The organism is Mesonia mobilis DSM 19841 (assembly GCF_000423405.1).
Lineage (GTDB): Bacteria > Bacteroidota > Bacteroidia > Flavobacteriales > Flavobacteriaceae > Mesonia > Mesonia mobilis.
In genome coordinates this window covers 1-57,671 of record NZ_KE384014.1, presented here as the reverse complement: position 1 = coordinate 57,671, position 57,671 = coordinate 1, and the positions used below count along the sequence as shown (strand labels likewise).

Below are 57,671 nucleotides of genomic sequence, written 5' to 3'. Positions count from 1 at the left end.
GGATTTGAAGATATCGAGCGTAATGATATTGTGGTCTTTAACTGGCCGGTAGATACGGTAAGAATGTTTCGTGATCGATCAGGAAAACACTACCAAAAACCAATCGACAAAAAATCGAATTATGTAAAAAGAGCAGTTGGTATTCCAGGAGATTCTTTAAAAATTGTTGACGGTAAAGTTTACATTAACGATGAAGCTTTAGTGTTACCAGATCGTGCAAAACCTCAATATTCCTATATCGTACAAGGTAAAGGCCAAGGTTTCGATCTTAGAAATTTAGCACAACGCTATAATATCACCGATCCTGTGGCTTGGTACAATCAATCTAAAAGACAGTTTAGGTTCGTATCACTTTCAGATGAAACAATTCAGAAGTTTAAAAATCATCCTAATGTTGCTTCGATCACTAGAATTATCGATTCGGTAGGGAAAACAGATCCGCGTATTTTTCCTTCAGCTAAAATGAATTGGAACCACGATCAAATGGGACCAATTTATATTCCTGAAGCCGGAAAAACTGTTGCGATCACTCCGCAATCTCTTCCTTTCTATAAAAGAATTATAGAAGTTTATGAAGGAAGCGAAATGGGACTTGAGCGCAAAATTTCTGTCAACGGTAAACAAGTGCTTTTAAATAACGAACCTTTAAACGAATACACTTTCCAGCAAAACTATTATTTTATGATGGGTGATAACCGTCATAACAGTGAAGATAGTCGTTTTTGGGGTTATGTACCCGAAAATCACGTCGTAGGTAAACCCATTTTTATTTGGATGAGTTACGATGGTAATGCCAATGGATTCTTCAATAAAATTAGATGGGAGCGTTTATTTACAACCGTTGGTGGTGATGGTAAACCGGTTTCTTATTTGTATTATTTTCTAATTGGATTGGTCATTCTTATCGGTTTTAATTTCTTTAGAAAACGTAAGAAAAAAGCTTAATCTTCATGAGTGCTATTGTTTTACATCCGGCATATTTCGGGTCAATTTTACAGTTTGCCCATTTAGCTCAGGCTGAAAAAGTTATTTTTGAAAATGAAGATAACTACCAAAAGCAAACCTACCGAAATCGCCAATACATTTATGGCGCTAACGGCTCTTTGTTGCTGAATATTCCTATAAAACATACCGGCAAGAAAAACATAAGACAAAAATATAAAGAGGTAAAAATCGAGCAAGATTTTAACTGGCAAACCATACATTGGCGATCGTTAGAAGCTGCTTACAGAACTTCTCCTTTCTTCGAATTTTACGAAGATGAATTAATTCATCTTTTTAAAAAAGAATACAAATTTTTACTCGATTTTAATTACGATTGCTATCAAGCGGTTTGCGATTGCTTACAATTAGAACAACCGCTTCAAAAAACGCAAGAATACATTCACGAGATCGAGCAACCAAATATAGAAGACAAACGTTTTTTGATTAATGCAAAATTAAAACCTACCGTAAAATTTGAACACTACACACAGGTTTTTGAAGATAAATATGGCTTTATCCCTAACTTATCGATATTAGATTTACTGTTTAATGAAGGCCCAAATAGTTTGAATTATTTAGAAAATCAGGAATTGATCTAATCTTTACTCTCCAAAGAAAAAATACACGAAATAGGATAATGATCTGAATATTTCACCTTCGGAAAGCTGTTAAACTGTCTCACCTTAAAAGCTTCATCGACTAAAATAGCATCAATACGCATCGGGATAAAATCGAAATCAAAAGTCTTTCCAAACGATTTTCCTTTTTCTTTAAAAGCATCTAAATGACCTTCAGAAAGCTTTCGATAGATATAAGAAAAAGCGCTATTATTCATATCACCACTAATCACAGATTTATACGGGCAAGATTCTAAATTCTTTAAAATCTTTTTTACTTGTGCTTCCTGTTTTCTGAAAGAATTATCAATTCGACCGATGAGTTTTTCTCGTGTTCCTTCTTGAAACTCGCTTACTTTCGGTTTAATTTTTAAACTTTCTAGATGAATATTTATAAAGCGAATGGTATCGTTCCCTACAGCAAGATCTACATAAATCGCATTATTATTAGAAGTTCCAAATCCGATCGAACCTTTATTTACGATAGGATAATTGGTATAAATCGCTTGCCCGAAACGCGTTTTTTTATCGGTTAACACTTCATATTTATGCTGAAACTCAACAAAATCAACATCTGAACGTTGCTGGTATTCTTGTAAACAAACCACATCGGGTTTTTCAGCTTCAATAAAATTAATTATTTGATTTGTTACCGAATCACCTTCGATCCAATTAAAGCGATTAAACTGTCGCACGTTGTAACTTAACAACTTTACGTCTTGAGGTTGCTTAGTATATTTTTCTGCACCAAATTTATACAACGATAAAATATGATTAAAGCCCAATAAAAGTATAAGAAATGAAAGCAGAAAATGCTTCCGCAGTTTAACAACCCAATAAATTAAAAAAGCAATATTAATGACCAGAAGTACCGGCATCGTTAAACTTAACACCGAAAGGTAAGGAAACGAACTCGGCGGGATATATGGTAATAAATAGGCCAATAAAAGTGCCGTCGCAAAAAGCGAATTCACAAAAAAGATAACTTTATCGAAGAAATTTAAAGGCTTCATAGCACTTCAAAGTTAATCTTTGCCGGCGTTAAACAAAAAATCTTTTTCGGCTTTACTCAAACTTTCGTAACCACTTTTACTAATCTTATCTAAAATTGCATCGATCTTTTGTTGCTTTTCTTTAGCTCCCGCAGTATGATGAGTAGCTGTTGAAGCTTTACTTTTTGAAGAAGAATAGTTTTTGTTTTTGTAAACTTTCTTAAACGGAGTTTTCTCTTTTTTTGAAAATATAGAAACGATACTGTCTACTAATTTTTCGAACCAAGCACCAATATCTCTCCCCTTTTGTAATTGAGTAGTGTAAATATAACCTAACAAAGCACCACCAATATGCGCTAAATGCCCACCGGGATTATTAAATGGCATTTGTACAATATCTGAGATCACAAAAAAAGCAGCGATCCACCAAAGTTTTATGCTTCCAATAATCATTAAGCGAACACTCATATTTGGAGCCTGAGTGGTTACGCCTAATAAAACTGCCATAACTGCTGCTGATGCTCCTAACAAATAAGAATTTCCGGCTCCGGCAAACGCTGGAAAAACATTGTAGCTTAACATAAATAATAATGCTCCGGCAATAACTCCTAAAAAATAATAATTAAGTAAACGCTTCGGTGAGAAAAATGTAAGAAACATTCGGCCTGAAAAATAAAGAATAAGCATATTCGAAAGTATATGCCATATTCCGCTATGCATAAAAGCGTAGGTAATAAGCGTCCATGGTTTATAGATAAATTCTCCTAGTTGCTTAGGAAAAACCAGCCATTCACTTAAATAATCCGGGAGATTAAAAAGATAAAAGATCGCTTTGAGAAGAAAAACCACCACAAACACAAGCACATTTACCGCGATCAGTTTTTCTACCACGCCGGCCATATTGTAACGATATTGTAATTGGTCTCTAAAGTTCATCTTAATTCCAGCGATTAAATTGATTTTTCTTCCAGTAATACATCGTAATAAATCCGATTACCGCTCCGCCAATATGTGCCCAATAGGCCGTATTTGACGGACCTAAAATCGTAGCTCCCGTCACTGCGGAATATACGTTTATTAAAAAATAACCTCCAATTAAATATTTCGCTTTAATCGGTATTGGGATAAACATAATGTATAATGGAAGATTAGGGTAAACTACTGCAAATGCCGCAAGTACTCCAAAAATAGCTCCTGAAGCTCCTACCATTGGCGTTACATAAGCATCGGTAAGTTGCATTACAGTTTCTTGAGAAACGCCTTGAAAAAATTGATAGGAATTAGTTTGTACGGCTCGATCTAAACTTTCATAAATTTGACTTGGTTGTATTCCTGCATCGAGCAAAGCTTGATAAGCAGGATTAAATTCTAGGTAAGTAAATAAAATTTGAAGTCCTGCTGCTGCTAAACCGGAAGAGAAATAAAGAAACAAAAATCGTTGTTGCCCAACAGCTTGCTCTAAAACACTCCCAAACATATATAAGGCAAACATATTAAAAAAGATATGCGATACATCACCGTGCATAAACATATGCGTCACCACCTGCCAAATACCAAAATTTTCATTCTCCGGAAACCAAAGTGCTAACATTTTAATCGCGTAATCACCTAAAAACTGGCTTCCTACAAAAAAAAGAATATTCGCAATTAAAAGTACTTTTACCGTTTCTGTTATTCTACCCATTTACATGAATTTTTTTTCGAGCTCATCTACTGCTAACGTGACGAACACCTTTCGGTTAGACGGTGTTACATCGGGTTCTTTACAAGCAAACAAACCGTTTACAATTGCAATTTGTTCTACCGTATCTAAAACCGCGCCTGTTTTAATTGCCATACTTTTTGCCAAAGATTTTGCCAATAAGTCAGTTTGTTTAAAGCCGCTTTCGGGTATTTCATTCTCAAAATCTGACAATAATTGGTCCAGTAAAATAGAAACTTCACTTTCAGAAATTAAATTCGGGATTCCTTTAATCTCTACTTCGTGATTTTCGATTCTGGCAAAAACAAAACCGGTTTGCTCTAACGAGTCTTTTAATTCTCGCAACATTGCCGTTTCTTGTTTAGAATATTGAAGAATTAACGGGAATAATAATTGCTGACTTATCGCTGCTTTTACCGTAATGCTTTTTAAAAGATCTTCATATAAAATTCGAGTATGCGCACGATGCTGATCGATCACTAACAAACCAGATTTTAAAGAACTAATGATATATTTTTTCTGAAGCTGAAATGTATTTCCCGATTCAGATTTCTTTTCATCTTCAAATAAACTCCCCGTTACTTCTTCACTTTCAAACTCTACATTGCTAAAGTCTGCTTCTGGCTTAGAAGAATCAAATTCGGTATATAAAGCTTCCCAAGAACCTTCATTTTTCTTTGAGAAACTAGGCTGAAAATTACTTTTACTACTTGATGTTTTTGCTGAAGTAGAGGAAGAAGATGAAAATTTCATCTCACTCTCAAACGGATTAAAATTACGATCTACTTCTACGATCGGATGTTCCGCTTGTTTCTCTTTATAACTATATGGCGTGTCTAAATTGGCATCACGCTCAAAATCTAACACCGGCGCGACATTAAATTGCCCTAAACTATGCTTGATCGCACTTCTTAAAATAGCATAAAGCGCGTGCTCATCGTCAAACTTAATCTCCGTTTTTGTAGGATGTATATTGATATCGATTCGTTTAGGATCGATGTTTAAATATAAAAAGTAAGAAGGATAAGTTTTCTCTTTTAGCAAACCTTCAAAAGCTGCCGTTACCGCGTGATTTAGATACGGACTTTTAATAAAGCGATCGTTCACAAAAAAGAATTGCTCGCCTTTGGTACGCTTGGCAAACTCTGGCTTTCCTACAAAACCTTGTACATTTAAAATTTCAGTTTCTTCTTCAACAGGAACTAATTTTTCATTGGTTTTAGCTCCGAAAATATTCACAATACGCTGACGGTGATTTGTACTTGGTAATTGAAAGATCTCACTCCCATTGTGATGCAATGAAAAAGCTATTTGCGGATGCGCTAAAGCCACACGCTGAAATTCATCAATAATATGGCGAGTTTCTACCGCATTCGACTTCAAAAAATTTCTTCTTGCGGGAATATTAAAAAACAAGTTTTTTACGCTAACCACCGTTCCTTTTTGGGTTACGCAAGGTTCTTGAGATTCTACTTTGGTTCCGTTAATTTTAATTTCGGTGCCTACTTCCTGCTCTTCTTGTTTCGATTTTAGACCGACGTGCGCGATCGCGGCAATAGATGCTAAAGCTTCACCACGAAATCCTTTTGTTTTAAGTTGAAAAAGATCTTCTGCCATTTTAATTTTTGAAGTCGCGTGACGCTCAAAGCACAAACGGGCATCGGTTTCACTCATTCCTTTTCCGTCATCAGAAACTTGAATTAAGGTTTTACCGGCATCTTTAATAAGTAGTTGAATATGGGTCGCTTCCGCATCGATCGCATTTTCGAGTAACTCTTTTACCACAGAAGCCGGGCGTTGCACCACTTCTCCTGCAGCAATTTGGTTAGCTACATGATCTGGAAGTAATTGAATAATGTCTGCCATTAATTTGCAAAGAAAATTGATAGATCAAAGTCGATTAAAAACAAGAAAAGAAATACTAGAATCGCAACAATCATCATAATTCTCTTGCTAGATTCTCGATCTGACTTTTCTTGAAATTCTGCCCACGCAGATTTAAAACGGTTCACGATCCCGCCGGGACTTTCTACCGTTTTTCTGTACTGGTCGTACTTTGATTGTATTTTATAGGGATTCCCCTCGCCTTTATCGTCGTAATAGCGAGGACTGTAATTAAACTGCTTGTTCTTTCTTGTTTTTAAAATTCCCATAACTTTAGCTTATTTCAAAGTTACTAAAATCAAAAACAATGCCGCTCTAAAGCGGCAAATTTTGTTAACAGTAAGTAAGCTATGCGTTATTCTTTATAAAACTTAGCGTCTTTACGCAACTGCGCCATTTTAATAGCCGCAACTGCAGCTTCTGCTCCTTTATTACCGTGTTTACCGCCGCTTCTGTCGATAGATTGTTGCTTCTCATTATCGGTAAGTACACAAAAGATCACCGGAATGTCTGATTGGATATTTAAATCTTTAATCCCCTGAGTTACGCCTTCACAAACAAAATCGAAATGCTTAGTTTCTCCTTGAATTACATTACCAACGGCTACAATTGCATCTAACATTTCGAAAGATTCTTGCATTTTCTTACAACCATAAATCAATTCAAAACTGCCGGGAACATTCCAACGAACAATGTTTTCTTTTAAAACTCCGTTCTCGATCCAAACATCAAATGCTCCTTGAAAAAGGTTTTCTGTAATATCGTCATTCCACTCAGAAACAACAATCCCAAACCGAAAGTCTTTCGCGTTTGGGATTGTATTTTTGTCGTAAGCGGATAAATTTTTACCTGCTGTTGCCATATGTTATTTTAATGCTTTTGCCTGGCCTAAGTAAACTGCAATTTTTTCAGCTTCTGGAGCATCGGCATATTCATCTTCAATTGTTGTTAAGTATTCTTCTGCTTTCGCACCTTCTCCTACTTCGATCGCAGTAATAGCAGCTTTCAATAAGAATTTAGGTGTTGTAAAATCGTTAGTTCTCATTTTTGCAGCTTTTTCGTAGTAACCTAAAGCTTCTTCAGGTTGCTCTAACTGCATAAATGCATCACCAATCGCTCCGGTAGCTAATGGCGCTAAAATTTCATCTTCACTAGAAAAATTCTCTAAGTAATTTACAGCTTTATCGTATTTACCGGTATTTAAGTAAGCCATACCTGCATAATAATTAGCAAGGTTTGCTGCGTTGGTGCTTCCGTAGTTATCGATAATATCTAAGAAACCATATTTACCAGCACCACCGTTTAAAGCCAAATTATATAAAGAGTCTTGAGCTTTACCCGATGCGTCTAAAGCATTTTCGAAATAAACCTGAGATTGAGAGATCTCGTTCGCTGCTTCTTGCTCTTTAGGTTGATCGATAAACTTTTGGTAACCTAAATAACCTAAGACTGCTACAATAACAACCCCAATAAAAATAAAGATAGGTTTTTGGTTACTTTCTAACCATTCTTCAGTTTTATTAGCACCTTCGTCAAGGTTATCAAAAACTTCTTGCGTAGTAGATTCTCCTTCTACATATACATTTTCATCTTCATTGATCTCTTCTTGCTCTTTTTCCGGTTTCGGCTTGTAGCCTCTTTTCTTATATGTTGCCATAAAATTATCTTAAATGATGCGCAAAAATATAATTTTTATTTATATATAAAAGAGATTTTTTTTGTTATTTTTCAATACTTTGCAGACTATAATAATTAAATTCTCGACCTAACAAATTCAACAAAAAACTACTGTTTTTCAATTCTTTATGCATTTAAAAAAACTTTCTTTACTGAATTATAAAAATTTTGAAACTGCAAATTTTGATTTTGACGAGAAAATAAATTGCCTTGTAGGTCATAATGGCGTGGGTAAAACTAATGTGCTCGACAGCATTTATCATTTGGCTTACGGGAAGAGTTATTTTAACCCGATCGCTTCTCAAAATATAAATCACGAAGCCGATTTTTTTGTGATCGATGGTGAGTTTGAAAAATTAGAACGTTCAGAAAAAATAGTGGTTAGTGTAAAAAAAGGTCAGAAAAAGGTAATTAAACGAAATGCAAAAGCTTACGAAAAGTTTAGTGAACATATCGGCTTAATTCCGGTAGTGATCATTTCTCCGGCAGATCGAGATCTTATTATTGAAGGTAGCGAAACACGAAGAAAATTTATCGATAGTATTATCTCGCAAAACGATAAGGAATATTTGGACCTATTAATGAAGTACAACAAAACCTTATCACAACGAAATTCTCTGTTGAAGTATTTTGCGGCGAATCATACTTTCGACAGTTCTACGCTCGACATTTACAATTTACAAATGAGTGAAATGGGTGAAATCATTCACCAAAAACGAATTGATTTTTTAAACACCTTCACTCCTATTTTTAAAGAACGCTACCAAAGTATTAGTAATGCCAAAGAAGAAGTGAGCATTAAATACAAAAGCCAGCTTAGCGACGAAAAATTAAATGTATTGTTTGAAAAAAATCTACAAAAAGATATGGCTTTACAATATACCGGCGTAGGAACGCATAAAGATGATCTTAGCTTTAAAATTAAAGGACATCCGGTAAAAAAGTTTGGATCGCAAGGACAACAAAAGTCGTTTTTAATCGCTTTAAAATTGGCGCAATACGATTTTATGAAAGCCCAAAGTAAGGTAAACCCAATCTTATTGCTCGATGATGTTTTTGATAAATTAGATGAAAATCGTGTCGCACAAATTGTAGATTTGGTCACAAAAGACGATTTAGGTCAGCTTTTTATAAGCGACACGCACGCCGACCGAACCGAAAATGTGGTAAAAGCCAATGCCAACCAATATAAAATGATTCAACTATAAAAGATGAAATTTAAAAAATTAGCATTCCTCTTACTAAGCATTACTTTTTGCTTGAGTTGCCAAGAAACTAAAAAAGAAGATTTAAACCAATTAAATGGTTACTGGGAGATTAAAAAAGTGAAACAGAAAAACGGAAAAGAAACTGTTTTTAAGTTTAACGAAACAGTAGATTTTATTGAATTTGAAAACAACAAAGGCATTCGAACCAAAGTAAAACCAAGCTTACAAGGCGATTTTAAAGCCACAAAAGATGCTGAAAGTTTTACGATCACCAAAGAAAACGATCAATGGATCTTTCATTACAAAACAGCAATGGACGAATGGCAGGAAACTTTGCTTCGTTTAGATGAAAATGAATTTCAGGTACAAAACGACCGAGAAATAATTTATACTTACCAACGCTTTAACGGATATTTAGATGGCACGAAATGATGAACACCAATCGATAAGTGATGTTTTAAAAAACTTTGTCGATAAAAATAAATTACAAAAAGGCCTGGATCGCGTAAATGTGAAAGAAGTTTGGCAAGCGCAAATGGGTCCGGCGATTAATAAATACACCACCTCAATTCAGTTGAATAACGACACGTTGTATATCGAATTAAGTTCTTCGGTTTTACGGGAAGAACTGAGTTACGGTAAAGAAAAAATCATTAAAATGATGAATGAAGAATTAGGGAAAGATCTGGTAAAAAAATTAGTTTTACGGTAAAAATTTCTTTGAACGATTTCCTGTAATCTGTCATTGAATGTATCGTCAACCTGAACTTGATTCAGGTTCTTATCCTCAAATGTTTGAATTTTAAAATTTTTATGAGATTCTAGTTCAAGTTCGGAATGACGCAAATCTAAATGATAAAAATATTCAACTCTATAAAACAAAAAAGCTCGTTAGGTTTCTAACGAGCTTTTTTTTGTATTGCGTTTTGCGGTTTAGAATTGCTCTCTACCAGCAAAATGAAAATCTCCTTCGATTTTAGCATTTTCATCGCTATCACTTCCGTGAACTGCGTTTTCACCAATAGAAGTTGCGAATTTTTTTCTAATCGTTCCTTCAGCAGCTTCTTCAGGATTAGTAGCACCAATTAGGGTTCTAAAATCTTCAACTGCATTGTCTTTTTCAAGAATAGCCGCGACAATAGGTCCGCGAGTCATAAATTCTACTAATTCACCAAAAAACGGACGCTCTTTGTGTACTGAGTAAAATTCTTCAGCATCTCTAGTAGTCATTTGCGTTAACTTCATTGCTACAATTCTAAAGCCTGAAGCTGTAATTTGTTCTAAAATTGCTCCGATGTGACCGTTTTCAACCGCGTCTGGCTTTATCATTGTGAAAGTTCTATTTCCTGCCATGATTGTATTTTTAAATTTTGTGCAAAAGTAATGATTTCCTTCGCAATACCTAAATTTCTAACATTTTAATAAACAAACTTCTGAAAATAAATTCAGAAATATTATAAATTGTATATTCGTGAGCTATGAATTCAACAGAAATTAAAGACCTAAAATCACTATTAGCAAGTCCTAAAAAAATAGTGATCGTACCGCATAAAAACCCCGATGGTGATGCGATTGGCTCTACCGTTGCGCTTTATAATTTTCTTAAAAGTAAGCAACACGATGCCGTTGTGATTGCCCCTAACGAATATCCTGAATTTTTAAAATGGGTTCCCGGTCAAGAAGATGTACTTATTTTTGAAAAGAACACTGAAAAAGCAACACAATTAATTAGTGATGCTGAAGTAATTTTCACCTTAGATTTTAATCATTTTTCACGCACCGGAATGATGGAAGAAGTTTTAGCAAAAACTGAAACCACCTATGTAATGATCGATCATCACCAACAACCAGATGATTATGCAAAATTCACCTATAGTGATGTAAGCTGTTCTTCTACGTGTGAAATGGTGTATAATTTCATTGAAATGCTCGATGAAACCGATAAGATTTCTCCTGAAATTGCAAGTGCGTTGTATTTAGGGATTATGACAGATACCGGCTCGTTTAGGTTTTCTTCAACCACCAGTAAAACGCATCGCGTCATTGCAAATTTGATCGATAAAGGTGCTAAAAACGCTAACATTCATCAAGATACCTTCGACAACAGTTCTTACGAGCGTATGCAACTTTTAGGTGTGGCGTTAAATAATATGAAAGTTTTTTCTGAATATAAAACGGCTTATATTACACTTTCTCAAGAAGAGCTCGATAAGCATAATTTTAAAAAAGGTGACACTGAAGGTTTTGTAAATTATAGCCTCGGAATTAAAGGAATAATTTTTGCCGCTATTTTTATTGAAAATAAAGCAGATAAAATTATTAAAATTTCATTGCGTTCTAAAGGAGATTTTGATGTTAACCAATTTGCAAGAAAGCATTTTGAAGGTGGAGGTCACATTAATGCTGCCGGCGGAAAAAGCGATCTTAACCTCAAAGAAACCACTCAAAAATTTGAGCAACTTCTTGCAGATTACGAAAATGAATTGAAAAATGAAGCTTAAAATTTTTACCGCTATACTTACACTTTTAGCTTTCGTAGGTTGCAAAACACCCGAAGCGCGAGAGCCGGTTTCTCAAAACTCCGGTTCTTTTATACGAGAATCTGTAAAGAGAAATCAAAAATTAGTTGCGAAAGAAGAAGAGCGTATTCAGGAGATAATCCAAAAAGATACGGCGCATAATTATATTTCTTCCAGCGATGGGTTTTGGTATTACTACAACACCAAAGTTACGCAAGATTCGATTTCACCTGTTTATGGAGATTTGGTGAATTTCAATTACGATATTTCTACCTTAGAAGGAACTTCGATTTATTCAACAGAAGAAATTGGAACTCGAGAGTATAAAATAGATCAGGAAAATGTTTTTAATGGCCTGCGCCAAGGTTTAAAATTAATGAAAGAAGGAGAAACCTTAACCTTTCTTTTTCCTTCCTATAAAGCTTTTGGTTATTATGGCGATCAAGAAAAAATTGGCAGAAACGTCCCCATACGTTCTACCATTACTTTAAATAAAATTATAGAAGAAGATAATTTAAATCAAAACGAGAATTCAAACACACCATGAAAAAACAAACTTTACTTTTAGTGTTAGCAATTGCTTTTAGTGCATTTGCGTGCCAGAAAGAAAAATACCCAGAATTAAAAGATGGTATTTATGCAGAATTTAAAACAAATAAAGGAACTTTTGTAGCTGAACTTTTTTACAAGGCAACCCCAATTACAGTTGCTAACTTCGTTTCGTTAGCAGAAGGAGACAACCAAATGGTAGACTCTACGTATAAAGGTAAAAAATACTTTAACGGGTTAACATTTCACCGTGTAATTAAAGATTTTATGATTCAAGGTGGTGACCCGCAAGGAACAGGACAAGGCGGTCCTGGTTATAAATTCCCTGATGAATTTAATGATACTTTAGTACACGACACGAAAGGAATTTTATCGATGGCCAATGCAGGACCGGGAACCAACGGAAGTCAATTTTTTATTACATTAAAAGAAACTCCGTTTTTAAATAACAAACATTCTGTTTTTGGAGAAATCGTTAGCGGTCAAGAGATCGTAGATTCTATAGGAAGCGTAAAAACTGCTCAGCGTGATAAACCGGTTGAAGATGTAGTGATGCAAGAAGTAAACATCATTAGAAAAGGAGACGATGCAAAATCGTTTGATGCGCCAATGGTATTTAAGCAAGAATTAGATAAAGTAGAGCAGAAAAAAGAAGAAGAAAAAGCAGCCTTAGAAAAAGAGTTAGAAAACCTTAGTGAAGGTTACGAAAAAACTGACAGTGGTTTACGCTACAAAATCACCGAAACCAATGAAGATGGTGAAACTCCTAAAAGAGGACAAAAAGTAAAAGTACATTATACAGGAATGTTTACCGATGGTAAGAAATTTGATTCTTCTTTAGACCGTGATCGACCAATCGAATTACCTGTAGGAATGGGAAGAGTAATCCCAGGTTGGGACGAAGGTTTAATGTTATTAAAAACCGGAGAGAAAGCGAGACTTATTATTCCTCCGCATTTAGCTTATGGAGAATCTGGTTATCAAATTATTCCTCCTAATGCTATATTAATTTTTGATGTTGAATTATTGAGTATTGAAGAATAATCAATATCAAAGACAAACAAATAAAAAGCCTTCGCGAATTGCGAAGGCTTTTTATTTGAATTCTGTTAAAAAATTAACGTTTTAGGTTATAAAAATAAGCTTTTTGTTCTTTTATTTGCGGTCTTAAAAATGAAAAAAAAATGAAAAATTTTTTATTACTAAGTTTATTAGTTTTCAGCAGTTTATCTGCTTTTTCTCAAAATGCCGAATATAACATTGATTATTTTTATGAAGGTTACATTATCACGAATGATGGTGAAGAAAAGAGAGGGTTTATTCAATATTTAGATGAAAGTGATCGCTACGAAAAAGTTTTATTTAAAGCTGAAAAAAGAGGTAAAAAAGAAAAGTTTAAACCTAAAGACATCAAAGCTTACCACGTAGCAGATGTTACTTATCACGCTGTAAAGTACGAAGACATCCCATTTAAAAATGAAAAATTTCTTATTCTAGAAAAAGAAGGTTGCCTTAATCAATATTACTATAGAAAGTATAATAATGAAGATCGAGCTTGGGAGACTGAAGTAATTCTTAAAAATGATGAAAAAGCAATCTCAACCCAGAAATTTATAATGGGGTTTGCCTCAAAGATGGCTGAAATGGTAAAAAGTAATGAAGAGCTTGCCCAAAAAGTAAGAAATAAAGAAAAAGGTTACGGCCTATTTAAACTCGAGGCAATTGTAGATGAATTTAATGCAAATTGTAATGAATAAAATAATATTAACATTCAGCCTCATTATCGGCTTTAATTTAGCCATAAAAGCACAAACATTTAATTGGGGTTACCCTTTTGGTATCGTCGATGAAACTGAAAAAACCATCACCCACGTGGTTGAAGATAAGCTGTATCGAGTTTCTTCTTATTATGATTTAGAAGTATTTAATTTTGAAGTAACTGCCGATCAATTTTCGCTACAAGATTTTAAAAAGATCGAATCCTTAGACCTATCGGTAAAGCAACCTGCAATGGGTTCTGCTATGTTAACCATTAACAGCGTTTATCAGCAAGAAGCAACAGACTTTACTTTTTTTTATACTGAATATAATCGCGATCTTAAACAAAGAGAGTTATTCTGGAATAATGTGAACATAGATTCTGGGGAGAAAAACGACCCTATAAAAATTACTCAACAAGAAGCTAAAAATTCTTTCAACCAAGGTCATTACTACACCGCGCAAAGTGAAAATAAAAAGTTTTATGCTGTTTTAGGAGAAACATATTTTCATAAAAAAGAAAAAGAGAAAATTCAGCTTCTATTATTAGATGCAAATAAGAAAATAGTAAAAGAAACAACTTTTGAATACGATTTGCTCGACGACCGTAACAAAAAACAAGAAATTTTTGTTTCTAATAACGGCGAAGTATTTATTGTAAAAAAAATTGACTTAAAAAAGCAAAAACCATTTCTATCGGTTTATCACTGGAATCCTGCCAGTAATAAAATGAATAATTATTCTCTTAAACAAGATGATAATTACCAGATTTACGATTTTAAAATGAAAGCCATCGATAATGAAATGCTATTTGTTGGTTTACTTAAGTACGAAAAATCGACCTCCATTGGTATGAAAGTAGATATGGATGGTAGACATTCTGGTACTTATGCAGGCGGAATATTATTAACTCGCTTTGCAGCAGATGGATCTTTAGATTATATGCAAAGAAATGACTTTACAAACATCGTTTCTAACTTAACCTTCAATAAAATAATAATTGAAGACACAAATGCCTGGATGATTTCTGATTTAAGCTATGTTGAGAAAAAATCTAAATCTACTAACATTGCTGCCGGGAACATAGAATACGATTACAATTACCTAAACAATGGTTTTCTAATTAGTTATCTAGATACAGAAAACGGCGAGTTAGTGTGGAATCAAAAAATTGAAACTCAAGAACCGGATACCAAGAACGACAACGGCGCATACTTATCTACACTTGCTTTTACTGCTAACGGAAATCTTAACTTACTTTATAACGAAACCAGAGAAGTTCGAAATGATCGTGGCTACAAAAGAAACCGCCGCTTTCCTATTAGACATATATTTTCTACAACTGGGGAAGAGCTTAGTAAAGAAGCAATAATTTCAGCGGGTATTGGTGTGAAATATGATGAAGATTTTGAGTTAAACACCAGCATTTTAATACCAGTTAATGACAATACTTACATTTTAAGAGCTAAAAGTAATAGTCAATTTAAATACGGTTATTTAAAACTATAGAAACTAAAAAACCCTCATCGATCGATGAGGGTTTTCTTTTTTCATAACAATTTTTTTAAGCTGTTTTATAGAGTTTCAATCTCTTTCTTAAGCTCTTCTTTAGATTTACCGGTTTTCTCCTGTAAACGTCCAAGCATTTCATCAAATTTACCTTCAGAGTAGGTTACATCATCATCGGTTACTTTACCATACTTCTGTTTAAATTTTCCTTTTACTTGTTTCCATTTTCCTTCTAATTCCATCTTATTCATAGCTTTTAGTTTTAGTTGTTTAACAATGATTAAATTTACCGCTAAAAACCCTCGAGCTATGCTAAAGAAATCCCATTTTATTCTTAAGGCTTTGTTATTTTCTTATTTAAATAAATTTCGATATTATTTTTTAATAATCGTCAGTTTTACGTTTATCAGTTGCGGAGCGGGAAAAGCTAAAAAATCAGCTTCAATTCAGGTGATTTTTTTAGACGATTATATAATTCCGGCAGAACAATTTATGGGAGATGAAGAAATTGGCGGATTAAGTGGAATCGATTTTGACGGTGAAAACTTTTACGTGGTTTGCGACGCTCCTTCTTCCCCTCGATTTTATCAAATTAACATTAAAACTTCTCTTCAACAAATCGACACCATAGTTTTTGAAAAGCAAATCGAGCTTCAAAATACTTCAGCATTTATTAAAAATAATAGATTCGATCTGGAGTCGATTCTTTATAATGCTGAAAAGAACCAGTTTATATTAAGTAGCGAAGGTTCTATTAAAAATGAAAAAAATCCTACCATATTTAGTATAGATGCTGAAGGAAATTACCAATCGCATTATCAACTTCCCTCCTATTTTTCTGCGGAAGGCGATCAACACCCGAGACATAACGGTGTTTTTGAAGGTTTATCTCACGCGATTAACAAACACGGAATTTGGACTGCAACAGAATTGCCTTTAACTGAAGACGGACCTCAACCCAAATTATACCGCACTAAATCTCCTGTAAGATTTACGTATTTTAATGAAGCGAATGAGGCAGAATTTCAATTTTCATATCTATTAGAACCTATTCAAAAAATTCCTTATTTACCTTTTTCAATTAATGGAGTGACCGATATTTTAGAGATTGCTCCTAAACAGTTTTTAGTTTTAGAACGTGCCTTTTCAGCAGGTAGAGGTAAACGAGCCAATTCTGTTTTACTTTTTAAAGCCGATGCCACTAATGCCAGCAACACCTTAGCCATCGAACAATTAAAGGGAAAAATGAAAAAAGAGATTATCCCGGCAACCAAAGAATTAATTTTCAACTTTAAGCAAATTCGAAAACAACTTCAACAACAACGCATCGATAATATTGAAGGGATATGTTTTGGACCAAAATTACTTAATGGCAACGCTAGTATTTTTGTGATCTCCGACAATAACTTTAATAGTTTTGCCCAACAGATCAATCAGGTAATTTGGCTAGAACTCGTTATGCCATAATTTAAGTTTTCCTTTTATATAAAGTTAACCGGGAATGTTTACTTTTAAATGACTAAATTAAATATTCGTAATGAATCGCTATAAGATTCCGGATCAAGTCTGGAATGACTCAAAAATATAATCGCGGATAAATAATTATTAAACCTTGAAAAAATGAAATACCTATCACTACTGCTAATCACATTTTGTATGTTTAGTTGTAAAGAGCAACAACAAGAAAAAGAAAAGGAAGAAAAAATGGCCATTAGCGAAGCAGAAACCAATTTTAAACCTAAAGATACTACCATTTATTACTTTGTAAGACACGCTGAAAAAGATCGTGAAGCAGATACGAACGATCCGCATTTATTACCGGTAGGAATGCATCGTGCTAATTTTTGGGCAGAAGTTTTAAAAGATAAAAATATCGACTTGGTATTTAGCACCAACTATCAGCGCACCATAGAAACTGCAAGACCTACGGCTGAAGAAGCTGAAGTTAAAATAGAACTCTACAAAGCCAATCATCTTTACAGTAAAGACTTTCAGCAGAAAACCAACGGAAAGCGAGTTTTTATTGTGGGGCATCAAGATACGACTCCGCAATTCGTAAATAAAGTTTTAGGGAAAAACAAATACCAACGCATTGCCGACGATGAAAATTCTGAATTATACACTGTAACGATTTATCCTGACGGAAAGAAAACCAGCCAGGTTAAAAAATTCCCACTACCGGAAGAAGATAATCAGGAGTAAATATTCAACTTCAAAGTTAAGCGCAGTTACGCTCTAAGACTTCCACCTTGATATCTTTATTTTCGATGGTTGAAAATAACTCTAATTCATTTTTTTCAAATAAATCGTCTAAATCTTGTAAAGCCGGAGAAGCATTTTCTTGCGGAGCATAATTTTTATAATCTACAAAACGAATACCTTCAAGAACTCTTGGGTTGATGGCTTCTCTAAAACGCATTCCGCCACCATTTACGTGATATGAATACGCTAAATAATCTACCGTGTAAGAATCTTTATTTACCCAATACATATAGGTATCTTCAAAATCTTCGCCGCCACCTTCTTGCGCAAAATTCACCTGAATTTCGTAATAGGCTTTCCCTTGTATAGAATCTTCAGCAACTAATTCTTTACGTACCGCAGGATCATTCAACCCAAATGGTAGTTGCACAAAATAATGTACCGAGTTGATCGAATTTTTATAATTATTAGCGGTAGTATCGGCAAGAATTTCTTCTTCTCCATTTTTATAATAGGTAAAACCAATGTTGTTTACGGTTCCTAAAGTTTCGTTACCACTACTGTCTTGTTTTTTTCGGCTTAGCTCAAACATTCCGCAGTTACGAGTACTTTTATAAATAGCATCTCTAAATCTAAATTCGATGGTGGCCGTTTCATATCGATTTCCGCCGGCAGAATCGATAACGGTATTCATAATTTCTACTCCTTTTCCGCCATCTTGAGGTGGTGGCATTTTATTACTTTTTTCTTCTTGTGCTTCAACCTTTTCAGGTTTCGGGTCGTTTTTACAAGCGATTAGGGTAACTATTAACAGAAGAAGCGTAATTATTTTTTTCATTGTATATTTTATTAATCTTATCGCAAATGTAGGCAAACCATAAATTTATCGATAGAGTTTAACCAAAAACTTAAGCATCTTCTTTACTATTTTGTAACATTTATTTCTTAAAGAAGTCCTATAATACAGAAGAGTTATTCTAAATTGAAAAAAGCTTACTATTTTAGCGTTTACTATGCAAAAGAACAACATCAACATAAAAAATAGGAAGGCTAAATTTCAATACGAAATACTTGATAAATACGTAGCAGGTATAAAATTAGCCGGTACAGAAATTAAAGCCATTCGCGAAGGCAAAGCCGGTATTGCCGAGAGTTTTTGTGAGTTTCACCGAGGAGAATTGTACGTGATCAATATGCACGTCGATGAGTATTCTCACGCTACACACTTTAACCATAATCCTAAAAGTGAGCGTAAATTATTACTCAACAAGCAAGAACTTCGTAAACTCGAAAAGCAAATCAATCAATCGGGTTTAACCATTATACCGCTTCGATTATTTATTAATGATCGTGGCTTGGCCAAATTAGCAATAGCTCTTTGTAAAGGTAAAAAGACGCACGATAAACGTGAAACGATAAAAGATCGTGAAAACAAACGTCGTCTAGACCGTATCAAAAAAGATTATAACTAATTTGAACCAACAACATTTTGAAAAGACTTTTACTGCTAACACTCTTGTTACTTTCTGGGGTGGTTTCTGCCCAAGTGGTAGGTGAAATTACCGATACCAAAGGTGAAAAATTACCTTACGTAAATATTTACCTTGAAAATAGTTTTACAGGAACTACCTCTAACCAAGAAGGTAATTACGAATTAGAAATTAGCCAACCGGGAGATTATACGATCGTTTACCAATTTTTAGGTTATAAAACGCAAAAGAAACAAGCAAACATTCAATCTTTCCCATATACGATAAACGTTAGTCTGGCTGAAGAATCGACCAGTTTAGAGGAAGTAGTAATTAATTCTGATGAAAATCCTGCCGATCGTGTGATACGTAAAGCGATCGCTAACCGAAAGAAAAACCTGGCCAAAGTTGAAGCTTACACAGCCGATTTCTACTCGCGCGGAATTTGGAAAATTGAAAATGCTCCGGAAAAAATTCTTGGACAAGAAGTGGGTGATCTTGGTGGCGGACTCGATTCTACTAGAAGCGGAATCGTTTATCTTTCTGAAACAAAATCGAAAATAAAATTTAAAGCTCCAGACGATTTTCACGAGAAAATTATCGCTTCTAAAGTAAGTGGCGACGACAATGGTTTTAGCTTAAACAGCGCGCAAGATGCAGATTTTACTTTCTATAACAATACGATCGAACTAAATGCTGAACTCGTTTCCCCTATCGCCGATTATGCGTTTAATTATTACGACTACAAATTAGAAGGTATTTTTTACGACGATCTGGGCAACTTGGTGAATAAAATAAAAGTGATCCCCAAACGACCTAAAGACCGTGTTTTTTCTGGAACCATTTATATTCTGGAAGATTCTTGGGAAATTTACGGGATCGAGTTAACAACCACCGGAGAATCTACACAAATCACTCCGATTGAAACACTAGTTTTCAAACAAAATTTCACCTATTCAGAAAAAGATGAACTTTGGGTGAAGCTTTCGCAAACCGTAGAATTCACCTGGAAAATTTTTGGGATTGGTGGGAACGGTCGTTTTTCTGCTGTGTATAGCGATTACGATTTTAATCCGCAATTTACGAGGGAAGACTTCAGCAATGAGATTTTAAGTTTTGCTGAAAATGCTAACGAAAAAGACTCGATGTATTGGGAAAAAATTAGACCGATCCCGTTAACTACAGAAGAAGTTGATGATTACATTAGAAAAGACAGTATACAAGAGCGTAAAAACTCGCGCGTTTATAAAGATTCTGTCGATCAGGTTCGAAACAAGTTTAAAATTACCGATCCGCTTTTTGGTTATAGCTACAGAAATTCTTTCAAACAATATTCTTGGAATATTAGCGGACCTATAGAAGGTATTCGTTACAACACGGTACAAGGTTGGAACACCACGGTAAACGCCAATTTCACCAAATGGGAAGAAGATTACAATAAATATTGGGGTTTAAATGCTTCAGCTAATTATGGTTTAGCAGACGATCGTTTACGTGTAAAAGGTGGTTTTATTAAAAAATTCAACAATAAATCGAAACCTTATTTCACTTTAAATGGTGGGATTGAAGCAAAACAAATTAACGATACCGAACCTATTTCAACCTTGGTGAGTTCTGTAGCTTCTATTTTATTCGACAAAAATTACTTAAAAATTTACGATCGTACATTTGTAGAAGCACGCTATTCAGAAGAAATTTTTAACGGTTTTAGGTTATATGCCAATGCTTCTTTTGAGCGTCGAAGCGCTTTGTTTGATGATCCTGAAATTATTGAAGATGAAGATGAATTTACCGCCAACAATCCGCTGGCACCTAACGATTTTGATTCTACTCCGTTTGAAGATCATAACATTGCTAAAATTGGGATCACCGGAAGAATTAATTTCGACCAGAAATACTACAATTATCCCGATGGCAAATACAACGTAACAAATTCTGATTATCCTACGCTTTACTTCAGCTACGAAAAAGGCTTTGCTGCAACTGTTGACGATTATAATTTTGACCACTTTAAAGTTATGGCCAACCAACGAGTGAGCCTTCAGAATAAAGGAGATTTTGAATACAGTTTAAAAGGAGGTAAATTTTTAAATGGTGAAAATATTTCGTTGGTCGATCATCAACATTTTAATGGCAACCTAACTCACGTAAAATTAGACCCGAGCATCAATCAATTCAACCTTCTGCCCTATTACGGCTATAGCGCGAACGATACTTATGGTGAGTTGCACGCAGAGCATAATTTTAAAGGTTATCTACTAGGGAAAATTCCGTTACTCAGATCGCTTAATTTTAATACAGTAATTGGAGTCAATTCTTTATGGACAACCGGAAACAAACCTTATTCTGAATATTCTGTTGGGATTAGTAACATTGGTTTTGGTAAATACAGAATTTTACGCGTAGATTACGTAAAAGCTTATCAAGGCGGCTGGCAAGATAGCGGCGTGATGTTTGGCTTAAGTATCGGAATGTAAATTTTTAAAATATTAATTTATATTTGATGTCAGGTTAAATAAAATTAGCCTGACACTTTTTTATGAAAAACTTCTATTGCTTAGTTTTCGCAGTTATTTCACTAGTAAGCTGTAATCAAAAAGAAAATTCAACTTCAACCATCAAAACTGTTGCAGCGATGAAAGATGTGATGTGGAAAGGCGAATTACAAGGAAAAATAAATTTAGATACGATTTCAGATAAAATGGGATTATTCGGTTTAGGACCAGTAAGCGGATTGACCGGTGAAATTCTAATTAACGACGGAACGGTTTATACTTCAAAAGTAACTTCAGACTCTACGATGATCGTTGAAAAAAACAAGCAAGTTGAAGCTCCTTTTTTTGTCTACGGAAATGTCACGAACTGGCAAGAAATTGCACTCCCAAAAAAAGTTAACGATCTAAACACACTTGAAAAGTTTATTGACGAAACCAAAGCAGATGCCAAAAAACCTTTTATTTTTAAACTGAAAGGAATGGTTGATGCTGCTAAAATTCATATTCAAAATTTAGCTAAAGGCACAAAAGTTTCTTCTCCTAAAGAAGCACATCAAGGTCAGGTAACCTACGATTTAGAAAATGAAGAAGTAGAAATTATTGGTTTCTTTTCTAGAAAGCATCAAGGTATTTTTACGCATCACGATTCTTTTGCGCATATGCATTTAATAACAAGCGATGAAAAGAAAATGGGACATTTAGATGCAGCTCAATTTAATCAACTAAAATTATATATTGAGAAATAAAAAAGCCTCTTGTAATTCACAAAAGGCTTTTTGAATATTTTTATCTTAGAAATTCTTATAAAAAAGAATAACCTAAAGCTAGTGAAAACACACCGTTTTTCGCATCTGTATTTTCGATAGTTTCTGTAAAACCAAAATTGTAACGTGCATCTACACGTAAACCAAAAGGCAAATCTAAACCTGCACCAACGGCAGCAGATATATCGAAACTTTCTGCTTCAACTTGCTCTTCGATCGCTTCAAATTCAGGAAAATCGTCGTTGGCAACAAAACCAAATTGCGGACCTGCTTGCACATTCAACACATCACTAATTAAATAGAATTTAAAAATTACCGGTACATTCACATAATCGATATGATAATCTCCAAAATCTGAATCGCCACCTTGTTGTGAGTATAAAATTTCTGGTTGTATCGCAAAACGATCACTAAATTTAACTCCCACAAAAGCTCCGGCTAATAAGCCTGTTCTACTATCGGAGTCAAAATTCTTAGCATCTTGAAATTGAGAAAAGTTTACCCCGGCTTTTATCCCTACATCAAATTCCTGAGCTTGTGAAATACCAAACATACCCAGCGCCATTACTAATACTAAAAGTTTTTTCATCATTGTTAATTTTTCTTTGTACCAAAAGTAGCTAAGATGCCAACGCTAAAATCTTAGGGAAGTCTTAAATTAAAAGTGATAAATGCTAATTTTTATCTTCTAACATGGGTACAAATCGAAACTCTCCAAATTCTTTCTTTTCAAACTCTTTGGCAGATTTTCTAATAAAAAGCGTCATAATTTGCGGGTCGTCACCTACAGGAATTACTAAACGTCCACCAACTTTTAGTTGTGCCAATAATGGGTTAGGAACAAAAGGTGCTCCGGCGGTAACAATAATTTTATCAAATGGTGCGTAAGTGGGTAAACCTTTATAACCATCGCCAAAATTTAGATATTTTGGTCGGTAACCAATCTGAGTAAGAAAGCGTTTAGTTTTCACATATAATTCTTGTTGCCGCTCAATAGAATAAACTTTTGCGCCTAACTCACACAATACCGCCGTTTGATAACCACTACCGGTTCCAATTTCCAGAATTTTTTCGCCGGGTTGCACTTGTAATAATTCAGACTGAAAAGCAACGGTAAAGGGTTGTGAAATAGTTTGTTCTGCCGCGATCGGGAAAGCCTTATCTTGGTAAGCATGATCTTCAAAAGAGCTATCCATAAATAAATGGCGTGGTATTTTAGCGATAGCAGCTAAAACACCTTCATCACTTACGCCTTTGGCTTTTACTATTTCTACGAGTTGTTTACGTTTTCCTTGATGTCTAAATGTATCTTTCAAAAGTGATTAGGTTTTATAGGCCTGCAAAAATAAAAAATACCAACTTGAAATTGATTTTTTTCAGCTTTCAATAATTAACAATTTAAAAGTTCATTTCATTAATTTGCTTCTATAATTCCTAAAAGAAATAGTATTTTTGTGTAAAACATTTAACAAATATGCTGAAAGTAGGAGTTTTAGGCGCAGGCCATTTAGGTAAAATACATTTGCGTTTATTAAATCAATCTGAAAAATATGAACTCGTAGGTTTTTATGATGCTAATGAAAAATATGCAGAAGAAGTAGCTGAAGAGTTTAATTACAAAAATTTTAAAACCATCGACGCTTTACTACAAGAAGTAGATGTGATCGATATTGTAACTCCTACCCTTTCTCACTACAATACTGCTATAAAAGCGGTTGAAGCAGGCAAACATTTTTTTGTTGAAAAACCCATTACTAATACGATTGAAGAAGCCGAACAAATTACCAAAATGGCAAAGGCCAAAGGTGTAAAAGGTCAAGTTGGTCACGTAGAACGTTTTAATCCGGCTTTTCAGGCAGTGAACGACAAGATCGATCATCCGATGTTTATTGAAGCGCATCGCTTGGCAGAATTCAATCCGCGTGGTACCGATGTTCCTGTGGTTTTAGATCTCATGATCCACGATATCGACGCAATTTTAAGCGTGGTAAAATCGAAAGTGAAGAAAGTAAATGCCAGTGGAGTTTCTGTAATTAGTGATACGCCAGATATTGCCAATGCTCGTATTGAGTTTGAAAATGGTTGTGTGGCTAATCTTACTGCCAGCAGAATTTCACTGAAAAACATGCGCAAATCAAGGTTCTTTCAGCGGGATGCTTATATTTCTGTAGACTTTTTAGAGAAGAAATGTGAAGTGGTAAAAATGAAAGACGCACCGCAACAACCCGATGAATTTGCGATGATTCTTCAAAATGCAGAAGGTGTAAAAAAACAGATCTATTTCGACAATCCTGAAGTAGATGAAAACAACGCCATTTTAGATGAATTAGAAACTTTTGCAGACGCTATCAATAATAACACCACACCAATTGTTACTTTAGAACAAGGTACAGAAGCACTTCGTGTAGCCAAAATGGTGATCGATAGTTTTGATAAATAAAAAATGAACAATCATAAATAAATTGAACATGAAAAATATAGCAGTTATCGGAGCCGGAACGATGGGAAATGGTATCGCACATACATTCGCCCAGTTTGGTTACCAAGTAAATCTAATCGATATTTCTGAAGCAAGTCTAAAAAAAGGAATCGCTACGATCACCAAAAATTTAGATCGTATGCTTGCCAAAGAGAAAATTTCTGAAGAAGATAAACAACAAACCTTAGCCAATATTTCTCAATTCACTTCCTTAGAAGAAGGCGTAAAAAACGCAGATCTTGTGGTGGAAGCTGCTACCGAAAACGAAAAAATTAAACTCGATATTTTTAGAACTTTAGATGAAGTTTGCCCAGAAAATACAATTTTAGCTTCAAATACCAGTTCTATTTCGATTACCAAAATTGCTTCAGTAACTAAAAGACCTAAGCAAGTGATCGGGATGCATTTTATGAATCCGGTACCGATTATGAAATTGGTCGAAATTATTAGAGGTTACAACACCACAGACGAAGTGACCAACACGATTATGGAACTTTCAACTAAACTCAATAAAGTTCCTACCGAGGTAAATGATTACCCAGGTTTTGTGGCTAATCGTATTTTAATGCCAATGATCAACGAAGCTATTGAAACGCTTTACAATGGTGTTGCCGGTGTGCAGGAAATCGACACGGTGATGAAGTTGGGAATGGCGCACCCAATGGGACCTTTACAATTAGCAGATTTTATTGGTTTAGACGTTTGTCACTCAATTTTAGAAGTAATGTACGACGGCTTTAAAAATCCGAAATACGCTCCTTGCCCATTATTAGTAAATATGGTAAGAGCCGGTAAATTAGGTGTGAAATCTGGAGAAGGTTTTTACGACTATTCAGAAAGTAGAAAAGCAGAAAATGTATCTGCACAATTTAAAGCTTAAGCAAATTTATGCCCAACATACTTCCCTTTCGAGCTGTACGACCTACGCGTGATAAAGTGAGTTTAATCGCATCACGCTCTTACCAAAGTTATACACAGGCCGAAAGGGAAGCTCGTTTAGATAACAATCCGTTTTCGTTTTTACATATTGTAAATCCCGGTTATAAATACCATAAAGAAATTTCGGGACCAGAGCGTTTTCAATTGGTTAGAAACCGCTACCAAGAGTTTAAAGAAGACGATATTTTTATTCAAGACCCAAAACCTTACTATTACATTTACCGCATTATTAATCGTGAAGGTGAACAGTTTACAGGCATTATCGCTTCGGCAAGTGTTGAAGATTATAAAAGTGATTGCATTAAACGTCATGAAGACACGATTTCTTTTCGAGAAGAAACCTTTAAGGATTATTTAAAAACGGTCGGTTTTAATGCAGAACCGGTGTTGCTCACCCATCCTGAAAACTCGGTGTTAGCTGAAATTATTTCAGAAATTACAAAAACCCGAGCAGAATTTGAATTCACCACCACTTATCGCGATACGCATTATTTATGGTTATTAGAAGATGAAGCTAAGATTAAAAGCATTCAGCAAGAATTTTCGGCGATGGAATGCTTGTATATTGCCGACGGTCATCATCGTTCGGCTTCTTCATTTTTATTGGGTGAAGAATTAAAAAATCAAAATCCAAAACATACAGGAAAAGAAGCTTATAATTTTTTTATGACGTATATTATTCCTGAAAAAGAATTGCGCATTCACGAGTTTAACCGTTTGGTAACCGATCTTAACGGACTTTCTAAAGAAGAATTTCTTATTCAGTTAGATGCAAAATTCAGAATTGAAAATCGCGGGTTAGAATATTTTCGACCTAAAAAGAAGCATCAATTCAGTATGTATTTAGAAGGTGAATTTTATTCACTTCAGCTTCGAAAATCAGAGTATAATTTTAAAGATGCCACTTCTAAACTCGACGCAAAAATCTTGTACGAGACTATTTTAAATCCTATTTTAGGTATTGAAGATTTACGAAACGATAAGCGCATCGATTATTCTCACGGTAAAAATGGAATGGCTTACGTAAAAGGAAAAGTAGATGAAGGAGCTTTTGAAATTGGTTTCGGGATGTTGCCGGTAAATGTAGAAGAGATGAAGCAAATTGCAGATGAAGGTTTAACCATGCCTCCAAAATCGACCTACATTCAACCCAAATTACGAAGCGGTGTTACGATTTATGAGTTTCAATAATTCAGAAAAAAGAATTCAATAAAAAATGGCTAGCATAAAAGAAAACATCACCAAATATCGAGAAGAACTTCCAGAAGAAGTTTGCTTGGTTGCAGTTTCTAAAACCAAACCTAACGAAGACCTGTTAGCAGCTTACGAAGCAGGACAACGCGTATTTGGTGAAAATAAAATACAGGAAATGACCGATAAACACGAAGCACTTCCTAAAGATATCGAGTGGCATATGATTGGTCACGTGCAAAGCAATAAAGTAAAGTATATGGCATCGTACGTGCATTTGATTCACGCGGTACATAAATTAAAATTGCTGAAAGAAATTAATAAACGAGCTCAAGAACACGATCGTGTGATCGAATGTTTATTGCAAGTGAAGATTGCTGAAGAAGACACCAAATACGGAATGGATGCTGAAGAAGTAGATAAAATTTTAGCTTCAGAAGCTTATCAAGCCATGAAAAACGTAAAAATTGTTGGTTTAATGGGAATGGCGACCTTAACCGACGACGAAAGCCAAATTGATCAAGAATTTGCTTTCTTAAAAAAGAAATATGATGAAGTTGCCGCTCAAAACCCCGATTTTAAAATTTTATCGATGGGAATGAGTGGTGATTATCCTATTGCTGTAAAAAACGGCAGCAATATGGTAAGAATAGGAAGCTCTATTTTTGGAGCCAGAAATTATAATTAGAGGAGATATTTTTTGTACGCAATTGTAGATATAGAAACCACCGGCGGAAAGTATAACGAAGAAGGAGTTACAGAAATTGCCATCTATAAATTTGATGGTCACGAGGTGGTCGATCAATTTATAAGTTTGGTAAATCCTGAACGTCCTATCCAGCCTTTCGTGGTGAATTTAACAGGAATTAATAATGAAATGTTGCGCAACGCACCGAAGTTTTATGAGGTTGCCAAGCGCATTGTAGAAATCACGACCGATTGTACCATTGTTGCCCACAACGCCAAATTTGACTATCGCATTATGCGTTTGGAGTTCAGACGTTTGGGTTACGAATTTCAGCGACAATCTATTTGCACGGTCGAGCTTTCTAAAAAACTAATTCCTAACATGCCTTCGTACAGTTTAGGCAAATTGGTTAAAAATTTAGGCATTCCGCTAACCGATCGTCACCGTGCGAGTGGCGATGCTTTGGCAACGGTAAAACTCTTTAAATTACTACTGCAAAAAGACTCTCAAAAAGAAATTATTAAGCGTTCGGTACGTAGCAACCCGAAAAATAATTTAGATACAAAGCTTATTCAGATTATTGATGAGTTACCTTCTTCGACCGGGGTTTACTATATGCATAATGAAGCGGGCGATGTGATTTATATTGGTAAAAGCAAGAACATTAAAAAACGTATTAATCAGCATTTCACCAATGATAATCATAAATCGAAGAAAATTCAGAAAGAAGTTTATACGGTAACTTATGAAAATACTGGAAATGAATTATTAGCCTTGCTGAAGGAAAATGAAGAAATCAAAAAAAATAAACCGGTTTATAATCGCGCGTTAAAGAAAGACATTTTTAATTATGCTTTGTATCGCTCGAAAGACAAAGACGGGTATATTCAATTTAGAATTGGCAAAGCTTCGCCAGATAAAGAAAACATTACCACGTTTACCAATATTTCTCAGGCCAAAAGCACGATGGAACGTATTGTAACCGAATTTGAACTTTGCCAAAAGCATACCGGTTTGCATAAAACCAGCGGCAGTTGCTTCAACTTCAGTATTAAAGAATGTTATGGCGCTTGTGTAGGAGAAGAATCTGCAGAAGCTTATAATGAACGTGCGCAAAAAGTGATCGATAAATATTCTTATGAAAATAAAAACATGCTTGTGATCGATCGTGGTCGCGATGTCGATGAAAAAAGTGTGATTCTTATTGAAGATGGTAAATTCTGCGGAATGGGTTATTTCAACTTAAATTTTCAGATGAATAATATCGATATGGTGAAAAATATAATCACGCCTATGAAAAACAATCGCGATAGTCAGCATATTATTCAGAGTTACTTGCGCAAGAATAAACCTTATAAAATTGTAGAGTTTTAATTATAATTTTATTTGTAACTAATTTATAATATTTTCGAAATTGTCTTGTTGAAGCTGCCCAAAACACTTCAGCTTGACTAAAAACATAAAACTAAAATTTATTTGAAAACTACCTCTAAAAATAGCTCTTGGCGAGAAAAATTACACGAAGTAATTTATGAAGCAGACACGCCGTCCGGTAAAGCTTTTGATGTAGTTTTACTCATCATCATCTTTTTGAGTATCATTTTTGTTATGCTCGAGAGTGTAAAAGGTCTCGATCCTTGGATTTACGAATATATGTATGTGGCCGAGTGGATCATTACCATTCTTTTTAGCTTAGAATATATTGCTCGCGTAATTTGCATACAAAAACCAACACGCTATATTTTTAGTTTTTACGGTTTAATCGATTTTTTCTCGACCATTCCGTTATATGTTTCTTTTTTATTACCGGGCAGCGGTAGCGCATTAATTACGGTAAGAGCTTTACGTTTGCTTCGTGTTTTCAGAATTTTAAAAGTAAGTAGATACATTGGCGAAGGCGATCGTTTAATGCAAGCATTAAAAGATAGTCGCGCAAAAATTTCAGTTTTTCTATTTGCAGTGCTTATTCTTTGCCTCATTTTCGGGACTGCGATGTATATGATCGAAGGTGCAGAAAGCGGTTTTACCAACATTCCCGTAAGTTTATATTGGTGTATCGTAACGCTTACTACAGTTGGATTTGGAGACATTCACCCCATTACTCCGCTAGGTCAATTTTTAGCTTCGGTAATTATGATCTTAGGTTATGGTGTAATTGCAGTACCAACAGGAATTGTAAGTGCCGAGTATTCTAAAGGAGAAAAAAACAACGAAAAAAGTTCTTCTAACAATACACAATCTTGTTATCATTGTCACGAATCAAAGCATTTAGATGGCGCCGAGTATTGCCATAATTGCGGATATCCTTTAAATCGTGAAAAATAAAACGCTTATTTCTATTGTCGGCCCTACGGCTATAGGCAAAACCTCGACCGGAATTGCCTTGGCCAAACATTACCAAACAGAAATCATTTCTGCAGATTCCCGTCAGTTTTTTAAAGAAATGGAAATTGGTACGGCAGTTCCTTCAAAAGAAGAATTAGCGGCGGCTAAACATCATTTTATTCAGCATATTTCTGTGGAAGAGGAATATTCTGTAGGTGATTTTGAAACTGAAGCAATTGAGAAGTTGAATGAATTATTCAAACAACATAATCAAGTGTTGATGGTTGGTGGCAGCGGTTTGTATGTAAAAGCAGTTTTAGAAGGATTGGATCATTTCCCAAAAGTTGAAGCTTCCGTTAGAGAACAATTAAATCTTCAATTAGAAGAAGATGGAATAGAGAAACTTCAGCAACAATTAAAAGAATTAGATCCTGTTTATGCTGAAAAGGTAGATTTAGAAAATCCGCATCGAGTAATTCGTGCTTTAGAAATTTGTATTGGTAGTGGCAAACCTTATTCTAGTTTTTTAAATAATTCTTCTGCAGAAAGAAACTTCAATACTATAAAAATTGGCTTAACCGCTCCGCGTGAGTTAATTTATGAGCGAATTGAAAAACGTGTCGATCTGATGATCGAACAAGGTTTGTTAGATGAAGTAAAACGTGTTTACGAAAAACGAGATTTGAATGCACTAAATACCGTTGGGTATAAAGAAATCTTCCAATTTTTTAATGGAAATTGGACGCTTGATTTTGCGATTGCTGAAATTAAAAAGAATACCAGACGTTTTGCCAAGCGACAGTTAACCTGGTTTAGAAAAGATGAAGAAATTGAGTGGTTTAATTATGATGTAAAACCACAAGAAATTATAAATTTCATCGATTTCAAAATGTCCCCGAGATAAGTGTTTTACCTCGGGAATATTTTTGAAACTGAAACTTTTAATTACCAATAATTAAGCTTTTGTTTCTTCTTCTTTATTTTTAATTACAAGTCTAAAACCTTCACCGTGAATGTTTAAGATCTCTACGTTTTCGTCTTTCTTTAAGTACTTACGAAGCTTTGCGATATACACATCCATACTTCTTGACGTAAAGTAGTTATCGTCTCTCCATATCTTGGTTAATGCTAATTCACGTGGCATTAAATCGTTCTCATGAAGTGCTAATAAACGTAACAATTCATTTTCTTTTGGAGAAAGTTTGATTGGTTCTTCTTCATTATAAGTTAAGAATCTTAACTTAGAATTTAAATGAAAACCACCAATTTGAAATTCAAATTGCTTACTATCTGCAACGCTATCGGTAGCTTTACGTTGCATAATAGCTTTGATCTTCATTAACAGAACTTCACTATCAAAAGGTTTATTTAAGTAATCGTCTGCCCCAACTTTATATCCTTTTAATACATCTTCTTTCATCGCTTTTGCGGTTAAGAAAATAATTGGCACATCTTCGTTTTTCTCTCTAATTTCTTTAGCTAAGGTAAAGCCATCTTTGTAAGGCATCATTACGTCTAAAATACAAAGATCGTAATCATCTTTTTTAAACTTTTCAAAGCCTTCCATTCCGTTTTTAGCGTGAGTAACCTCGTAGTCGTTCATCGCTAAATAGTCTTTAAGTACGATACCGAAGTTTGGATCGTCTTCTACTAATAAAATTTTCTTGTTTTCAGTTTCCATATATTAAGATATTAGTGGTAATTTAATTATAAAGGTACTTCCTTTTCCTTTTTCACTTTCAACCATCACTTGCCCGTGATGATCGGTAACAATTTGTTTTACATATGCGAGCCCTAAACCGTGACCTTTCACATCGTGAATATCGCCGGTGTGTTCTCGATAAAATTTCTCGAATACTTTTTTCTGTACCGATTTACTCATCCCTTTACCTTGATCTCGAATTTTAAGAATAATGTAGTTTTTTACATTTTCTGTATAAACATCGATCTTAGGTTTACCGGTAGAGTATTTTACGGCATTATCTAAAATGTTTACAATCACGTTTGTAAAGTGAGATTCACTGGCTAAAACCGAAGATTGTAATGCTCCAAAATGAGTTTGCACATAACCCTGACGGTCGTCTACAATTAATTCGATATGACTAATTGCTTCTCCTGTTAACTCGTGAAGATCTACACGGTCTTTTTTAATATTAAGCTCATTTTTCTCGAGCTTCGACATTCTAAGCACATTTTCTACTTGTGCGTGCATACGTCTATTTTCTTCACGAATCATCCCCATATAGCGTCTCACCTTTTCTGGATCACCGGCTATTTTTGGATTTTTAACCGAATCTAATGCTAAATTAATTGTAGCAATCGGCGTTTTAAATTCGTGCGTCATATTATTAATAAAGTCGGTCTTGATCTGCGAGATCTGTCGTTGTTTAATTAACTGTGACAAAGCACTCGAATAAGCAACGATAATAATTAAGGTGAAAACAATACTCAATAACGCCATTAAGGCTATCGAGCTTAATACTTCTTTTTTCTTATCCTTAAAATTGATGTAAAACTCGTAATTGGTATTTTCTGACTCAAAAATAGGAATCCCGTAAGTTCCCGGTGAATCTTTTTTAAAGTCTTCACTTCTTATTTTTGTTGCTAAACCTCCGCTATAGATCGCATATTCGTAATCAGAATCTATATCTCGCGCCATTAATTGCGCTTCAATTAGATCTTTTACAATAACGCTGTCTATACGTTTATAAACAGGTAACTCTGCTGCTTTTTCTTTAATCGCATTAAACAACCAAAGTTTTTCATTTTCTTCTAATCTAGAAATACGCTCAAAACGCTCTTCTGCAGTTAATTTTGCATTTCCGTCTAATTGATCGTTTCTTACAATGCGAGTAACTTTACTTGTAATGATTTTTTTAAAATCTACCGAGTCTTTACCTTCACTTAAAAAATTAGAAGAAAATTTATAATCTTCTTGTAATAGACTATTCGAAAAGTAAAAGGTTTCATTCGTAAGTTCACTTTGCTTGATCTGGAACATTTCACTCAGTCTCGCACTAGACGGCTTGGTAGAATCTGCCTGAACTGCATACTGAACGTAATATTTATCGAGTTCTTGTTGCTCTAACTGCTCTGAAACGTTGATGAGAATTTGCTTGGCGTTGAACGAAAATTGCTCTTCATTAGTCTCGACCGTATTTTTAATCCAGTAGCCCTGAACAAAGATAATCCCTATTAGGGAAAGGCTCATGAGTAGTATGAGAATTAAAAACAATTTTTTATTCATACCGCCAAATGTAAAGCTTTAACATTTACAGATTAAACGGTTTAACCAAATGTTAACATAAGCGTAGATCAAGCATTTACAAGGCTTAAGAGATGTTTATGAAGTGCTGAAACTTTTGTTTTTGTGAGTTCTAAATCATTATTTTCAATTTGAAAATCGGCTAACTTAATTTTATCACTATCAGGCCATTGATTTTTAATTCGGGCTTTTACTTCTTCTTCGCTCGAATTGTCACGCTTCATTACTCGTTTTATTTTTTCTTCTTCAGGAGCGGTAACAATAATCGTGTAGTCGAATCGATGCTGAAGATTTTTTTCAAAAATAATAGCCGCTTCATAAATAATATAAGGCGTGTTTTGTTGAGTTTTCCATTCTTGAAAATAACTGGCAACTCTAGGGTGAATAATTTGGTTGAGTTGCTCTAATAAATCTTTATCGTTAAATACTTTCCCGGCAATAAATTTTCTGTCTGGCAAACCGTTTTCTGCAATAACCTCATCCCCAAAAAGCGCAATTAACTCTTGATGGATTTCTGCAGAAGTTTTCATAAGTTTTTTTGCTTCCGTATCGGATACAAAAATAGCCACTCCTTGTGCTTGAAATAATTTTGCTACGGTAGTTTTACCACTGCCAATACCGCCGGTTAAGCCAACAATCATTATTTTTTAATTACAAATTGAACTTTATTGATATTTAATCTTGTTGAAGTGACATTTTTAGGTTTTTCAACTAATTTCGGAATAAAGAAATTCTGACCTTCTTTTAGGTCTTTATAATCGCAAATCACTCTAAAATTATCTCTAGCTATCGATTTATAATTTTCTAAACTTACCACATAAATCACTACAATTCGCTTAGGAAAGATGCTTAGATTCAACGATTTTGGCGCATTAATAATCTCAATAGGCACTTCTACTCTACCTTCGGTGAACTTTTCAACGTGCTGTGAATAATTGACTGTGGTTCGATAAAAAGTGACTTCATTTTGATTGGTTGTATCGATAGCGACTTTTCCTTTTAAATCATTTTGAACATTTTCTAAACTTAGTTTTTCAGTTTCCACAAAATCTAACGAATCGACCACAGCTGAAGCTCCGCTCACTTTCACAGAATCTGGCTCTAAAATAAGTAACTCATTGCTAGAATAGCCCGGCGCATAGCTTACTTCAACATTAGATTTTATAGGTATTTTTCTTACCTTTTTCTGCACATAAGGTATCGTTAAAGTATCTTCTAGAAAAACAACTTCATTTATATCTATATCTAATTGTTCTTGAAGCTGTGTTTTATGGTCTTCTAACAAGTAAATTAATTCGTTGCCGTTAATGCTTAACTCTTCAAGACTAATTTCAATTTTAGGCTTTATAAAGCTAAACCATGCAATATTAAAACCGTTATCATTCAGCCTAATCGAAAACTCGTCTTCTCTTTTCTTAACGATCTTATCTTTTGGCACTTCAATATAATCTACTTTGATAGCAATAGCTTGCTTGTAGTTTTTACTGAACTGCACTAAGACCCAAATGATCACTGAAAAAAACAGGAAAAAGAAAAAGGCTTTAAAATTGGTTTTTTTAAAGACCGTATTTCTAAGCTTGTGTATAAGGTTTTTCATTAATTAAAAAATAATTCTGGAAATACTTTTTTAGGATCTTTAGATCGTATTCTAATATAGTAGGTAGATTTAAGAAAGCCAAAACCATAGCCTAAAAACTGTGTTAATGTTGCGCGTAGGCTCAAAATGCCGATCAACAGACTTTTATTTTCAATACTTGATCCTATAAAAATAAGTAATAGGTAAAAAGCATAAACCGTTACGCCTACATAAATTTGAAAAAACACCAAGGCTAAACTTACAACTAAACCTAAACTAAATAGACTAGGAAGCCAAAAAACTACACTTGAAGTTTCAGGATGCCAAGCGTTTAAAATTGGCCGTACCTTACCAAATTTATTTACCTGCACATAAAATTTTTGCCAATCTATACGACGTTTGTGATATACATAGGCCTCTTTTATAAAACCGATTTGGTAACCTGCTTTTTTAATTCTTATTGAAAGATCTGGATCTTCGCCGGGATGAATTTTACCAAAGCCCTTAGTTTTCTGAAAAGCTTTTTTTGAAATACCCATATTAAAACTTCTGGGTTCGTACGATTTTACAGATTTCTCTTTACCTCGAATTCCGCCGGTCGTCAGAAAAGACGTCATCGTAAAATTAATAGCCTTTTGTATAGCCGAAAAATTCTCTTCAGCAGCATCTGGACCGCCAAAACAATCTACTTGATTTTGATCTAAGTATGCATCTACAGCCACTAAATAATGAGGAGGCATCACCACATCGCTATCTAAAATTAGAAAAAAAGATCCGTTTGCGCTTTGCATTCCGTAATTTCGAGAATCTCCCGGACCGGTATTTTGCTTTTTTAAATATAGAATATTGAGTTTTGAAGCATATTCTGAAATCACTTCTTCTGAAGAAATGGTCGACCCGTCTTCTACTATCACGATTTCATAAGTAGAACTGACCTGCATCACCAAAAAACTTTCCAATAGTTCTTTGATCTCATTTGGTCGATTATACACTGGAACAATAAAGGAATACTTTACATTCATTTTGCTAAAATACACAAAGAAAAAAACCCGAAGCCAATGCTTCGGGTTGGATTGTAAAAATATATAAAATTTTAGTTTTTGATCAATTTAAAAGTCTTTTCTTGGTCTTCTATATAAACCTTCATTAAATAAATTCCTGCGGAAGTAAACGATACATCCAACTGATGCGTTAAGCTCCCGATAGTATTGCTATAAATCTTTTTACCGGTAATGTTATAAATTTCAACACGATCAATACGACTATTCGCCTCTAAATTTAATGTTGAATTTACCGGATTAGGGTAATATTGAAAGTTATTGAAAAGGTGATTTTGGGTTGATAAATTAGCTGTACTAAACACCTCGGACTCTGAAATATCACTTACACTTTCAGAACATATTGAATACACATAAACCTCATAAGTACCCGCTTCTAAACCTGTTAACGTTTCACCCAAAACACCATCATTATCAACTACCTCGGTCCCATCTGTTTCCGGATTAAAGCCCAGTGTTCCATAGACAATAATCCACTCTGTAGCTTCTCCGTTTTCAACCCAATTAATTTCTGCAGAGCTTTCAGTAATATCAGCTATAGAAACATTGGTAGGATCTGCGCAAATTTGCGTTTGTGTTATAAAGTTTACAGGACCTATTAATTCACTTTCATTTTGTTCACAAATAGATTTTATATAAACACCGTAGGTTGAACTCGATACTAAATTTGGTAAAGTGACTTGTGGATCATTTTCAACAACAATCATCTCACCTTCGGTTTCTGGATCGAAACCAATCAACCCATAATAAACTTCCCATTGATTAGCTTCACCATTTTCTGACCAAGAAAGTGAAGCCGAATTAGATTCAATATTCTGAATAATTATGGCCGATGGCTCTGCACAAGGTGGCGGACCTAGAGTAGAAATTTCTAATTCGAAAGCGCCCTCAAGAGCATTATTTGTTCCGCTATTTACACCTATATTAATGAAGTAATTTTCTCCTTCCTGAGAATTAAAAACAATTTGCTGAATGCTTTCTTCTGTATCAACGCTTTCTACACAAGATAAGTTATTACAAGAACCTGAGTACAAACCTATTTCAGAATTCCAATCGGTAGTTTCTTCAACAGTTATCGTAATTGGATAACCATCTCCAACAAAACTATACCAAACTCCATCATTCATTCCTAAACCACCACAAACAGTAATAAACCCATTATTATTAGTAGCCCCATTAGCATTCATTTCAGTTGAAAAAGGCATAGAATCTATAAATTCTGCTGATGAACAGGCATCATTTTCTGGTATTTCTGCCAAAGTTGTAAAAGTTACCGGACCTATAACTTCACTATAAGTATCGGTGTTCTCACAGTAAGACTGTACAAAAACATCGTAAGTTGTTTCAGGAGAAAATACATTTAAAGTTTCATTTGAAACTCCATCATTATCTATATAAGTGAAGCCTTCACTTTCTATATCGAAATTAGTAGGTCCGTAAATAATTTTCCATTCTGTGGAACTTCCGTTTTCTTCCCAAATTAATTGCGCTGATGTCTGAGAAATTTCTGAAACTACTAATTCTGAAGCATCAGAACAGGGTAAAAATCCTGTAGTGAAACTATATTCTGTACAACCGGAAGCATTCCCTAAACTATTAAAAGGTATTATTCTAACATAGTATGTAGTCCCCTCTTCTAATTGGCCTGCGTCGTATGATGTTACACCACCAGAAACAACAGCCTGATTAACTACATCTGTAGCTCCCGGACTTGTGCCCATTGAAAAACGATAAGCTACCGTGCCGCCTGTAGCAACACTCCAAGAAATTTCACCGTCCAAAGGAGCGTCTGCTTCTCCGTTTTGAGGAGAAGTTAAACTAGCATCACAGTTAGGAACAGAAAATACAATTTGATTTAAAATGATATTATCTATGTAAATAAAATAATCTCCTTGTTGCCAGTTTCCTCTAAATCGAAGTTGAAAATCTGAACCTGAAGGAACATTTTCTCCAGGAATAACCGCATTAATTGTTTGGCAAGAATTACTCGGTGTATGATTAGTATCGTTGATTATTAAAACTTCGTTCCAACTATCTCCGCCATTAATTGTATATTCTACTGTTAGAGATCCCCAACCGGGTGATGTAGCTACCGGAGTACCAAAAGTAAAATAATCTACAATTTTATACTGAAATTGAAAAGATAGAGATGTTCCGCTCGATAAACTACCTATTAACGGAGTTGTAAGTACTCCTTCTGTACTATTTTCATGCAGATTATCTCTTACACTTCTACCAGAGCAGGAATTACTACCTGTACTAAAATAAGAGTTGTTAGTTGACCAGCCAACCGGAAGATTATTATCTGATGTATTATCAAAACTTTCACTCAAACTTATTTGTGCAAAGCCTGAAAGATGAAAATATATAAAAAGAATTAGCAGGGTAGTTTTTCTCATAAATTACACACACATTATATTCGAATTTTAAAAATAGTCTTTTCATCGAACAAAATTTAATTTAATCGAAAAAAAATGCCTCAAAATTATTTTTGAGGCATTTCTTAATTAATATGTTATTATTATTATTCTTTAATGAAACGGATTGTTTTAGACTGATTATTAATATTTACAACCACTACATAACTTCCAGACTCTAAATTAGATAAATTTAAATCTGCGCTTAATGTATTGTATTTTTGAGTAAATACCTTTTTCCCTAATAAATCGTAAACAGTTACAGTTTCAATAGAAGATTTAGTTGCTTCTAAGTGTAAGTTAGTTTTAACAGGATTAGGATAATAGTTGAATCCTATAAAGTTACTGTTAGATACAGAAAGAGTTTCAGTAATTTCAAAATCATCGATAAAGAAATCATAATCTTCGTCATCATTAACCTCTCCATCTGTTGCCCAAAAAGCAAACTTAACCGTTCCTGAATAAGAACTAAGATCTATTGTTTGAGATGTTGCCTCTGCTCCAGGAGCATTATCCGTATTATAAGTCATTAAATTTTGCCAAGTTACACCATTATCTTCTGAAATTAATAACTGAACTTCATCATCAGATCCCATATTTGAAGGATCAGAATTTGTATACACACTTGTTGCTACTTGATAGGTTAATTCATAAGTATTTCCACTCAAGTCAAAAGAAGGAGATATTAACCATTCTTCCCTTCCGGTTGTATATAAATTTATAGTTGCAGCCATGTTAGTGCCTGTATTTAAAAATTCATCATCAAACCAACTACCCGTACCAAATTCTGACGGCCCTTCGCTTGGCAACCCGCTACCTGCTTCTTCCCAACAAGCTGGAAGAAACTCATCAAAACTTTCTAAATAATATGGGATATAAATATCACAATCAGTAGTAAACGTAGCAGAGTCTGACCATTGACTTAAATCATCTTCCGCACATATAGCTCTTACATAAACTTCATATTCTGCATTAGAGTTTAAATTTTCTAATAAATAGTCTAATTCTCCATCGTTATCAATAACAGAAATTCCTTCAGTTTCAGGATCAAAACCAATTTCACCGTATAAAATTTCCCATTCTGACTCTTCTCCATTAGATACCCAAGTAAGCTCTGCAGTATTTGAAGTGATATTTTCTACAATTACTTCTGTAGGTTCTAAACATGATAAGATATAAACATCAAAATCAAATGGTACTTCACTTGCTGTATCGCAAGAACCACTTACATCTGAATCTAAAGTCATAAATATATAACCTGATAAAGCATCAAATGATAAACCTTCTAGTTCATAACCATCTTCATCTGAATTGAAAAGTACTTCACCTGTATCATCCTGTCCATCATAAATTATTAAGTCGTCATATGTAAATGTGTTTCCTGTCCACCAATCATAAAATTCTTCCAATGTACCAGCATTAAAACTAATTTGAAGTGTTTCTCCGTTTTCAGCTTCAAAGAGCCACTGATTGAATTCATTGTCAGTATAACAATAAGTTTCATTCATAACTGGATTTTCAGATGTTACAATTACTGGTTCAGGTAAAGTAGTAAAACTTACAGGCCCTACTAATTCGCTTTCACTATCATCTCCACAAACTGCTCTCAAATACACTTCATAAGTAGTATTATCAGAGAGTTCTGAAATTGTCTCTCCTATAATTCCATCAGAATCACTTACTAATATTCCATCAGTTTCTGTATCAAAACCTTCTTCTCCATAAAGTATTTCCCATTCTGTTTCACTACCTCCAGCTACCCAAGTAACATCTGCGGAAGATGTAGTAAAACCTCCAATACTAAGTTCCATAGGGACTGGACACTGGATTGTTTGTATACAAACATCAAATGAAGTTTGCGCAGAATTGTTAGCAGAATAACCATAAACTCTTAATAAATAAGTGTTACCAATAGTCATATCTTCTAGAGTCAAGGTATTAGGATCAGAATCATCAACTAATGTCAACATATCACAACCTTCTGTTGCGTCGTATACTGCCATTCCCATATCTGTAGAAGCTCCTGCTTGTATCACAATATTGTCTAATGATATAATGTGAGATGGTGCTGTTGCTGTAAAACTAAACCATACATCGTTGTTTGGAGTTCCAGTAATATCATCTTCCTGAGATGAAGCTGTTGCTCCAACATTTGTAGCTGAATTAACAACTGTACATTCTAAACCTTCATTAAGTTGAAGCTCAATTGCATTGTCACAATCATCATTTTCAGGACGAGTACTAAAAGTTGCAAAACTCCACAAACTAGCATCATCATCACTACAAATCGCTCTTACATAAACATCATAAAGTGCTGCTGTTTCAAGACTATCTAAGTTTAAACTTGGAATACCATTATCTACAGTTACAGAAGTTCCTTCTGTGTCAGTGTCGAAACCTGCAAGACCATATAAAACTTCCCATTCAGTTTCGTCACCTGTAGCAACCCAAGTAAGATCTGCTGTAGAAGTAGTAATATTCTCTGCCATAAATTCTTGTGGTTGAGAACAAGGCACAACAGTTACATCAAAATCTAAAGTTTCTTCATCTCCTGAATCACAACTAATAGAGTCATTAGATTCTAAAGTTATATAAATGAATCCTGAATAGGCATTAAATGATAATCCTTGTAAATCGCCTTCATCTTCATCTGAATCAAAAAGTACTTCTCCGCTGTCATCTTGACCATCATAAATTACAATATCGTCATTTGTACTAAAAAAATATCCAAAATATAAGTACTCTTCTACAGATCCAGAATTAAAATTAATGTTTAATACTTCACCATTTTCAGATTCAAATAACCATTCTTTGAAATCATTATCACCATAACAATATGTTTCATTTTCTACCGGTGATTCTTGTGAAACAATAACAGATTCAATGAGAGTTGAAAAAGTTATCGCATTCGACCAGGCACTATTGTCACTATCGCTGCAAATTGCTCTCACATAAAAATCATATTCTTCATCTGCACCTAAATTAGTTATTTCTGCTTGCGCTTCATCTACTTCTATAGATGTACCTTCGGTTTCAACATCAAAATCAGGTTCTCCATATATAACTTCCCAAGCACTCTCGGTCGATCCAGGCATCCAAGTTAATTCTACAGAGTTTGAAGTGATTTCAATTATTTCGATATCTGTCGGTACAAGACAAGTTGGTGGTGTTTCAGAATAAATAGTAGGAGAATCAAAACAAAATCCGTACTCCCAACCTGTAGTATTCGGAGCCTGTCCATTATCATCGTATCTAATTCTATACTTAAAGTTTTCTAACTGATTTGCAGTAAAGTTAGCAACATTTAATGGTGCAATATCAATAGCTGTTTTCTCTGCAGAACAGTAATTATTTGTATTAGGACCACCAGATCCTTCTGTACCTATAATTGGTTCAGACCAACTCTCCCAGTTTTGATTATCTTCGTCCCAATAGTCTAGAATTAACAAATCACCTTGATCGTTTTCTATAGCAGCTACTATACGATAAAAATAATCTGCTGAAAAATTTATAAATGTTTCACCGCCTTCATAAGCATCAGTTAAGTTGATTACTGGAGACTCTGCAGCAATTTCATCATCACTACCACTACCAGCATCATTATCGTCGAATGCGAAATTAGCATCCAATGTTGGGTTAGCTTCAAAGGAGTCTGAATCGTTTGAATAAGATCCAGTAATAATCCAATTTTCATTTGGCCAATTGGCATTTTCATTTAAAATTTGAGCGTCTACATTCATGCTAACTAAGCATAAAATAAGAATGTAAAAACTCATAGTAATTTTCTTCATGAAGGAATAATTTTTTAAGTTCTCAGCGAATTTAACCAAAATAAAATTCTTAAAAATTAAATAATATTGTTTTTTTTTTGTTAAAAAAGCAAAAAAAATCGCCGAAAGGCGATTTTTAATATATTAAGACGTTAAAAATATTCGTTTTTACTCTTCAATAAAACGATCCATTACTTTTTTACTTACTCCCATATTTGAGAAACCACCGTCGTGAAATAAGTTTTGTAAAGTTACTTTTTTAGTAAGATCTGAAAATAAGGTAAGCGTGTAATCTGCACATTCATCGGCAGTGGCGTTTCCTAAGGCAGACATTTCATCGGCATATTTAATAAAACCATCAAAACCTTTCACTCCTTGTCCTGCAGTTGTTGGCGTTGGGGATTGTGAAATTGTATTTACTCTTACTTTTTTCTCGGTTCCGAAGAAATAACCAAAACTACGTGCAATAGATTCTAAGTATGCTTTATTATCGGCCATATCATTATAATCTGGGAACACACGTTGCGCAGCCATATAGGTTAAAGCTACTATACTTCCCCACTCGTTCATCGCATCTTGCTTGTACAATGTTTGCATAGTTTTATGAAAAGAAACTGCAGAAACATCCCAACCTTTTTGCGTCCAATCGTAATTTTGATCGGTGTAATGTTTACCTTTTCTAACGTTCACAGACATCCCGATCGAGTGAAGTACGAAATCTAATTTACCTCCTAAAATCTCTTGTGCTTTTACAACTAAATTTTCAAGATCTTCAATTTTTGTAGCATCTGCAGGAATAATTTCAGAACCGGTTTTTTCTGCTAATTCATTAATAGCTCCCATTCGCATAGCTACCGGCGCATTAGTTAATACGAAAGTACCTCCTTGTTCGTGTACTTTTTCTGCGGTTTTCCAAGCGATAGAATTTTCATCTAAAGCTCCGAAAATAATTCCTCTTTTTCCTTTTAATAAATTATATGACATGGTTACGTTTTTATTTGTCTTTAAGGGCATAAATATAAGAAAACAAACTTAGTTGAGTAATTCTTTTGCGTGGGCAATAGCCGAAGCAGATTTTTCTTTACCACCAAGCATTTCTGCCAATTCTTCTATACGCTCATTTTTAGATAAAACCGAAATATTTGTCTTGGTGATCTCGTTTTCGGTTTGCTTATACACTTTAAAATGATAATTTCCTTTTGCGGCAATCTGCGGTAAATGTGTAATCGATATTACTTGCATCTCCTGCCCCATATCGCTCATAATTACTGCCATTTTTTGGGCAATATCACCAGAAACTCCAGTATCGATCTCGTCAAAAATAATCGTAGGCAGTTTACTGTAATTCGCTAAAATACTTTTTATGGCTAAGGTAATTCTAGATAATTCTCCCCCGGATGCTGCTTTTTTAATATCGTTAAAATTTGCGCCTTTATTGGCGGCTAACTTCCACTCGATCGTATCTAAACCTTTTGGAGTAAAATTTGAAGTATGCGCTAATGCTACTTTTAACTTTGCATCGGGCATTCCTACTTGAGTAAGAATTTTCTCAACTGAAGTTTGAAACTGCGGAATTACCTTTTTACGATTCTCATAAATTTTTTTGGCTATCTTTTGAGTCGCGGTTTTTGCTTTTGCAATACGATCGTTTAATGCTGAAATTTCTTCTTCAGCATTTTCTGAAGTCGCCACTTTTTGCGCTAATTCTTCTTGCAACTGAAGCAATTCTTCTACCGAATCGATATGATGCTTTTTCTGTAAACTATATAATTGCTGAAGTTTATCGTTTACAAAACTTAAGGTTTCAGGATCGGCTTCTACTTTATTTTCTAAGCGTTCAATTTCTACCGACATATCTTCTACCTCGATCAAAACACTTTCAATACGTTCAGAAAGTGACTTGTATTGATCACCATAATTCTCTAGAGCGTTCAATCTATTTTTCACCTCTTGCAAGATCGAAATTCCGCCAATATCTTCTTGTTGTAAATGATGCAAAGCTGCTGAAAGGTTTTCTTTTAACTCTTCAACATTATTCAGTTCTTGGTATTGCGCTTCCAGCTCTTCTTGCATTCCTTCTTTCAGCTCTACTTCTTTTAATTCATTCAGCAAAAACAAATTATAATTGTAAGTAGCAGAAGCTTCTTTTTGAGCTTCGTTTAATTCTTTTAATTGCTGAAGTAATTTCTGATAGCTTTTATAGGAAGCTTGATAGTTTTGAAGTTCATCTTTATTACCGGCCAACGCATCGATTACCTGAAACTGATAATCTGCATCGCCAATAAACAAAGTATCGTGCTGACTATGAATATCGACCAAACGATTACCCAACACGGCTAACTTTTGAAGTGTTGCCGGAGTATCGTTTATAAAAGCTCTAGATTTACCCGATGGTAAAATCTCTCGCCGAATAATGGTTTGCGGTTCATAATCGAGGTCGTGCTCTTCAAAAACAGCATGAAGATCGTAGGCGTCAATTTGAAAAGCACCTTCAACAACGCATTTTTTTTCAGGATTTCTAATCGCACTTAAATCGGCACGTTTACCTAATAAAAGCGACAAAGCTCCTAATAAAATAGATTTTCCGGCACCGGTTTCTCCGGTAATTATGGTAAATTGATCTTGAAGTTGAAGATGAGCATCTTCAATTAAAGCAAAATTCTTTATAGAAAGTGATGTAAGCAATTCTCTTAACTATTTTTAGGTAAATATACGAGGGAATTTTTGCTTATTGAAAAGACTGCAAAAATTAATTTCTAATCGCGTTCCAATTCTTATTATAAATTGGCGCCATACGTTTAAGACTGCTGAGAACTTCGGTTAGATTAACTTGCGGACCGCCACTCAAAATGTTTTTAATCTCATCAGATTTTGCATCAAAAAAACTACGGATTAAAATTGAATTGGGTCGAGATCTATTTACATCTTGCAGCATCTGTATCGCTTCAACAATTTTTAATTTTCCTGCCTCTACATCGGTGTGCATCATATCTAAACCTTCGCGATGATAGGTGTATAACGCAGCTCTAAACTGAGCAAAATTATTAGAAAGTAAATCTGCATTTAATCGAAATCTAGACTGATTTCCCGATGAAGTTTGCCAACCTTGCGCGTTACCTTGCTGAGCGGTATTTACGATTAAAACTGCTTCTTGATGATATTTATCGCCACCTTCCGGTGAAAAAGTATCGGCATCGATCCCTAAAATAGTATATACATAAAATGCAATGGTCGATACTAAATTTGAAGAATACGTATTTGGATTATAATCTAAGGGTTGAAATTCGGTATAACGAAAATCAAACTGATTGTCTTTAAAGTTGAAAATTGGTGTTGAAGTGGTTGAACCGTAAACCGGTCTCGAAGCTTGCACCTGAATGGTAGCTCTAAAATTATCTTGGCTGTATTCGGTCACATTGATGAAGAAATTACAATCTATCTTTTCGTGGTTATCAAGATCATTGTCTGTCCACGTGTTTTGATTGATCAGATCTTCAACAGCGCCTTCTAAGGTTTTAAAAATCGAAAGTTTGGTTCTACCCGTTTGCTCGGCATTTACGGTGACGCTTGCGTTAAATTCTTGCGCAAAACTTACCAAAGAAAATAAGAATAGTAAAAGTGTAAATTTAATTTTCATCATGGTAAATTACTTCATTTAAAATATCTTTTGCAACCTCTTGTTTCGATTTTAATCCAAATTCTTTTATTTGATCGGGATAGATAATCTTTATTTTATTGGTTGCCGCTTGGAAGCCCGCTCCTTTATCGTTTAAAGAATTCAACACAATAAAGTCTAAATTTTTTCGAGCTAATTTGCCTTTTGCATTTTCTACTTCATTTTCGGTTTCTAAAGCAAAACCTACTAAAAGCTGATCTTTTTTTGCTTTACCGAGTGAAAGCAAAATATCTTGTGTTTTTTCTAATTCAATAGAAATTTCAGCATCAGATTTTTTAATTTTCTGATGAGCGATTTGCTTGGGTTTATAATCTGAAACGGCTGCCGCAGCAATTGCCACATTCACTTCAGCGTAATATTGATGTACTTGTTCGTACATTTCTTGTGTACTCGTAACCCTAACCAGCTTAATGTTTTGATGGGTAACTTGTAAAGCTGTTGGACCGCTTACTAAAATTACTTCTGCACCAAGACTTGCAGCTTCTTCTGCAATGGCATAACCCATTTTTCCGCTAGAATGGTTTCCTATAAAACGTACAGGATCGATCGCTTCGTATGTTGGACCGGCTGTAATTAATATTTTTTTTCGATAAAGCGGAAGTTGTGCTTGTAGATCTTTGGTGATAAATTGAACGATCTCCTCTGGTTCTGCCATTCGACCTTCGCCACTTAAGCCGCTTGCCAATTCACCTGAACCTACAGGAATCATTTTATTCTGAAATTCTTCTAACTTCTGAAGACTTGCTTTGGTTGACGGATGTTTATACATATCTAAATCCATCGCAGGTGCAAAATAAACCGGACATTTAGCAGAAAGATAAGTTGCTAAAAGAATATTGTCGCTATGGCCGTTAGCCATTTTAGAAAGTGTGTTGGCAGTTGCGGGAGCAATTAACATAAAATCTGCCCATAAGCCTAGATCGACATGATTGTTCCAAGTTTCACCTTCTTCATTAGTAAAGGAAGAAACTACTTCGTTCTTCGATAAAGTAGAAAGGGTAAGAGGAGTAACAAACTCCTTAGCTTCCGGAGTCATTACTACTCTTACCTCTGCTCCGGCTTTTATAAAAAGCCTTACAATATAAGCGGTTTTATAAGCAGCGATACCTGCTGTAACGCCAAGTAAAACTTTTTTACCGCTTAACATAGACATATTACTAGTCTAAGTTACTTTTTGTATTTCTAAAATAGATTTTATCTTCTAACCACTCTTGTACTGCTAACGCTTGTGGTTTAGGTAATCTTTCGTAAAACTTAGAAACTTCAATTTGTTCTTTATTTTCAAAGATCTCATCTAAGCTATCTGTATACGTAGCAAATTCATCTAACTTTTCTAAAAGCTCTTTTTTAATTTCAGTATTGATCTGAGTAGCTCTTTTAGAAATGATCGAAATCGCTTCATAGATGTTATCGGTAGGAGCATCTACTAAGTTTTTATCAATCGTAGTTGTATTTACAGGAGCTTCTGTTTTCTTTAAATCCATAATTTATGAATTAGAATTAGTGTTATTTGTTTGTAATCTTTCTTCTATATCTACTGAATGTTCTTTCGCTAATTCTGCGTGTTCACCTTCAGAATAATACTTCATATAATCTTCGTAATACTCACGAGCCGTTCTTAAACGCTCCGGTACTAATTGCGCGTAACTGTTGATCGCTAATAAGTAAGCTGAATCTAATTTGTAGAAATAAGCTTTCTCGATATAAGCAGAACCCGGATTATTTTCAATAAAATTATTAAAAGCAGCAATCGCAGCTTTATAATCTTCTGTATGATGGTATTGCTTTGCGATCTCGTAAGCTTTTTTATCGAGTTTATCTCTTAGATCGCCTACATATTCGTTAGCATCACCAATATATTCACCATCTGGATATCTAGAAATATATTCTTGAAACTTATTAATTGCTTTATAAGTTTCTGTTTGATCTAAACTATATCTTGGTGAAACCTCGTAATAACTTTTTGCACTTTTATAAAATGCTTCTTCGGTCTTTTCACTTCTTGGATAAGCTTTAGTAAAACGCTCAAATTGATAACCAGAATCAAAATAGCTTTCTAACTCATAATATGTATTTGAGTAAATATAAGCTAAACGTTCTCCTTGTGGTTTCCCACGGTATTGCGGAACGATTTGATCTAGCAATCGAAGTGATTTTTTTAACTTTCCTTTTTTGTCTTCACGAATACCTTGTGTATAAAGACTATCGGCCATTTCGTATTTGGCTTTAATATCGTCTTCTTTTAAAACTTTTTGGTACTGGCTACAGGCACTTAAAGTTAAAACCGCTAAAAGAACAAAAAATAAATTACGCATCTTTAAAAACATCTTGCAAAAGTACTTTAATATTATGGATTATAAAAATTTCTAAATCTTTAATTTAAACCGCGAATAAGTCAAGATATTTTATCGAAACCTATTTAATTTTATCTACAAAAGCTGAAATTTTGGCACTTAGATTTTCTGTAGCTTCTACCAAGGGCAAACGCACATAATCTTCTGCTAAACCTAACTTTTTAAATACAGCTTTGATCCCGGCAGGATTTCCTTCTTCAAAAATTAAATCGATCGCCGGAGCAATTTGGTAATGAATTTTATAAGCTTCATCTACTTCTCTGCTCAAACCTAACTGAACCATTTCTGAAAATTGCTTCGGAAAACCTTCTGCAATCACAGAAATCACTCCCGCTCCACCGGCCAATACCATTGGTAAAGTTAGCATATCGTCACCAGAGATCACTAAAAAGTCTTCTGGCGTTTGGCTAATCATTTCCATCGCTTGTACCATATTTCCTGCTGCTTCTTTGATCCCAATTATATTTTCAAAATCGTTCGCCAATCTTGCTACAGTTGCCGGAGACATATTAGAACTGGTTCTTCCCGGTACGTTATACAAAATGACGGGTAAAGTTGCCGCTTGTGACACTTTTTTAAAGTGTTGATAAATGCCTTCTTGCGTCGGTTTTACATAATACGGTGAAACTGAAAGAATTGCATCAAAACTTTCTAAGTTTTCAGTTTTAATTTGCTCACAAACTGCTTGTGTGTTGTTACCGCCAATACCTAAAACTAAGGGCAATTCAGCATTATTTTCTTCAACAATAGTTTGCTTTACTAATTCTCTTTCATTTTTATTTAGCGTAGCATATTCTCCCGTAGTTCCTAAAACTACGATATAATTAATCCCATTTTGTTTTTGAAAACGTACAAGTTCTTTTAAAGCTTCTACATCTACAGAGCGGTCTTCTTTAAATGGGGTAATTAATGCCACTCCGGTTCCTACAAACTTTTTCATTGGTCTTATTGGTTTATAATAGCTAAATACTTTTTTAATTCTTTAATAAACAAATCTACTTCTGTTGCAGACACATTGATCTGTAAATCGTTTAATTTTTTGTCTTGCTGTGAAAAGCCTACTTTTATTTTTGCTGAAGTTGAAACTCCTAATAAAATAAGCTCGGGTTGTGGTGTTTCAAAATAATTAACCAACACATCGAATTGTTCTTGCTGAAATTTTGCCGCAGCGGTTTCTGGTTTAAAAACTCCTTTCCACCCGAGATCGCTTCGCTTAAAACTTAACACTCCTTCTTCAGCTTTATCTGAAAATAAAATTATTTCAACCTTCTTCCCTAACGAAGAAAAAGCTTTTTCAAGTTGATCGTAAGCAATTTTATTCAGCACTTTTTCATCTATAATAACGCCTAACTTATCGATTTGACGAACCGCTTTGGGACGATGATCATAGATACTATTTTCTATGTATTTTTTTGCTGAACTTATTTTTAATTTCTGAAACATTTACTTTTAATAACAGCCGCACAAATGTAAGATTTCTTAAAGAATAACAATCGCATTCGCTTAGGATTTTTCTTGTGCTAAAACTTATGAATACTACAAAAAAAAGCTGCCTAAGTTTAGGCAGCTTTTTAAATATTTACTAAAACTTAATTTCTAATTTTCTAACCAAGCTTTTCTAAGCTTTACGCGTTGATCGTCGCTAGAAAGCTCCATCTCTTGCAACTTGGTTTCTTTATCTGTTGGCGTTTTATAAGCTGCTTCTAAGGTTTTCTCTTCCCCATCACGCTCGATGACCATGGTTACTTGATCGCCTTCTTTCCAACCGCGAGAACCCATAATTAAACCATATACATTTTCGATATTGTATTCGGTTCCGTTTACAGATTTGATCACATCTTTTGGCTCTACTCCTAATTCATTTAAAAATGAGTTGAAAGCAATACCTTCTCTAAAAAACAATTCTTTTGTCTGTGGATTACCGTCGATATATGGCTGCTGACCTTTTAAGAAAACTCCTGTTTGCACTTCAGATTCCATTTCTTCTACACCAACTTTAGCGAAAAAGTCTCCGTAAGGGATTGGTGTAGTTCCTGTGATATAAGTATCGAAAAAGCTCTGAATTTCAGGATAGGTTAATTCAACAATTGCCGGGATCAATTCTTCATCTTCAAACGGTTTATCTTTTCCGTATTTGTTGCTTAATTTCTTCATTAGATCTAAAATACCCATTTCTCCGTTACTTAACTCACGTAAACGAATATCTAAAGACATTCCGATTAAAGCTCCTTTTTGATAAACATTATAATAGCTGCTTTCGTATTCTTCATCTAAAATATTTTCACTCATAACCGTAAATGGCATCGTATCGTCAAATTGCTTAGAAGAAGTGATTTTCTCTGACATACGATCGTAAAAAGCTTGATGATCGATCAGACCTTCTTTCACCTGAAATAAATTAGCGAAATATTCGGTTACACCTTCATACATCCAAAGATGCTGAGACATTTCTGGGTCGTTATAATCAAAATAATGAACTTCGTTAGAATGTACGCTTAGCGGAGTAATAATATGGAAAAACTCGTGCGAAACTACATCTTTCATCGTTTCATTTAAACGCTCTAACGGCATCGATTCCGGAAGAACAACCGTAGTTGATGTATGGTGTTCTAACGCTCCAAAACCTTGCGCATCTTGCCCATTCACATCTGAAAGATATAAAAGTACCGCATAAACATCGGTATTATCAATTTCACCTAAAAATGCTTTTTGCGCTTGCATCATTTCTTTCATTTTAGGCGCAATATCTTCTACAGAATAAGCTTTGTTTGGTGAATATACTTGTAATTTCACCTTCATCCCCTGTAACTGAAAGCTGGTTGTATCTGGTGTAGAATACATAATTGGATGATCGGTTACTTCAAAATAACGACTCACATTAAATTGATCGGTAGCATAAGTTTGCTCTTCATCGGTAGCAACGGCTACTTTTTTCAAGGAAGTTCCTGCGATTAGATCTTTTGGATGCTTGATCACTAATTGGTATGGTTTTTCAGACATTCCGTCGAAATAACCTACAAATCCGTGTAAATTCAGCATAAAATTTTCACCGGCTTTAATATTTGTTCCGGCTGGTGAGAAAACACCTTCTTCTCCTTCAATATCGTAAGAATCGTTTACCCAATAGGTAACTTTATCTAATGCGGTTGCGTTGCTAATTTTCCAAGAATTATCGTCTAATTTGGTAACGCTTAATTCATTTCCTTTATAATCGATCGCTTTTACACCTTCTATAAATTGTCCGTAATTATCGGTAGAATAAGTTCCCGGTACGGTTTTCGGAATGTAAAATGTAGTTTCTTCGGTAGTAAATTTTCCAGGATCTACACTTACCATGACTTTATCGTCGTCGACATTCACTAAATCTAAATTGGCAACTACTAAATCGCTGTTTGTGCTTTGTTGCGTTGATTTACAACCTACTAAGGTCGCGATCGCAGCAACTGCATAAATTATTTTTTTCATCAATCAAGTTATTTTACACATAAGACTATGAATACGGCAAAAAGTTACATTTAAAGTCTTACTTTTTTTGAACGTAAAGATTAGGTTAGCTTTTTTATTTTCAGCCAAAGAAAACTATTTCTCTTCTTATCTTTGCCCGTAAATTTATTTGAAAATGAAAAAATTCTCCTTTTTTCTATCGTTTTGTTCCATCGTAAGTCTAATTGCCTGTAAAGAACAAGCTTTACAAGTTTCTAAAATTGAAGGGAAAGAAATCAACATTAACGATTCTATTTCTTCTAATAAAGATTTAGATGAATTTATTGCGCCTTACGCAGAACATATTGAAGAAGAAATGAGCGCCACGTTAGCTTACGCGCCAAAATCACTCTCTAAAACCGATAGCAAATACAATACAGCGATCGGAAATATGGAGGCCGATGCCGTGCTAGAAATGCTGCAACCGCTTTTCGTTGCTCGTATGCAAGATAGTATTGACGGAGTTTTACTGAATTACGGCGGAATACGATCGACCATTAACCAAGGAAATATAACTACCAAAACCGGTTATAATTTAATGCCTTTTGAAAATGAAGCGGTCGTGGTTAAACTTTCTGCGGAAGCGATGCAAGAATTATTCGATTATTTAGCTAAACATCAAGCTGCGCATCCTATTAGCGGAATGCAACTTATTTTAAATCCTGACGGAAGCATTAAAAAAGCCACCATTCAAAACAAAAACCTAGAAAACGGAAAATTTTACTACATCGCTACTAATGATTACCTAAAAAACGGCGGCGATCATATGGACTTTTTCGCTAAGAACGATACGGTAATCACGATGAATTACAAGCTAAGAAACTTATTTATCGATTATTTTAAAAAGAAAGATACCATCGCACCGGTAAGAGATGAACGTTTTATAAAACTAGAAGAGTAAGATGAAAAGAAAAACCTTTATACAACAAACAACAGCAGCTGGAGTTTTCACAGGAATCGGTGGTTTAGGCTTACTTACTTCTTCATTTAAAAGTCCGGTAAAACATATTACGATTTTGCACACCAACGATGTGCACAGCCATATTGAAGCTTTCCCTGCAGATGATGCTAAATTCCCGAATCAAGGCGGAGTTTCACGACGCTACACACTTATAGAAGCGATTCGCAAAGAAAACCCAAATACACTCTTATTAGATGCGGGTGATATTTTTCAAGGAACTCCTTTTTTCAATTTTTATGGAGGCGAATTAGAGTTTAAACTTATGAGCAAACTTAAGTATGATGCTGCTACTTTAGGAAATCACGATTTCGACAATGGTATCGATGGTTTTTACGCACAATTACCGCACGCCGATTTTAGCTTTATTAATTCAAATTACGATTTCTCGAACACTATGATCGACGGAAAAGTAAAAGATCATCAAATTTTCATAAAAGACGGAGTGAAAATTGGTGTTTTTGGCTTAGGAATCGAACTCGACGGACTCGTAAGTAAAAACAACTACAAAGAAACCAAATACCTCAACCCGGTAGAAATTGCTCAAGAAATGACTAAAAAGCTAAAACAGCAAGAAAAATGCGATTTAGTGATCTGTCTTTCTCATTTGGGCTACCATTACGAAACCGATAAAATTGACGATCTAAAACTCGCTGCAAAAACAAAAGATATCGATTTGATTATCGGTGGGCATACGCATACTTTTTTACCAAAACCTACAATAACTACCAATATAGAAGGCAAAAAAGTCTTAGTAAACCAAACCGGTTGGGCAGGTGTAAATTTAGGACGTATCGATTTTTATTTAGATGAAGAAAATAATGTTTCTGCAGATGGTGTAGCAATTGAAGTTTAATTCCTGCGCAGGCAGGAATCTTTTTATTCAATGCTGTCACCCCGAGCGGAGTCGAGAGGTCTTTATATAATATTACATAAATGAGTCTCGACTCCGCTCGACCTGACATTCAAGGCTTACTCCACCATTGCTAAAAATTCATCTTCAGAAATGATATGCGTTCCTAACTTTTCTGCTTTTGCTAATTTACTCGGGCCCATATTTTCTCCCGCAACTAAGTAGTTGGTTTTTGCCGAGATCGATCCGGTGACTTTGCCGCCATTCGCTTCGATCATTTTCTTGAGGTCAGAGCGACTTACTTTTTCAAACACGCCGGAGATCACAAAAGTATTTCCGTTTAATTTTTCGGTTTGCCCGGCAAGTTCTTCTTCAGAAATAGCTAATTGCAGTCCGTTAGTTTTTAATCGATTAACGATCGCTCGGTTTTCTTCCACCGCAAAAAAGTCGACCACACTTTCTGCGATCTTCTCTCCTATTTCATCGACACTTACCAAATCTTCTTGCGATGCAGCCTCGATCGCTTCAATCGTTTTGTAATTTTTAGCTAGCTTTTTAGCAACGGTTTCACCCACATATCGAATTCCCAAGGCAAATAAAACACGTTCAAAAGGTACTTCTTTTGATTGCTGAATACCATTAATTAAATTCTCTGCCGATTTCTCTGCCATTCGTTCTAAAGGCAATATCTGTTCTTTTTTCAATTCATATAAATCGGCATAATTTTCAATAAGATTTTCTCGAACCAATAAAGCGACCGTTTCACCACCTAAACCTTCAATATCCATCGCTTTACGTGAAATAAAATGCTGAATTCGACCAATAATTTGAGGCGCGCAATGATTGTAATTTGGGCAATAATGCTGCGCTTCTCCTTCTTTTCTTACCAATTCAGTTCCGCATTCAGGACATTCAGCAATATAATTCGTAGGTTCAGAATCGGGATCACGTTTGGTAAAATCTACCGCAACGATCTTCGGAATAATCTCTCCGCCTTTTTCTACAAATACCTCATCACCTTCGCGAACATCTAACTTTTCAATTTGATCGGCATTATGCAAAGAAGCACGTTTTACAATGGTTCCTGCCAATTGGACCGGCGCCAAATTAGCCACCGGAGTGATCGCTCCCGTTCTCCCGACTTGATAAGTGATTTTTTCTAATTTTGTCGAAGCTTGTTCAGCTTTAAACTTATACGCCATCGCCCAACGTGGAGATTTAGCGGTATAACCTAACTCGTCTTGCTGATTTAAATTATTCACCTTAATTACAACACCATCGGTTTCATAAGGCAAATCGTGACGATGCACATCCCAATATTCTAGGTATTTCATCACTGCATCGGTAGATGTTGCCAATTTTGCTTCCTGCGGAACTTTAAAACCCCAGTCTCTTGCTTTTTGCAAACCTTCAAATTGGGTTGAAAAAGGTAAATTTTCACCGACAATACTATATAATAAACAGTCTAAAGGTCGTTTCGAAACCTCAGCGCTGTCTTGTAATTTTAAACTTCCGGAAGCGGTATTTCTCGGGTTGGCGTAAGGTTCTTCTCCGTTTTCAACTCGTTCAGCATTCATCTTTGCAAAACCTTCATAAGGCAAAACAATTTCTCCGCGAATATCAAATTTTGGCGGAAAATCGCCTTTCAACTTTAAAGGAACTGAACGAATGGTTTTTACATTATGAGTCACATCGTCACCCTGAATACCATCACCGCGCGTCACCGCTCTTACCAACTCGCCATTTTCGTAAGTTAAACTAATGGAAGCACCATCATATTTGAGTTCGCATGTATATTCTACCGAACCTTCTACGAGTTTTTTAATACGAACCTCCCAATCTTCCAGCTCTTCTTTTGAATAGGAATTGGAAAGGGAATACATACGATGCTCATGAACTACCGTTGCAAAATTCTTAGTGACTTGACCACCTACACGAAGCGTTGGAGAATTGGGGTCGTAAAATTCAGGATGCTTTTCTTCTAGCTCCTGCAATTCTTTCAGCTTCATATCAAAATCGTAATCTGATATTTTTGGTTGATCCAACACGTAATAATTATAATTATGTTGGCGTAATTCTTTGCGAAGTGTATGTATTTGTTGTTCGGTGTTCATAGATTTTTTTCAGTTTAAAACTTACTGAATTTCAGTTACTCTTTAGCTAAGACTTGTTGTTACACGCAATTCTAGATTCTAGATCTGACTTGCAATAATTAAATTTTAAGTCTGCTCTTTATTGGTAAGCCATTTTGTTTCTATTTTCGATTCGTAAGCGTGCATTTTATCGAGTAGAATCTCCACAGAATCGGAAACTAAAACCAAGTCTAAATTTTCTTTTTTCAGTAAGCCTTTGGTCACCATATTATTAAACATCATTAATAGATCGTTGTAATAACCTTCGGTATTTAAGACGCCAATCGGTTTTTGATGCAAGCCCAATTGCGCCCAAGTGAGAATCTCAAAAAATTCTTCAAACGTTCCAAATCCGCCCGGTAACATAATAAAACCGTCGCTCATTTCGTGCATCTTGAGTTTACGCTCGTGCATATCTTGCGTGGTAATAAGCTCGGTAAGTTCTCGATGTACGATTTCTTTGGTTTTTAAAAACTCGGGGATCACACCAAATGCGAGTCCGTCGTTTTCTAGAGCTCCTTTTGCTACTTGGCCCATCAAGCCTAATTTGCTTCCGCCGTAAACCAAATCTATATTTTTATTGGCTAGCGATCGACCAAGTTCGTAGGCCTGACTGTAAATAAATTCATCATTACTATCGCTACTTCCACAAAACACCGCAATGCTTTTTATGAAGTTTACAGCAGGTTTTTCAGTTGAATTCATATGGATTAATATTTCACCCTTCCGTCTTTTTTCAACTTAAGTTGAAAAATCTACCTTCCCAATTTAAGGAAGGAACTTAAGAGCCTATTTTATAGTTGAATTTAATAATACATTTCTAATTTGAATGGCACAAACCATCTTTCTCTAGCTCATTTCTTCATTAAATGAGATTCCGAATCAAGCCCGCAATGAAGCTTTACACATTCTAAATTTACCAAAAATATCTTTTTTTAATTCGATATCTTGGTAGCCAATTTCTTCTAACAAAGATACCATTTCTTCAGGTAAATATTCGTTGATCTCGAAATACAACTTGCCATTTTCTATCAAAGCATTCTTCGCTAATTGCGCTATTTTTCGGTAAAAAATAAGCGGATCGTCGTTTTCTACAAATAAGGCTAATTTCGGTTCAAAATCAAGTACATTTTGATGCATTTGTTCTTTCTCTAACTCACGAACATAGGGCGGATTAGAAACGATGACATCGTATTTCTCGGGTAAATTTTCAGCTTGCAAAATGTCTTGCTGTATAAAATTCACCTCAATATTATTTAAGGTTGAATTTTTTCTAGCGACTTGTAAAGCTTCCTCAGAAACATCAATAGAATTTACTTTTGCTTGCGGAAGTTCTTTTGCCAAACTTATAGGAATGCAACCGCTTCCCGTGCCAATATCAAGAACAGTAATTTTAGAGTTGAGTGGTTTGTGATGAGAATTCGCTTGATTCTTGTTTTTTACATCTTCAATGATCCAGGCGACTAATTCTTCTGTTTCCGGTCGTGGGATCAAGGTGTGTTGATTTACCTGAAACGGATATCCAAAAAACTCGGTATCACCCAATATATATTGAATAGGTTCTTGCTGCAATAAACGCTGTAAAGCTTTTTCAAATTGCTGAAGTTGCGTCGAATTCAATTCAAAATTTGGATCTAATGCTAACTGAATTCTAGTTTTCTCTAAATAAGCTTCCGTCAATAAATAGAAAAACGATTCAACCTCTGTTTCCGGAAATAAAGGAAGTAGCTGCGCGTAAAATTCAGTTTTATATGTTTTTAATTTCAAGTGTATTCTTAGATTTATAATTTTCGTGATGTTGAACTTGTTTCAAGATCTCATCCTACTAATAATCATTTAATAAGATAAAACTTCTCGACTCCGCTCCTTTAGACTTGTATTTGTAAATTCATAGTAAGTTTAATAAAAAAGAGAGCTGAACTTGAGTACACTATTTTCGCTCAGAACATAAAGTTCAAAGTTCGATTCAGACTCAAGTTCAGACTTTCATCAAAATCTCTAATAGAAATTCGGGATTTAAAGCCCATTATCAAGGAGTCGAGTTATTGATGAAAAGCATCTCTTCAACAAAGTAAAACAAAGTTATGAAAAATGTTTATGTTGGCATTGATATTAGTAAAGCTACATTGGATTTTTGTGTAGTAGAACCTAAGAGGATAAGTTTCCATAAAATCAAAA

Annotated in this window: 55 protein-coding genes (1 of these 55 running past the window's edge); 24 read left to right on the top strand and 31 right to left on the bottom strand. The window is 34.7% G+C overall.

The annotated features are described in order from the left end of the window. A protein-coding gene (gene lepB / locus G551_RS0114735) for a signal peptidase I (RefSeq protein WP_027886278.1) crosses the window boundary here: on the top strand, nt 1-945 show its 3' portion. The gene continues 627 nt to the left of window position 1, outside the view; the window shows 945 of its 1,572 coding nt (coding positions 628-1,572); its start codon lies beyond the left edge, outside the window; its stop codon occupies nt 943-945. A gap of 5 nt (nt 946-950) precedes the next feature. Then, nucleotides 951-1,583, top strand: coding sequence for a WbqC family protein (locus G551_RS0114730; protein WP_027886277.1), 633 nt, complete (start codon nt 951-953; stop codon nt 1,581-1,583). On the opposite strand, the gene G551_RS0114725 is transcribed toward G551_RS0114730, so the two are convergent. The 7 genes from G551_RS0114725 to G551_RS0114695 form a co-directional block, all read right to left on the bottom strand. Further along, nucleotides 1,580-2,614 carry an endonuclease/exonuclease/phosphatase family protein gene (locus G551_RS0114725; protein WP_027886276.1) on the bottom strand — a complete coding sequence of 345 codons (1,035 nt, stop codon included), beginning with the start codon at nt 2,612-2,614 and terminating at the stop codon, nt 1,580-1,582. The two genes, G551_RS0114730 and G551_RS0114725, sit on opposite strands and share 4 nt — an antisense overlap. Before the next feature lie 12 nt (nt 2,615-2,626). Next, entirely contained in the window at nt 2,627-3,529 is a 903-nt protein-coding gene (locus G551_RS0114720) for a rhomboid family intramembrane serine protease (protein ID WP_027886275.1), read from the bottom strand. Between the two features lies 1 nt (nt 3,530). Further along, the gene (locus G551_RS0114715; protein ID WP_027886274.1) at nt 3,531-4,277 is read right to left on the bottom strand and encodes a rhomboid family intramembrane serine protease; all 747 of its coding nucleotides are present in this window, start codon (nt 4,275-4,277) and stop codon (nt 3,531-3,533) included. Then, entirely contained in the window at nt 4,278-6,161 is a 1,884-nt protein-coding gene (gene mutL / locus G551_RS0114710) for a DNA mismatch repair endonuclease MutL (RefSeq protein WP_027886273.1), read from the bottom strand. Continuing rightward, nucleotides 6,161-6,448 (bottom strand): hypothetical protein, encoded by a 288-nt coding sequence (locus tag G551_RS0114705; protein WP_027886272.1) that lies wholly within the window; start codon nt 6,446-6,448, stop codon nt 6,161-6,163. Before G551_RS0114705 ends, mutL begins: the two co-directional genes overlap by 1 nt. Nucleotides 6,449-6,534: 86 nt before the next feature. Next, on the bottom strand, nt 6,535-7,041 hold the full coding sequence (ribH, locus tag G551_RS0114700) for a 6,7-dimethyl-8-ribityllumazine synthase (RefSeq protein WP_027886271.1): 507 nt from the start codon (nt 7,039-7,041) through the stop codon (nt 6,535-6,537). Nucleotides 7,042-7,044: 3 nt separating this feature from the next. Further along, complete coding sequence (locus tag G551_RS0114695; protein WP_027886270.1) at nt 7,045-7,836, bottom strand: tetratricopeptide repeat protein; 792 nt, start codon at nt 7,834-7,836, stop codon at nt 7,045-7,047. A 148-nt stretch (nt 7,837-7,984) separates the two neighbouring features. Here G551_RS0114695 and recF point away from each other — a divergent pair, with 148 nt between their 5' ends. The 3 genes from recF to G551_RS0114680 are packed head-to-tail and all read left to right on the top strand — an operon-like array spanning nt 7,985 to nt 9,776. Continuing rightward, the gene (recF, locus tag G551_RS0114690) at nt 7,985-9,064 is read left to right on the top strand and encodes a DNA replication/repair protein RecF (RefSeq protein ID WP_027886269.1); all 1,080 of its coding nucleotides are present in this window, start codon (nt 7,985-7,987) and stop codon (nt 9,062-9,064) included. A gap of 3 nt (nt 9,065-9,067) precedes the next feature. Continuing rightward, the gene (locus G551_RS0114685; RefSeq protein ID WP_027886268.1) at nt 9,068-9,496 is read left to right on the top strand and encodes a lipocalin family protein; all 429 of its coding nucleotides are present in this window, start codon (nt 9,068-9,070) and stop codon (nt 9,494-9,496) included. Beyond that, nucleotides 9,483-9,776 (top strand): DUF721 domain-containing protein, encoded by a 294-nt coding sequence (locus G551_RS0114680; protein WP_027886267.1) that lies wholly within the window; start codon nt 9,483-9,485, stop codon nt 9,774-9,776. The genes G551_RS0114685 and G551_RS0114680 overlap by 14 nt, the downstream gene beginning before the upstream one ends. A 221-nt stretch (nt 9,777-9,997) precedes the next feature. Here G551_RS0114680 and G551_RS0114675 read toward each other — a convergent pair whose 3' ends face one another. Then, complete coding sequence (locus tag G551_RS0114675; protein WP_027886266.1) at nt 9,998-10,417, bottom strand: nucleoside-diphosphate kinase; 420 nt, start codon at nt 10,415-10,417, stop codon at nt 9,998-10,000. Nucleotides 10,418-10,542: 125 nt separating this feature from the next. Between G551_RS0114675 and G551_RS0114670 the strand changes: the two genes are divergently transcribed. The 5 genes from G551_RS0114670 (at nt 10,543) to G551_RS0114650 (ending at nt 15,399) form a co-directional block, all read left to right on the top strand. Further along, on the top strand, nt 10,543-11,565 hold the full coding sequence (locus G551_RS0114670) for a DHH family phosphoesterase (RefSeq protein WP_027886265.1): 1,023 nt from the start codon (nt 10,543-10,545) through the stop codon (nt 11,563-11,565). Further along, a complete protein-coding gene (gene gldI / locus G551_RS0114665; protein ID WP_027886264.1) occupies nt 11,555-12,130 on the top strand; it encodes a gliding motility-associated peptidyl-prolyl isomerase GldI in 576 nt (191 codons plus the stop codon). Before G551_RS0114670 ends, gldI begins: the two co-directional genes overlap by 11 nt. Further along, nucleotides 12,127-13,176, top strand: coding sequence for a peptidylprolyl isomerase (locus G551_RS0114660; RefSeq protein ID WP_027886263.1), 1,050 nt, complete (start codon nt 12,127-12,129; stop codon nt 13,174-13,176). Before gldI ends, G551_RS0114660 begins: the two co-directional genes overlap by 4 nt. A gap of 140 nt (nt 13,177-13,316) precedes the next feature. Continuing rightward, nucleotides 13,317-13,889, top strand: coding sequence for a hypothetical protein (locus tag G551_RS0114655; protein ID WP_027886262.1), 573 nt, complete (start codon nt 13,317-13,319; stop codon nt 13,887-13,889). Then, on the top strand, nt 13,882-15,399 hold the full coding sequence (locus G551_RS0114650; protein WP_156876812.1) for a hypothetical protein: 1,518 nt from the start codon (nt 13,882-13,884) through the stop codon (nt 15,397-15,399). Before G551_RS0114655 ends, G551_RS0114650 begins: the two co-directional genes overlap by 8 nt. Before the next feature lie 65 nt (nt 15,400-15,464). On the opposite strand, the gene G551_RS0114645 is transcribed toward G551_RS0114650, so the two are convergent. Beyond that, a complete protein-coding gene (locus tag G551_RS0114645) occupies nt 15,465-15,650 on the bottom strand; it encodes a CsbD family protein (RefSeq protein ID WP_027886260.1) in 186 nt (61 codons plus the stop codon). Nucleotides 15,651-15,708: 58 nt separating this feature from the next. On the opposite strand from G551_RS0114645, the gene G551_RS0114640 reads away from it, so the two are divergent. Continuing rightward, on the top strand, nt 15,709-16,866 hold the full coding sequence (locus G551_RS0114640) for an esterase-like activity of phytase family protein (protein WP_084626435.1): 1,158 nt from the start codon (nt 15,709-15,711) through the stop codon (nt 16,864-16,866). A gap of 153 nt (nt 16,867-17,019) precedes the next feature. Beyond that, nucleotides 17,020-17,601 carry a SixA phosphatase family protein gene (locus G551_RS0114635; RefSeq protein ID WP_084626433.1) on the top strand — a complete coding sequence of 194 codons (582 nt, stop codon included), beginning with the start codon at nt 17,020-17,022 and terminating at the stop codon, nt 17,599-17,601. Between the two features lie 16 nt (nt 17,602-17,617). On the opposite strand, the gene G551_RS0114630 is transcribed toward G551_RS0114635, so the two are convergent. Continuing rightward, nucleotides 17,618-18,439 (bottom strand): DUF6503 family protein, encoded by an 822-nt coding sequence (locus G551_RS0114630; RefSeq protein WP_027886257.1) that lies wholly within the window; start codon nt 18,437-18,439, stop codon nt 17,618-17,620. A 175-nt stretch (nt 18,440-18,614) separates the two neighbouring features. Here G551_RS0114630 and smpB point away from each other — a divergent pair, with 175 nt between their 5' ends. The 3 genes from smpB (at nt 18,615) to G551_RS0114615 (ending at nt 22,311) form a co-directional block, all read left to right on the top strand. Next, the gene (gene smpB, locus G551_RS0114625) at nt 18,615-19,073 is read left to right on the top strand and encodes an SsrA-binding protein SmpB (protein ID WP_027886256.1); all 459 of its coding nucleotides are present in this window, start codon (nt 18,615-18,617) and stop codon (nt 19,071-19,073) included. Between the two features lie 17 nt (nt 19,074-19,090). Continuing rightward, nucleotides 19,091-21,547, top strand: a complete 2,457-nt coding sequence (locus tag G551_RS0114620) for a DUF5686 and carboxypeptidase regulatory-like domain-containing protein (RefSeq protein WP_229797326.1) — start codon at nt 19,091-19,093, stop codon at nt 21,545-21,547. Nucleotides 21,548-21,609: 62 nt separating this feature from the next. Beyond that, complete coding sequence (locus G551_RS0114615) at nt 21,610-22,311, top strand: acetolactate decarboxylase (RefSeq protein ID WP_027886254.1); 702 nt, start codon at nt 21,610-21,612, stop codon at nt 22,309-22,311. Nucleotides 22,312-22,366: 55 nt separating this feature from the next. Here G551_RS0114615 and G551_RS0114610 read toward each other — a convergent pair whose 3' ends face one another. Both G551_RS0114610 and G551_RS0114605 read right to left on the bottom strand, forming a co-directional pair. Then, on the bottom strand, nt 22,367-22,918 hold the full coding sequence (locus G551_RS0114610) for a porin family protein (RefSeq protein ID WP_027886253.1): 552 nt from the start codon (nt 22,916-22,918) through the stop codon (nt 22,367-22,369). A gap of 85 nt (nt 22,919-23,003) precedes the next feature. Next, on the bottom strand, nt 23,004-23,645 hold the full coding sequence (locus G551_RS0114605) for a protein-L-isoaspartate(D-aspartate) O-methyltransferase (protein ID WP_027886252.1): 642 nt from the start codon (nt 23,643-23,645) through the stop codon (nt 23,004-23,006). Between the two features lie 158 nt (nt 23,646-23,803). Here G551_RS0114605 and G551_RS0114600 point away from each other — a divergent pair, with 158 nt between their 5' ends. The 7 genes from G551_RS0114600 to miaA all read left to right on the top strand — a co-directional run bounded on the left by G551_RS0114600 (nt 23,804) and on the right by miaA (nt 30,855). Continuing rightward, complete coding sequence (locus G551_RS0114600; protein WP_027886251.1) at nt 23,804-24,769, top strand: Gfo/Idh/MocA family protein; 966 nt, start codon at nt 23,804-23,806, stop codon at nt 24,767-24,769. 28 nt (nt 24,770-24,797) lie between these two features. Further along, on the top strand, nt 24,798-25,688 hold the full coding sequence (locus G551_RS0114595; protein WP_027886250.1) for a 3-hydroxyacyl-CoA dehydrogenase family protein: 891 nt from the start codon (nt 24,798-24,800) through the stop codon (nt 25,686-25,688). A gap of 8 nt (nt 25,689-25,696) precedes the next feature. Further along, complete coding sequence (locus tag G551_RS0114590) at nt 25,697-26,938, top strand: DUF1015 domain-containing protein (RefSeq protein WP_027886249.1); 1,242 nt, start codon at nt 25,697-25,699, stop codon at nt 26,936-26,938. A gap of 25 nt (nt 26,939-26,963) precedes the next feature. Next, nucleotides 26,964-27,626, top strand: coding sequence for a YggS family pyridoxal phosphate-dependent enzyme (locus G551_RS0114585; protein WP_027886248.1), 663 nt, complete (start codon nt 26,964-26,966; stop codon nt 27,624-27,626). A gap of 12 nt (nt 27,627-27,638) precedes the next feature. Next, a complete protein-coding gene (locus G551_RS0114580; protein ID WP_027886247.1) occupies nt 27,639-29,000 on the top strand; it encodes an exonuclease domain-containing protein in 1,362 nt (453 codons plus the stop codon). Between the two features lie 102 nt (nt 29,001-29,102). Continuing rightward, nucleotides 29,103-29,951, top strand: a complete 849-nt coding sequence (locus tag G551_RS0114575) for an ion transporter (RefSeq protein ID WP_027886246.1) — start codon at nt 29,103-29,105, stop codon at nt 29,949-29,951. Then, nucleotides 29,941-30,855 carry a tRNA (adenosine(37)-N6)-dimethylallyltransferase MiaA gene (gene miaA / locus G551_RS0114570; protein ID WP_027886245.1) on the top strand — a complete coding sequence of 305 codons (915 nt, stop codon included), beginning with the start codon at nt 29,941-29,943 and terminating at the stop codon, nt 30,853-30,855. Before G551_RS0114575 ends, miaA begins: the two co-directional genes overlap by 11 nt. 51 nt (nt 30,856-30,906) lie before the next feature. Here miaA and G551_RS0114565 read toward each other — a convergent pair whose 3' ends face one another. From G551_RS0114565 to G551_RS0114490, 16 genes are all read right to left on the bottom strand, one after another. Then, nucleotides 30,907-31,632 carry a response regulator transcription factor gene (locus G551_RS0114565; RefSeq protein ID WP_027886244.1) on the bottom strand — a complete coding sequence of 242 codons (726 nt, stop codon included), beginning with the start codon at nt 31,630-31,632 and terminating at the stop codon, nt 30,907-30,909. Between the two features lie 3 nt (nt 31,633-31,635). Next, the gene (locus G551_RS0114560) at nt 31,636-33,198 is read right to left on the bottom strand and encodes a sensor histidine kinase (RefSeq protein ID WP_027886243.1); all 1,563 of its coding nucleotides are present in this window, start codon (nt 33,196-33,198) and stop codon (nt 31,636-31,638) included. Between the two features lie 68 nt (nt 33,199-33,266). Then, a complete protein-coding gene (gene coaE / locus G551_RS0114555) occupies nt 33,267-33,857 on the bottom strand; it encodes a dephospho-CoA kinase (protein WP_308426757.1) in 591 nt (196 codons plus the stop codon). After that, nucleotides 33,857-34,813 (bottom strand): CdaR family protein, encoded by a 957-nt coding sequence (locus G551_RS0114550; RefSeq protein WP_051191426.1) that lies wholly within the window; start codon nt 34,811-34,813, stop codon nt 33,857-33,859. The genes coaE and G551_RS0114550 overlap by 1 nt, the downstream gene beginning before the upstream one ends. Continuing rightward, the gene (locus G551_RS0114545; protein ID WP_027886240.1) at nt 34,813-35,814 is read right to left on the bottom strand and encodes a glycosyltransferase; all 1,002 of its coding nucleotides are present in this window, start codon (nt 35,812-35,814) and stop codon (nt 34,813-34,815) included. The genes G551_RS0114550 and G551_RS0114545 overlap by 1 nt, the downstream gene beginning before the upstream one ends. A 71-nt stretch (nt 35,815-35,885) precedes the next feature. Beyond that, the gene (locus tag G551_RS0114540; RefSeq protein ID WP_084626431.1) at nt 35,886-38,249 is read right to left on the bottom strand and encodes a T9SS type A sorting domain-containing protein; all 2,364 of its coding nucleotides are present in this window, start codon (nt 38,247-38,249) and stop codon (nt 35,886-35,888) included. Between the two features lie 125 nt (nt 38,250-38,374). Then, nucleotides 38,375-42,058 carry a fibronectin type III domain-containing protein gene (locus tag G551_RS0114535; RefSeq protein WP_084626430.1) on the bottom strand — a complete coding sequence of 1,228 codons (3,684 nt, stop codon included), beginning with the start codon at nt 42,056-42,058 and terminating at the stop codon, nt 38,375-38,377. Between the two features lie 147 nt (nt 42,059-42,205). After that, the gene (locus G551_RS0114530) at nt 42,206-43,021 is read right to left on the bottom strand and encodes an enoyl-ACP reductase FabI (RefSeq protein WP_027886237.1); all 816 of its coding nucleotides are present in this window, start codon (nt 43,019-43,021) and stop codon (nt 42,206-42,208) included. Nucleotides 43,022-43,069: 48 nt separating this feature from the next. After that, nucleotides 43,070-44,722: a DNA repair protein RecN gene (recN, locus tag G551_RS0114525; protein WP_027886236.1), complete on the bottom strand. Its 1,653-nt coding sequence runs from the start codon at nt 44,720-44,722 to the stop codon at nt 43,070-43,072. Nucleotides 44,723-44,786: 64 nt separating this feature from the next. Then, nucleotides 44,787-45,677, bottom strand: coding sequence for a type IX secretion system protein PorD (gene porD / locus G551_RS0114520; RefSeq protein WP_027886235.1), 891 nt, complete (start codon nt 45,675-45,677; stop codon nt 44,787-44,789). Continuing rightward, nucleotides 45,664-46,866: a bifunctional phosphopantothenoylcysteine decarboxylase/phosphopantothenate--cysteine ligase CoaBC gene (coaBC, locus tag G551_RS0114515; protein WP_027886234.1), complete on the bottom strand. Its 1,203-nt coding sequence runs from the start codon at nt 46,864-46,866 to the stop codon at nt 45,664-45,666. The genes porD and coaBC overlap by 14 nt, the downstream gene beginning before the upstream one ends. A 4-nt stretch (nt 46,867-46,870) precedes the next feature. Then, nucleotides 46,871-47,197, bottom strand: coding sequence for a DNA-directed RNA polymerase subunit omega (locus G551_RS0114510; RefSeq protein WP_027886233.1), 327 nt, complete (start codon nt 47,195-47,197; stop codon nt 46,871-46,873). A gap of 3 nt (nt 47,198-47,200) precedes the next feature. After that, entirely contained in the window at nt 47,201-48,028 is an 828-nt protein-coding gene (locus G551_RS0114505; RefSeq protein WP_027886232.1) for an outer membrane protein assembly factor BamD, read from the bottom strand. 100 nt (nt 48,029-48,128) lie between these two features. Then, nucleotides 48,129-49,007: a 4-hydroxy-tetrahydrodipicolinate synthase gene (gene dapA / locus G551_RS0114500; RefSeq protein ID WP_027886231.1), complete on the bottom strand. Its 879-nt coding sequence runs from the start codon at nt 49,005-49,007 to the stop codon at nt 48,129-48,131. A gap of 5 nt (nt 49,008-49,012) precedes the next feature. Further along, nucleotides 49,013-49,510 carry a DUF6913 domain-containing protein gene (locus G551_RS16310; RefSeq protein ID WP_027886230.1) on the bottom strand — a complete coding sequence of 166 codons (498 nt, stop codon included), beginning with the start codon at nt 49,508-49,510 and terminating at the stop codon, nt 49,013-49,015. Between the two features lie 153 nt (nt 49,511-49,663). Continuing rightward, complete coding sequence (locus G551_RS0114490; protein ID WP_027886229.1) at nt 49,664-51,532, bottom strand: M61 family metallopeptidase; 1,869 nt, start codon at nt 51,530-51,532, stop codon at nt 49,664-49,666. Between the two features lie 154 nt (nt 51,533-51,686). On the opposite strand from G551_RS0114490, the gene G551_RS0114485 reads away from it, so the two are divergent. Then, the gene (locus G551_RS0114485) at nt 51,687-52,451 is read left to right on the top strand and encodes a 5'-nucleotidase C-terminal domain-containing protein (protein WP_027886228.1); all 765 of its coding nucleotides are present in this window, start codon (nt 51,687-51,689) and stop codon (nt 52,449-52,451) included. A gap of 1 nt (nt 52,452) precedes the next feature. Beyond that, complete coding sequence (locus G551_RS0114480; RefSeq protein WP_027886227.1) at nt 52,453-53,364, top strand: bifunctional metallophosphatase/5'-nucleotidase; 912 nt, start codon at nt 52,453-52,455, stop codon at nt 53,362-53,364. A 116-nt stretch (nt 53,365-53,480) separates the two neighbouring features. Here the strand turns inward: G551_RS0114480 and ligA are convergent, their stop codons facing one another. The 3 genes from ligA to prmC all read right to left on the bottom strand — a co-directional run bounded on the left by ligA (nt 53,481) and on the right by prmC (nt 57,260). Then, on the bottom strand, nt 53,481-55,475 hold the full coding sequence (ligA, locus tag G551_RS0114475; protein WP_027886226.1) for an NAD-dependent DNA ligase LigA: 1,995 nt from the start codon (nt 55,473-55,475) through the stop codon (nt 53,481-53,483). Nucleotides 55,476-55,580: 105 nt separating this feature from the next. After that, nucleotides 55,581-56,198, bottom strand: a complete 618-nt coding sequence (locus G551_RS0114470) for an LOG family protein (RefSeq protein WP_027886225.1) — start codon at nt 56,196-56,198, stop codon at nt 55,581-55,583. 177 nt (nt 56,199-56,375) lie between these two features. Then, nucleotides 56,376-57,260, bottom strand: coding sequence for a peptide chain release factor N(5)-glutamine methyltransferase (gene prmC / locus G551_RS0114465; RefSeq protein ID WP_027886224.1), 885 nt, complete (start codon nt 57,258-57,260; stop codon nt 56,376-56,378). Nucleotides 57,261-57,671 lie beyond the last annotated feature (411 nt).

Coding starts and splice junctions, on each gene's coding strand:
- G551_RS0114705 (WP_027886272.1), bottom strand. CDS start 6,448: ATGGGAATTTTAAAAACAAGAAAGAACAAGCAGTTTAATTACAGTCCT.
- G551_RS0114480 (WP_027886227.1), top strand. CDS start 52,453: ATGAAAAGAAAAACCTTTATACAACAAACAACAGCAGCTGGAGTTTTC.
- G551_RS16310 (WP_027886230.1), bottom strand. CDS start 49,510: ATGTTTCAGAAATTAAAAATAAGTTCAGCAAAAAAATACATAGAAAAT.
- G551_RS0114720 (WP_027886275.1), bottom strand. CDS start 3,529: ATGAACTTTAGAGACCAATTACAATATCGTTACAATATGGCCGGCGTG.
- G551_RS0114730 (WP_027886277.1), top strand. CDS start 951: ATGAGTGCTATTGTTTTACATCCGGCATATTTCGGGTCAATTTTACAG.
- G551_RS0114695 (WP_027886270.1), bottom strand. CDS start 7,836: ATGGCAACATATAAGAAAAGAGGCTACAAGCCGAAACCGGAAAAAGAG.
- G551_RS0114600 (WP_027886251.1), top strand. CDS start 23,804: ATGCTGAAAGTAGGAGTTTTAGGCGCAGGCCATTTAGGTAAAATACAT.
- G551_RS0114530 (WP_027886237.1), bottom strand. CDS start 43,021: ATGTCATATAATTTATTAAAAGGAAAAAGAGGAATTATTTTCGGAGCT.
- G551_RS0114585 (WP_027886248.1), top strand. CDS start 26,964: ATGGCTAGCATAAAAGAAAACATCACCAAATATCGAGAAGAACTTCCA.
- G551_RS0114535 (WP_084626430.1), bottom strand. CDS start 42,058: ATGAAGAAAATTACTATGAGTTTTTACATTCTTATTTTATGCTTAGTT.
- G551_RS0114560 (WP_027886243.1), bottom strand. CDS start 33,198: ATGAATAAAAAATTGTTTTTAATTCTCATACTACTCATGAGCCTTTCC.
- G551_RS0114505 (WP_027886232.1), bottom strand. CDS start 48,028: ATGCGTAATTTATTTTTTGTTCTTTTAGCGGTTTTAACTTTAAGTGCC.
- G551_RS0114545 (WP_027886240.1), bottom strand. CDS start 35,814: ATGAATGTAAAGTATTCCTTTATTGTTCCAGTGTATAATCGACCAAAT.
- G551_RS0114640 (WP_084626435.1), top strand. CDS start 15,709: ATGCTAAAGAAATCCCATTTTATTCTTAAGGCTTTGTTATTTTCTTAT.
- G551_RS0114540 (WP_084626431.1), bottom strand. CDS start 38,249: ATGAGAAAAACTACCCTGCTAATTCTTTTTATATATTTTCATCTTTCA.
- G551_RS0114685 (WP_027886268.1), top strand. CDS start 9,068: ATGAAATTTAAAAAATTAGCATTCCTCTTACTAAGCATTACTTTTTGC.
- smpB (WP_027886256.1), top strand. CDS start 18,615: ATGCAAAAGAACAACATCAACATAAAAAATAGGAAGGCTAAATTTCAA.
- G551_RS0114615 (WP_027886254.1), top strand. CDS start 21,610: ATGAAAAACTTCTATTGCTTAGTTTTCGCAGTTATTTCACTAGTAAGC.
- G551_RS0114675 (WP_027886266.1), bottom strand. CDS start 10,417: ATGGCAGGAAATAGAACTTTCACAATGATAAAGCCAGACGCGGTTGAA.
- recF (WP_027886269.1), top strand. CDS start 7,985: ATGCATTTAAAAAAACTTTCTTTACTGAATTATAAAAATTTTGAAACT.
- G551_RS0114660 (WP_027886263.1), top strand. CDS start 12,127: ATGAAAAAACAAACTTTACTTTTAGTGTTAGCAATTGCTTTTAGTGCA.
- G551_RS0114670 (WP_027886265.1), top strand. CDS start 10,543: ATGAATTCAACAGAAATTAAAGACCTAAAATCACTATTAGCAAGTCCT.
- ribH (WP_027886271.1), bottom strand. CDS start 7,041: ATGGCAACAGCAGGTAAAAATTTATCCGCTTACGACAAAAATACAATC.
- G551_RS0114725 (WP_027886276.1), bottom strand. CDS start 2,614: ATGAAGCCTTTAAATTTCTTCGATAAAGTTATCTTTTTTGTGAATTCG.
- G551_RS0114715 (WP_027886274.1), bottom strand. CDS start 4,277: ATGGGTAGAATAACAGAAACGGTAAAAGTACTTTTAATTGCGAATATT.
- coaE (WP_308426757.1), bottom strand. CDS start 33,857: ATGATTGTTGGCTTAACCGGCGGTATTGGCAGTGGTAAAACTACCGTA.
- G551_RS0114485 (WP_027886228.1), top strand. CDS start 51,687: ATGAAAAAATTCTCCTTTTTTCTATCGTTTTGTTCCATCGTAAGTCTA.
- G551_RS0114595 (WP_027886250.1), top strand. CDS start 24,798: ATGAAAAATATAGCAGTTATCGGAGCCGGAACGATGGGAAATGGTATC.
- G551_RS0114470 (WP_027886225.1), bottom strand. CDS start 56,198: ATGAATTCAACTGAAAAACCTGCTGTAAACTTCATAAAAAGCATTGCG.
- coaBC (WP_027886234.1), bottom strand. CDS start 46,866: ATGTCTATGTTAAGCGGTAAAAAAGTTTTACTTGGCGTTACAGCAGGT.
- mutL (WP_027886273.1), bottom strand. CDS start 6,161: ATGGCAGACATTATTCAATTACTTCCAGATCATGTAGCTAACCAAATT.
- dapA (WP_027886231.1), bottom strand. CDS start 49,007: ATGAAAAAGTTTGTAGGAACCGGAGTGGCATTAATTACCCCATTTAAA.
- G551_RS0114510 (WP_027886233.1), bottom strand. CDS start 47,197: ATGGATTTAAAGAAAACAGAAGCTCCTGTAAATACAACTACGATTGAT.
- G551_RS0114680 (WP_027886267.1), top strand. CDS start 9,483: ATGGCACGAAATGATGAACACCAATCGATAAGTGATGTTTTAAAAAAC.
- G551_RS0114650 (WP_156876812.1), top strand. CDS start 13,882: ATGAATAAAATAATATTAACATTCAGCCTCATTATCGGCTTTAATTTA.
- G551_RS0114635 (WP_084626433.1), top strand. CDS start 17,020: ATGAAATACCTATCACTACTGCTAATCACATTTTGTATGTTTAGTTGT.
- gldI (WP_027886264.1), top strand. CDS start 11,555: ATGAAGCTTAAAATTTTTACCGCTATACTTACACTTTTAGCTTTCGTA.
- G551_RS0114630 (WP_027886257.1), bottom strand. CDS start 18,439: ATGAAAAAAATAATTACGCTTCTTCTGTTAATAGTTACCCTAATCGCT.
- G551_RS0114490 (WP_027886229.1), bottom strand. CDS start 51,532: ATGAAAAAAATAATTTATGCAGTTGCTGCGATCGCGACCTTAGTAGGT.
- ligA (WP_027886226.1), bottom strand. CDS start 55,475: ATGAACACCGAACAACAAATACATACACTTCGCAAAGAATTACGCCAA.
- G551_RS0114550 (WP_051191426.1), bottom strand. CDS start 34,813: ATGAAAAACCTTATACACAAGCTTAGAAATACGGTCTTTAAAAAAACC.
- G551_RS0114610 (WP_027886253.1), bottom strand. CDS start 22,918: ATGAAAAAACTTTTAGTATTAGTAATGGCGCTGGGTATGTTTGGTATT.
- G551_RS0114565 (WP_027886244.1), bottom strand. CDS start 31,632: ATGGAAACTGAAAACAAGAAAATTTTATTAGTAGAAGACGATCCAAAC.
- G551_RS0114645 (WP_027886260.1), bottom strand. CDS start 15,650: ATGAATAAGATGGAATTAGAAGGAAAATGGAAACAAGTAAAAGGAAAA.
- G551_RS0114590 (WP_027886249.1), top strand. CDS start 25,697: ATGCCCAACATACTTCCCTTTCGAGCTGTACGACCTACGCGTGATAAA.
- porD (WP_027886235.1), bottom strand. CDS start 45,677: ATGATGAAAATTAAATTTACACTTTTACTATTCTTATTTTCTTTGGTA.
- G551_RS0114655 (WP_027886262.1), top strand. CDS start 13,317: ATGAAAAATTTTTTATTACTAAGTTTATTAGTTTTCAGCAGTTTATCT.